Source organism: Enterobacter sp. BIDMC92, assembly GCF_001030225.1.
Taxonomy (GTDB): domain Bacteria; phylum Pseudomonadota; class Gammaproteobacteria; order Enterobacterales; family Enterobacteriaceae; genus Enterobacter; species Enterobacter sichuanensis.
This window is the reverse complement of record NZ_KQ087598.1, coordinates 1,377,252-1,434,319: the sequence shown is the minus strand read 5'-3', so window position 1 is coordinate 1,434,319 and position 57,068 is coordinate 1,377,252. Positions and strand designations below refer to the sequence as shown.

The 57,068-nt window shown below is 55.3% G+C and carries 57 protein-coding genes and 5 tRNA genes (2 of these 62 cut by a window edge); 16 read left to right on the top strand and 46 right to left on the bottom strand.

The features are described 5' to 3' along the window. A protein-coding gene (bioB, locus tag SP99_RS06535; RefSeq protein WP_047958061.1) for a biotin synthase BioB crosses the window boundary here: on the bottom strand, window positions 1-469 show its 5' portion. Its footprint begins 572 nt before the window's first position; 469 of the gene's 1,041 nt are visible here — the first part of the coding sequence; it begins with the start codon at window positions 467-469; the stop codon falls past the left edge of the window. A gap of 68 nt (window positions 470-537) precedes the next feature. Here bioB and bioA point away from each other — a divergent pair, with 68 nt between their 5' ends. Both bioA and SP99_RS06525 read left to right on the top strand, forming a co-directional pair. Beyond that, window positions 538-1,845, top strand: coding sequence for an adenosylmethionine--8-amino-7-oxononanoate transaminase (gene bioA / locus SP99_RS06530; RefSeq protein ID WP_032672459.1), 1,308 nt, complete (start codon window positions 538-540; stop codon window positions 1,843-1,845). 48 nt (window positions 1,846-1,893) lie between these two features. Beyond that, entirely contained in the window at window positions 1,894-2,370 is a 477-nt protein-coding gene (locus SP99_RS06525) for a kinase inhibitor (RefSeq protein ID WP_047958060.1), read from the top strand. Between the two features lie 85 nt (window positions 2,371-2,455). Here SP99_RS06525 and hutH read toward each other — a convergent pair whose 3' ends face one another. The 5 genes from hutH to hutI all read right to left on the bottom strand — a co-directional run bounded on the left by hutH (window position 2,456) and on the right by hutI (window position 8,701). Continuing rightward, a complete protein-coding gene (gene hutH / locus SP99_RS06520) occupies window positions 2,456-3,976 on the bottom strand; it encodes a histidine ammonia-lyase (RefSeq protein WP_047958059.1) in 1,521 nt (506 codons plus the stop codon). Continuing rightward, window positions 3,976-5,661, bottom strand: coding sequence for a urocanate hydratase (gene hutU, locus SP99_RS06515; RefSeq protein WP_047958058.1), 1,686 nt, complete (start codon window positions 5,659-5,661; stop codon window positions 3,976-3,978). Before hutU ends, hutH begins: the two co-directional genes overlap by 1 nt. Before the next feature lie 127 nt (window positions 5,662-5,788). Then, window positions 5,789-6,523: a histidine utilization repressor gene (locus tag SP99_RS06510; protein WP_047958057.1), complete on the bottom strand. Its 735-nt coding sequence runs from the start codon at window positions 6,521-6,523 to the stop codon at window positions 5,789-5,791. 19 nt (window positions 6,524-6,542) lie between these two features. Beyond that, on the bottom strand, window positions 6,543-7,481 hold the full coding sequence (gene hutG, locus SP99_RS06505) for a formimidoylglutamase (RefSeq protein WP_047958056.1): 939 nt from the start codon (window positions 7,479-7,481) through the stop codon (window positions 6,543-6,545). Next, on the bottom strand, window positions 7,478-8,701 hold the full coding sequence (gene hutI / locus SP99_RS06500) for an imidazolonepropionase (RefSeq protein ID WP_047958055.1): 1,224 nt from the start codon (window positions 8,699-8,701) through the stop codon (window positions 7,478-7,480). Before hutI ends, hutG begins: the two co-directional genes overlap by 4 nt. A 224-nt stretch (window positions 8,702-8,925) precedes the next feature. Here hutI and SP99_RS06495 point away from each other — a divergent pair, with 224 nt between their 5' ends. Then, entirely contained in the window at window positions 8,926-10,209 is a 1,284-nt protein-coding gene (locus tag SP99_RS06495; protein ID WP_047958054.1) for a putative acyl-CoA thioester hydrolase, read from the top strand. Window positions 10,210-10,264: 55 nt separating this feature from the next. Here the strand turns inward: SP99_RS06495 and SP99_RS25310 are convergent, their stop codons facing one another. Continuing rightward, complete coding sequence (locus SP99_RS25310; protein ID WP_442855368.1) at window positions 10,265-10,333, bottom strand: hypothetical protein; 69 nt, start codon at window positions 10,331-10,333, stop codon at window positions 10,265-10,267. A 174-nt stretch (window positions 10,334-10,507) separates the two neighbouring features. Next, window positions 10,508-11,503, bottom strand: a complete 996-nt coding sequence (gene pgl, locus SP99_RS06490) for a 6-phosphogluconolactonase (RefSeq protein WP_047958053.1) — start codon at window positions 11,501-11,503, stop codon at window positions 10,508-10,510. Window positions 11,504-11,643: 140 nt separating this feature from the next. Between pgl and SP99_RS06485 the strand changes: the two genes are divergently transcribed. After that, on the top strand, window positions 11,644-12,462 hold the full coding sequence (locus SP99_RS06485) for a pyridoxal phosphatase (RefSeq protein WP_025757227.1): 819 nt from the start codon (window positions 11,644-11,646) through the stop codon (window positions 12,460-12,462). Here SP99_RS06485 and modC read toward each other — a convergent pair whose 3' ends face one another. The 4 genes from modC to SP99_RS06465 all read right to left on the bottom strand — a co-directional run bounded on the left by modC (window position 12,463) and on the right by SP99_RS06465 (window position 15,314). Continuing rightward, on the bottom strand, window positions 12,463-13,521 hold the full coding sequence (gene modC / locus SP99_RS06480) for a molybdenum ABC transporter ATP-binding protein ModC (RefSeq protein ID WP_047958052.1): 1,059 nt from the start codon (window positions 13,519-13,521) through the stop codon (window positions 12,463-12,465). Between the two features lie 2 nt (window positions 13,522-13,523). After that, window positions 13,524-14,213 carry a molybdate ABC transporter permease subunit gene (gene modB, locus SP99_RS06475; protein WP_047958051.1) on the bottom strand — a complete coding sequence of 230 codons (690 nt, stop codon included), beginning with the start codon at window positions 14,211-14,213 and terminating at the stop codon, window positions 13,524-13,526. Next, window positions 14,213-14,986, bottom strand: coding sequence for a molybdate ABC transporter substrate-binding protein (modA, locus tag SP99_RS06470; protein ID WP_047958050.1), 774 nt, complete (start codon window positions 14,984-14,986; stop codon window positions 14,213-14,215). Before modA ends, modB begins: the two co-directional genes overlap by 1 nt. 178 nt (window positions 14,987-15,164) lie before the next feature. Next, a complete protein-coding gene (locus SP99_RS06465; protein ID WP_013097516.1) occupies window positions 15,165-15,314 on the bottom strand; it encodes an AcrZ family multidrug efflux pump-associated protein in 150 nt (49 codons plus the stop codon). A gap of 127 nt (window positions 15,315-15,441) precedes the next feature. Here SP99_RS06465 and modE point away from each other — a divergent pair, with 127 nt between their 5' ends. The 7 genes from modE (at window position 15,442) to gpmA (ending at window position 23,188) form a co-directional block, all read left to right on the top strand. Further along, entirely contained in the window at window positions 15,442-16,230 is a 789-nt protein-coding gene (gene modE / locus SP99_RS06460) for a molybdenum-dependent transcriptional regulator (protein ID WP_047958049.1), read from the top strand. Window positions 16,231-16,297: 67 nt separating this feature from the next. Then, window positions 16,298-17,770 (top strand): molybdate ABC transporter ATP-binding protein ModF, encoded by a 1,473-nt coding sequence (modF, locus tag SP99_RS06455; protein ID WP_045285429.1) that lies wholly within the window; start codon window positions 16,298-16,300, stop codon window positions 17,768-17,770. A gap of 201 nt (window positions 17,771-17,971) precedes the next feature. Continuing rightward, entirely contained in the window at window positions 17,972-18,988 is a 1,017-nt protein-coding gene (gene galE, locus SP99_RS06450) for a UDP-glucose 4-epimerase GalE (RefSeq protein ID WP_020884951.1), read from the top strand. Between the two features lie 9 nt (window positions 18,989-18,997). After that, window positions 18,998-20,044: a galactose-1-phosphate uridylyltransferase gene (galT, locus tag SP99_RS06445; protein ID WP_047958048.1), complete on the top strand. Its 1,047-nt coding sequence runs from the start codon at window positions 18,998-19,000 to the stop codon at window positions 20,042-20,044. A 2-nt stretch (window positions 20,045-20,046) separates the two neighbouring features. Continuing rightward, the gene (gene galK / locus SP99_RS06440) at window positions 20,047-21,195 is read left to right on the top strand and encodes a galactokinase (protein ID WP_047958047.1); all 1,149 of its coding nucleotides are present in this window, start codon (window positions 20,047-20,049) and stop codon (window positions 21,193-21,195) included. After that, window positions 21,189-22,229: a galactose-1-epimerase gene (galM, locus tag SP99_RS06435; protein WP_047958046.1), complete on the top strand. Its 1,041-nt coding sequence runs from the start codon at window positions 21,189-21,191 to the stop codon at window positions 22,227-22,229. Before galK ends, galM begins: the two co-directional genes overlap by 7 nt. Window positions 22,230-22,435: 206 nt before the next feature. Further along, window positions 22,436-23,188: a 2,3-diphosphoglycerate-dependent phosphoglycerate mutase gene (gene gpmA / locus SP99_RS06430; protein ID WP_008501111.1), complete on the top strand. Its 753-nt coding sequence runs from the start codon at window positions 22,436-22,438 to the stop codon at window positions 23,186-23,188. Window positions 23,189-23,248: 60 nt separating this feature from the next. Here gpmA and aroG read toward each other — a convergent pair whose 3' ends face one another. After that, window positions 23,249-24,301, bottom strand: coding sequence for a 3-deoxy-7-phosphoheptulonate synthase AroG (gene aroG / locus SP99_RS06425; protein ID WP_025757217.1), 1,053 nt, complete (start codon window positions 24,299-24,301; stop codon window positions 23,249-23,251). Window positions 24,302-24,605: 304 nt separating this feature from the next. Here aroG and SP99_RS06420 point away from each other — a divergent pair, with 304 nt between their 5' ends. Next, entirely contained in the window at window positions 24,606-24,986 is a 381-nt protein-coding gene (locus SP99_RS06420) for a protein YbgS (RefSeq protein ID WP_025757216.1), read from the top strand. Window positions 24,987-25,092: 106 nt separating this feature from the next. Further along, window positions 25,093-26,031, top strand: a complete 939-nt coding sequence (gene zitB / locus SP99_RS06415; RefSeq protein WP_047958045.1) for a CDF family zinc transporter ZitB — start codon at window positions 25,093-25,095, stop codon at window positions 26,029-26,031. On the opposite strand, the gene pnuC is transcribed toward zitB, so the two are convergent. The 26 genes from pnuC to sdhC all read right to left on the bottom strand — a co-directional run bounded on the left by pnuC (window position 26,028) and on the right by sdhC (window position 48,069). Next, window positions 26,028-26,747 (bottom strand): nicotinamide riboside transporter PnuC, encoded by a 720-nt coding sequence (pnuC, locus tag SP99_RS06410; RefSeq protein ID WP_047958044.1) that lies wholly within the window; start codon window positions 26,745-26,747, stop codon window positions 26,028-26,030. The two genes, zitB and pnuC, sit on opposite strands and share 4 nt — an antisense overlap. A 22-nt stretch (window positions 26,748-26,769) precedes the next feature. After that, entirely contained in the window at window positions 26,770-27,813 is a 1,044-nt protein-coding gene (nadA, locus tag SP99_RS06405; RefSeq protein ID WP_025757213.1) for a quinolinate synthase NadA, read from the bottom strand. Between the two features lie 191 nt (window positions 27,814-28,004). Beyond that, a tRNA-Lys gene (locus tag SP99_RS06400) sits at window positions 28,005-28,080 on the bottom strand. Window positions 28,081-28,111: 31 nt separating this feature from the next. Continuing rightward, window positions 28,112-28,187 (bottom strand) — tRNA-Lys (locus SP99_RS06395). A 41-nt stretch (window positions 28,188-28,228) separates the two neighbouring features. After that, window positions 28,229-28,304, bottom strand: a tRNA-Lys gene (locus SP99_RS06390). Between the two features lie 3 nt (window positions 28,305-28,307). Beyond that, window positions 28,308-28,383 (bottom strand) — tRNA-Val (locus SP99_RS06385). A gap of 127 nt (window positions 28,384-28,510) precedes the next feature. Further along, window positions 28,511-28,586, bottom strand: a tRNA-Lys gene (locus SP99_RS06380). A 161-nt stretch (window positions 28,587-28,747) separates the two neighbouring features. Continuing rightward, entirely contained in the window at window positions 28,748-29,539 is a 792-nt protein-coding gene (gene cpoB, locus SP99_RS06375; protein ID WP_047958043.1) for a cell division protein CpoB, read from the bottom strand. A 9-nt stretch (window positions 29,540-29,548) separates the two neighbouring features. Beyond that, window positions 29,549-30,070, bottom strand: coding sequence for a peptidoglycan-associated lipoprotein Pal (gene pal, locus SP99_RS06370; RefSeq protein ID WP_003858578.1), 522 nt, complete (start codon window positions 30,068-30,070; stop codon window positions 29,549-29,551). A gap of 35 nt (window positions 30,071-30,105) precedes the next feature. Beyond that, window positions 30,106-31,398 carry a Tol-Pal system beta propeller repeat protein TolB gene (gene tolB, locus SP99_RS06365; protein WP_047958042.1) on the bottom strand — a complete coding sequence of 431 codons (1,293 nt, stop codon included), beginning with the start codon at window positions 31,396-31,398 and terminating at the stop codon, window positions 30,106-30,108. A gap of 130 nt (window positions 31,399-31,528) precedes the next feature. After that, the gene (tolA, locus tag SP99_RS06360; RefSeq protein ID WP_047958041.1) at window positions 31,529-32,815 is read right to left on the bottom strand and encodes a cell envelope integrity protein TolA; all 1,287 of its coding nucleotides are present in this window, start codon (window positions 32,813-32,815) and stop codon (window positions 31,529-31,531) included. Between the two features lie 28 nt (window positions 32,816-32,843). Further along, window positions 32,844-33,272, bottom strand: a complete 429-nt coding sequence (gene tolR / locus SP99_RS06355) for a colicin uptake protein TolR (protein WP_003858589.1) — start codon at window positions 33,270-33,272, stop codon at window positions 32,844-32,846. Between the two features lie 3 nt (window positions 33,273-33,275). Beyond that, on the bottom strand, window positions 33,276-33,968 hold the full coding sequence (gene tolQ / locus SP99_RS06350; protein ID WP_008501101.1) for a Tol-Pal system protein TolQ: 693 nt from the start codon (window positions 33,966-33,968) through the stop codon (window positions 33,276-33,278). Then, window positions 33,965-34,369 carry a tol-pal system-associated acyl-CoA thioesterase gene (ybgC, locus tag SP99_RS06345; protein WP_003858593.1) on the bottom strand — a complete coding sequence of 135 codons (405 nt, stop codon included), beginning with the start codon at window positions 34,367-34,369 and terminating at the stop codon, window positions 33,965-33,967. The genes tolQ and ybgC overlap by 4 nt, the downstream gene beginning before the upstream one ends. A gap of 148 nt (window positions 34,370-34,517) precedes the next feature. Continuing rightward, window positions 34,518-34,808, bottom strand: coding sequence for a cyd operon protein YbgE (gene ybgE / locus SP99_RS06340; protein ID WP_014831116.1), 291 nt, complete (start codon window positions 34,806-34,808; stop codon window positions 34,518-34,520). Then, window positions 34,808-34,921: a cytochrome bd-I oxidase subunit CydX gene (gene cydX / locus SP99_RS23075; RefSeq protein ID WP_003858598.1), complete on the bottom strand. Its 114-nt coding sequence runs from the start codon at window positions 34,919-34,921 to the stop codon at window positions 34,808-34,810. Before cydX ends, ybgE begins: the two co-directional genes overlap by 1 nt. Window positions 34,922-34,935: 14 nt before the next feature. Continuing rightward, window positions 34,936-36,075, bottom strand: coding sequence for a cytochrome d ubiquinol oxidase subunit II (gene cydB, locus SP99_RS06335; RefSeq protein ID WP_045286160.1), 1,140 nt, complete (start codon window positions 36,073-36,075; stop codon window positions 34,936-34,938). Window positions 36,076-36,090: 15 nt separating this feature from the next. Continuing rightward, window positions 36,091-37,659 carry a cytochrome ubiquinol oxidase subunit I gene (gene cydA / locus SP99_RS06330; protein WP_047958040.1) on the bottom strand — a complete coding sequence of 523 codons (1,569 nt, stop codon included), beginning with the start codon at window positions 37,657-37,659 and terminating at the stop codon, window positions 36,091-36,093. A 732-nt stretch (window positions 37,660-38,391) separates the two neighbouring features. Next, window positions 38,392-39,261, bottom strand: a complete 870-nt coding sequence (gene sucD, locus SP99_RS06325; protein WP_008501094.1) for a succinate--CoA ligase subunit alpha — start codon at window positions 39,259-39,261, stop codon at window positions 38,392-38,394. After that, window positions 39,261-40,427 (bottom strand): ADP-forming succinate--CoA ligase subunit beta, encoded by a 1,167-nt coding sequence (gene sucC / locus SP99_RS06320; protein ID WP_006809579.1) that lies wholly within the window; start codon window positions 40,425-40,427, stop codon window positions 39,261-39,263. The genes sucD and sucC overlap by 1 nt, the downstream gene beginning before the upstream one ends. A 117-nt stretch (window positions 40,428-40,544) precedes the next feature. Then, window positions 40,545-41,765, bottom strand: coding sequence for a 2-oxoglutarate dehydrogenase complex dihydrolipoyllysine-residue succinyltransferase (gene odhB, locus SP99_RS06315; RefSeq protein WP_047958039.1), 1,221 nt, complete (start codon window positions 41,763-41,765; stop codon window positions 40,545-40,547). Between the two features lie 14 nt (window positions 41,766-41,779). Then, window positions 41,780-44,587, bottom strand: a complete 2,808-nt coding sequence (gene sucA / locus SP99_RS06310) for a 2-oxoglutarate dehydrogenase E1 component (protein ID WP_045286158.1) — start codon at window positions 44,585-44,587, stop codon at window positions 41,780-41,782. 238 nt (window positions 44,588-44,825) lie between these two features. Then, window positions 44,826-45,542: a succinate dehydrogenase iron-sulfur subunit SdhB gene (sdhB, locus tag SP99_RS06305; protein WP_014883037.1), complete on the bottom strand. Its 717-nt coding sequence runs from the start codon at window positions 45,540-45,542 to the stop codon at window positions 44,826-44,828. Between the two features lie 15 nt (window positions 45,543-45,557). Beyond that, window positions 45,558-47,324, bottom strand: a complete 1,767-nt coding sequence (gene sdhA, locus SP99_RS06300; RefSeq protein ID WP_025756374.1) for a succinate dehydrogenase flavoprotein subunit — start codon at window positions 47,322-47,324, stop codon at window positions 45,558-45,560. Then, a complete protein-coding gene (sdhD, locus tag SP99_RS06295) occupies window positions 47,324-47,671 on the bottom strand; it encodes a succinate dehydrogenase membrane anchor subunit (protein ID WP_012016623.1) in 348 nt (115 codons plus the stop codon). The genes sdhA and sdhD overlap by 1 nt, the downstream gene beginning before the upstream one ends. Then, complete coding sequence (sdhC, locus tag SP99_RS06290) at window positions 47,665-48,069, bottom strand: succinate dehydrogenase cytochrome b556 subunit (protein WP_020684965.1); 405 nt, start codon at window positions 48,067-48,069, stop codon at window positions 47,665-47,667. The genes sdhD and sdhC overlap by 7 nt, the downstream gene beginning before the upstream one ends. Before the next feature lie 639 nt (window positions 48,070-48,708). On the opposite strand from sdhC, the gene SP99_RS06285 reads away from it, so the two are divergent. Further along, a complete protein-coding gene (locus SP99_RS06285; protein ID WP_025756373.1) occupies window positions 48,709-49,992 on the top strand; it encodes a citrate synthase in 1,284 nt (427 codons plus the stop codon). An 85-nt stretch (window positions 49,993-50,077) separates the two neighbouring features. On the opposite strand, the gene nei is transcribed toward SP99_RS06285, so the two are convergent. From nei to SP99_RS06250, 7 genes are all read right to left on the bottom strand, one after another. After that, complete coding sequence (gene nei, locus SP99_RS06280) at window positions 50,078-50,869, bottom strand: endonuclease VIII (protein ID WP_047958038.1); 792 nt, start codon at window positions 50,867-50,869, stop codon at window positions 50,078-50,080. Window positions 50,870-50,888: 19 nt separating this feature from the next. After that, window positions 50,889-51,626 (bottom strand): 5-oxoprolinase subunit PxpA, encoded by a 738-nt coding sequence (gene pxpA, locus SP99_RS06275; RefSeq protein ID WP_045286163.1) that lies wholly within the window; start codon window positions 51,624-51,626, stop codon window positions 50,889-50,891. Then, window positions 51,613-52,545, bottom strand: coding sequence for a 5-oxoprolinase subunit PxpC (gene pxpC, locus SP99_RS06270; RefSeq protein ID WP_047958037.1), 933 nt, complete (start codon window positions 52,543-52,545; stop codon window positions 51,613-51,615). Before pxpC ends, pxpA begins: the two co-directional genes overlap by 14 nt. Continuing rightward, window positions 52,539-53,195 carry a 5-oxoprolinase subunit PxpB gene (gene pxpB, locus SP99_RS06265; RefSeq protein WP_047958036.1) on the bottom strand — a complete coding sequence of 219 codons (657 nt, stop codon included), beginning with the start codon at window positions 53,193-53,195 and terminating at the stop codon, window positions 52,539-52,541. Before pxpB ends, pxpC begins: the two co-directional genes overlap by 7 nt. A gap of 14 nt (window positions 53,196-53,209) precedes the next feature. After that, the gene (locus tag SP99_RS06260) at window positions 53,210-53,953 is read right to left on the bottom strand and encodes a type 2 GTP cyclohydrolase I (protein WP_025756368.1); all 744 of its coding nucleotides are present in this window, start codon (window positions 53,951-53,953) and stop codon (window positions 53,210-53,212) included. Window positions 53,954-53,963: 10 nt separating this feature from the next. After that, the gene (gene phrB / locus SP99_RS06255) at window positions 53,964-55,376 is read right to left on the bottom strand and encodes a deoxyribodipyrimidine photo-lyase (RefSeq protein WP_047958035.1); all 1,413 of its coding nucleotides are present in this window, start codon (window positions 55,374-55,376) and stop codon (window positions 53,964-53,966) included. Window positions 55,377-55,980: 604 nt separating this feature from the next. Beyond that, window positions 55,981-56,187, bottom strand: coding sequence for a YbfA family protein (locus SP99_RS06250; RefSeq protein WP_014069366.1), 207 nt, complete (start codon window positions 56,185-56,187; stop codon window positions 55,981-55,983). 308 nt (window positions 56,188-56,495) lie between these two features. Between SP99_RS06250 and kdpF the strand changes: the two genes are divergently transcribed. Both kdpF and kdpA read left to right on the top strand, forming a co-directional pair. Further along, window positions 56,496-56,585 (top strand): K(+)-transporting ATPase subunit F, encoded by a 90-nt coding sequence (kdpF, locus tag SP99_RS23600; protein ID WP_015386886.1) that lies wholly within the window; start codon window positions 56,496-56,498, stop codon window positions 56,583-56,585. Continuing rightward, window positions 56,585-57,068: the beginning of a potassium-transporting ATPase subunit KdpA gene (kdpA, locus tag SP99_RS06240; RefSeq protein WP_047958033.1), read on the top strand. Its footprint extends 1,196 nt past the window's final position; only the first 484 of its 1,680 coding nucleotides appear in the window; it begins with the start codon at window positions 56,585-56,587; the stop codon falls past the right edge of the window. The genes kdpF and kdpA overlap by 1 nt, the downstream gene beginning before the upstream one ends.

Below are 57,068 nucleotides of genomic sequence, written 5' to 3'. Positions count from 1 at the left end.
AGGTGTCGAGGTTATGGTTGTAGTAGTCCAGCCCTGCCGCCGAGAGGCGCTGCGCCTGCTCTTCGTTCAGCGTGCCCAGCGTCATACAGGCTTCGAGGCCCATCTCTTTCACGCCCTTCACCATCTGCTCCAGATACGGCATGTCGCGATCGTGCGGGTTCTTCCACGCCGCACCCATGCAGAAGCGGGTCGACCCGGCGTTTTTCGCCTTACGGGCGGAGTCGAGCACCTGCTCGACCTCCATCAGTCGTTCGGATTCAAGGCCCGTTTTATAGCGCGCGCTTTGCGGGCAATATTTGCAGTCTTCCGGGCAAGCGCCGGTCTTGATGGACAGCAGCGTGCTGACCTGAACATGGCGCGGATCGAAATGCTGACGATGCACCTGTTGGGCTTCGAACATCAGCTCAAGGAAAGGTTTGTTGAATAATTCAGTGACTTGCGACATCGTCCAGCGTGCGTGGTGAGCCATGGGGCTTCTCCAAAGGGTTTTGTTAATTTTCGGTTCGGTTTATACTCGTAAACCTAAAACTTTTCAAAATGGTTTACAAGTCGATTATGACCCAGGACGATCTCACCTTCGACACGCAGCATATCTGGCACCCTTACACCTCGATGACCCGCCCGCTACCCGTCTATCCGGTCGCCTCCGCCCACGGCTGCGAGCTGCATCTCGCCAGCGGCGAGCCGCTGATTGACGGGATGTCCTCCTGGTGGGCGGCCATTCATGGGTATAACCACCCGCGCCTGAATGCGGCGATGAAAGCGCAGATTGACCAGATGTCGCACGTGATGTTTGGCGGGATCACCCATCAGCCTGCGGTGGATTTATGTCGTCGGCTGGTGGCGATGACGCCTGACGCGCTGGAGTGCGTATTCCTTGCTGATTCCGGCTCCGTGGCGGTGGAAGTGGCGATGAAAATGGCGCTGCAGTACTGGCATGCCAGAGGGGAGTCCCGTCAGCGGTTCCTCACCTTCCGCAACGGCTATCACGGGGATACCTTCGGGGCGATGTCGGTCTGCGATCCGGATAACTCCATGCACAGCCTGTGGAAAGGGTATCTGCCGGAAAACCTGTTTGCCCCGGCCCCGCAGAGTCGTTTTGACGGCGAGTGGAACGAGATGGACATGGTCGGCTTTGCGCGGCTGATGGCCGCCCACCGCCAGGAGATTGCCGCCGTTATTCTGGAGCCCGTTGTCCAGGGTGCAGGTGGAATGCGGATGTACCACCCGGAATGGCTGAAGCGTATTCGCAGGATGTGCGACCGCGAGGGCATTTTGCTGATTGCCGATGAGATCGCCACCGGTTTTGGCCGCACGGGCAAGCTGTTTGCCTGCGAACATGCGGGTATCACCCCGGATATTCTGTGTCTGGGTAAAGCGCTCACCGGCGGCACGATGACGCTCTCCGCCACGCTCACGACCCGCCAGGTCGCCGACACCATCAGCGACGGCGACGCGGGCTGCTTTATGCATGGCCCGACGTTTATGGGCAACCCGCTGGCCTGCGCGGTAGCGAGTGAAAGCCTGGCGATTCTGGAGAGCGGTGAGTGGCAAACGCAGGTGGCGGCGATCGAAGCGCAGCTGAAAGAAGAGCTGAGCGCCGCCTCGGGAGCGAATTTCGTAGCGGACGTGCGCGTGCTGGGGGCCATCGGGGTGATTGAGACTACCCATCCGGTGAACATGGCAGCGCTGCAGCGCTTCTTCGTGGATCAGGGCGTTTGGGTACGCCCCTTCGGCAAGCTTATCTACCTGATGCCGCCGTATATCATTACGCAGGAGCAGTTGCGTAAATTAACCGCCGCGGTCGTTACAGCCGTTAACAATCCCGCGCATTTCACGATTTAACCCCATGCGTTACACTTTCTGAACGAGTGAATCACGAGGGTAAACCGTATGAAAATCATCAGTAAAGATCTGCGCGACGGTGAAAAGCTGCCGGAGCGTCACGTATTCAACGGCATGGGGTATCAGGGAGACAATATCTCCCCGCACCTGGCGTGGGATGATGTTCCGGCGGGCACCAAAAGTTTTGTCGTCACCTGTTACGATCCGGATGCCCCCACCGGCTCGGGCTGGTGGCACTGGATTGTGGCGAACCTGCCTGCCGATACGCGGGTCCTGCCGCAGGGTTCCGGCTCTGACCTGGTTGCGCTGCCTGAAGGCGCCATTCAGACCCGCACCGATTTTGGCAAAGCAGGTTACGGCGGCGCGGCGCCACCAAAAGGGGAAACCCACCGCTATATCTTTACGGTACACGCGCTGGATGTGGAGAAGATTGACGTGGATGAAGGGGCGAGCGGCGCAATGGTAGGGTTTAACGTGCATTTCCATACGCTGGGGAGCGCGTCGATTACGGCGATGTATTCGTAAAAAAAGCCGGGTGGCGGCTACGCCTTACCCGGCCTGGATTTCGTACCCGTAGGCCCGGTAAGCGCAGTGCCACCGGGCAAAAAAATCACAGCACTGGCGGCAACAACCCTACCAGACGCCCTTCCTCCAGAAGCTGCATCGCCTTATCAATATCCGGCGCAAAGAAGCGGTCATCATCGTAATGGGATACGTGCTCACGCAACGTCTGGCGCGCCTGCTCCAGCAGCGGGCTGGTTTTCAGGCCTTCACGCAGGTCGATACCCTGACATGCCGCCAGCCACTCCACCGCCAGCACGCCACGGGTATTGGACGCCATCTCCCACAGACGACGTCCGGCTGCAGGGGCCATGGAGACATGGTCTTCCTGGTTTGCGGAGGTAGGCAGACTGTCCACGCTGTGCGGGTGAGACAGGGCTTTGTTCTCGCTTGCCAGCGCCGCGGCGGTCACCTGGGCAATCATAAAGCCCGAGTTGACGCCGCCGTTACGCACCAGGAACGGTGGCAGCTGGGACATGTGTTTATCCATCATCAGCGCAATGCGGCGCTCGGACAGCGCGCCGACTTCGGCAATCGCCAGCGCGATATTATCCGCCGCCATCGCTACCGGCTCAGCGTGGAAGTTACCGCCGGAGACCACCTCGTTTTCCTGGGCGAATACCAGCGGGTTATCGGACACCGCGTTGGCTTCCACCAGCAGCACCTCTGCGGCCTGACGCAGCTGCGTCAGGCAGGCCCCCATCACCTGCGGCTGACAGCGCAGTGAATACGGATCCTGCACTTTTTCACAGTTGTGGTGCGAATCCGCAATCTCACTGGTGTCGGTAAGCACGTGACGATACATGCTGGCCGCGTCAATCTGCCCGCGCTGGCCGCGTACGTCATGGATGCGCGCGTCGAACGGACGACGCGAGCCCAGCACGGCTTCGGTGGTCAGTGCGCCGCACACGACGGCTGAGGCAAAGAGATCTTCCGCTTCAAACAGGCCACGCAGCGCGAATGCCGTCGATGCCTGCGTGCCGTTCAGCAGGGCCAGCCCCTCTTTGGCCGCCAGCGTGATCGGGGTGAGTCCCGCTTTTTTCAGCGCCTCTTTCGCGGGAAGCCACTCGCCCTGCCAGCGCGCCTGGCCTTCACCCAGCAGCAGCAGCGACATGTGCGCCAGCGGCGCGAGGTCACCGGATGCACCAACGGAACCTTTCGCCGGGATCCACGGGTAGACTTCGGCATTGACCAGCGCCATTAGCGCCTGAATTACGCTCAGGCGAATGCCGGAGAAGCCGCGCGCCAGGCTGTTGATTTTGAGCACCATCATCAGACGGACAATCTCATCATCCAGCGGCTGGCCGACGCCCGCCGCGTGAGACAGCACCAGCGAGCGCTGTAAGTTTTCCAGATCGTGTGTCGCGATGCGGGTCTGCGCCAGCAGCCCAAAGCCGGTGTTAATCCCGTAGGCGGTGCGCCCTTCGGCCACAATGGCTTCGACGCAGGCGACACTGTCGTTGATGGCGGCGTGGGCGCTTTCATCCAGCGAAAGGGTGACCGGTTGACGCCAGACGCTACTCAGCTGCTTGAGGGTCAGTGAGCCGGGTGTGAGTGTTAACGCGTTCATTAATGCTTTCCTTGTGTGGCAGGGATCATCGGCAGGTTGAGTCCCTGCTCTTTGGCACAGTCAATCGCAATGTCGTAACCCGCATCGGCATGACGCATCACGCCGGTTGCCGGGTCGTTGTGCAGCACGCGAGCGATACGCGCGGCGGCTTCATCGGTTCCGTCACAGACGATGACCATCCCGGAATGCTGGGAGAAGCCCATCCCCACGCCACCTCCGTGGTGCAGCGAAACCCAGGTCGCGCCGCTGGCGGTGTTCAACAGGGCGTTCAGCAGTGGCCAGTCGGACACCGCGTCAGAGCCGTCGCGCATGGCTTCGGTTTCACGGTTCGGGCTGGCGACAGAGCCGGAGTCCAGATGGTCGCGGCCGATAACAATCGGCGCGGAGACTTCGCCGCTGCGTACCATTTCGTTAAAGGCCAGCCCGAGCTTTTGCCGCCACGCCAGCCCTACCCAGCAGATACGCGCCGGTAAGCCCTGGAAGTTAATGCGCTCGCGGGCCATATCCAGCCAGTGGTGCAGGTGTTCGTCATCGGCGACGATCTCCTTCACTTTGGCATCGGTCTTGTAGATATCTTCCGGATCGCCGGACAGGGCAACCCAGCGGAACGGACCGATACCGCGGCAGAACAGCGGGCGGATATACGCAGGGACAAAGCCCGGGAAGTCAAATGCGTTATTCACGCCCATCTCTTTCGCCATCTGGCGGATGTTGTTGCCGTAATCGAAGGTTGGAATGCCCATCTGGCTGAAGGCCAGCATGGCGGAGACGTGTTCTGCCATGGAACGTTTCGCGGCCAGTACCGTGCCTTCCGGGTCAGTTTCCGCTTTCTGCTGATAAGCTTCCCACGTCCAGCCTTTTGGCAGGTAACCGTGCAAAGGATCGTGGGCGCTGGTCTGGTCGGTCACGAGATCCGGGCGCACGCCGCGGGCGACGAGTTCAGGAAGGATCTCCGCCGCGTTGCCGCACAGGGCAATCGACACCGCTTGACCTTCGGCGGTGTATTTTTTGATACGCGCCAGCGCATCGTCCAGACTAGTCGCCTGCTCGTCGACGTAACGGGTACGCAGACGGAAATCAATGCGGCTCTGCTGGCACTCAATGTTCAGCGAGCAGGCACCCGCAAGCGTGGCGGCCAGCGGCTGCGCGCCGCCCATGCCGCCGAGACCCGCGGTCAGTACCCAGCGGCCTTTCAGCGAGCCGTTGTAGTGCTGACGACCGGCTTCCACGAAGGTCTCGTAGGTGCCCTGTACAATCCCCTGGCTGCCGATGTAGATCCAGCTCCCCGCGGTCATCTGGCCATACATCGCCAGCCCTTTGGCGTCGAGTTCGTTGAAATGTTCCCAGGTGGCCCAGTGCGGCACGAGGTTGGAGTTGGCGATCAGCACGCGCGGCGCGTTTTTGTGGGTTTTGAACACCCCCACCGGCTTGCCGGATTGCACCAGCAGGGTTTCGTCATGTTCGAGTTCAGTCAGGGACTTTACAATTGCGTCATAGCATTCCCAGTTGCGCGCGGCGCGGCCAATGCCGCCGTAGACCACCAGCTCGTGGGGGTTTTCCGCCACCTCAGGATCAAGGTTATTCATCAACATGCGCAGCGGGGCTTCGGTGAGCCAGCTTTTGGCGGTAAGGGTGGTGCCGCGCGCGGCGCGGACATCCTGCTGGCGGTATTTACCTGACGACATTGTGTGCTCCTCATACGGGACAGATGATGCATTTAGATATACTTGTATAGACAAGCACACACAAGGTCGGATTTAACAAAAAAGATACAATTTTGTTATATTGCGTTAGCTATCACGCTTTTAAAACTTATGACATAAAGTGACCCTGCAGCCGGTAGCGATTCCCCGGGAATAGCAGCCGGGCATGCGACACAATATGTGACGATGACCAGGTTCGACGGCGGATCAGCAGGCACGGATCGTGTTCTTTAATACGCAGACGTTCGCACTCCTGCGGCGTGGCGCGCACGGCTTCCACAATGTGCTCCCCTTCCGTCAGCGGGGCGACCAGCGAAAGATAGGCGTGGGGCGTGGTTTGGGTGTAATCCTGGTCCAGATACTCCGGGATCCGTTCGGCGTTGACGCAGCGATCTTCAATTTGCACCGGAATGTCGTTTTCAAAATGCACCATCACGGAGTGGAAGATGCGGCTTCCCTCCCTGACGTTAAGCTCTGCGGCCTGTTCGGCGCTGGCCTGCGTCTCTTCCAGCACCAGCACTTCACAGCGGTGCTGATGATTACGCGCGGCAATCTCGTCCGCAATACTGCGAATTTCAAACAGGGCAGATTGTCCTTTCGGTTCCGCCACAAACGTCCCGACCCCCTGCAGACGCACCAGAAGCCCTTCGTCGGTCAGCTCGCGCAGCGCCCGGTTGATGGTCATCCGGCTAAAACCAAACTGCGCCACCAGATCGGCCTCCGACGGAATGCGATCGTGCGGCCGCCAGACGCCGGTGGCGATTTTCTCGCTAATCGCCTGCTTCACCTTTTCGTAGAAAGGCGCGGGAGGGCTCGACTGCGGCAGCGGTGAGCGTGAAAACATCATGACTCCTTAAATGCTGTTATGCCCACCAGTGAGCAATTTGCCAGGCCAGACGGGCGGCAAGCTTTGCGCCCTGTCCGTCCCGATCGTAGTGCGGGTTAAACTCTACCAGATCGGCGGCCTGAAGCTTACCGCTACGGCAGATATGTTCGATAACAGGCAGGAGATCCAGAGCCGGTATGCCTAACGCAGCCGGTGCGGAAACGGCCGGCATTTCGCCTGCGGGCAGGACATCCAGATCGATTGTCAGGTAGATATGATCGGCCTGCGCCAGCACCTTTTCCAGGGCAGATAACGCATCGCGTCTGAAATGCAGATCTTCCACCAGCGTGACGTTCAGACGTTCAGCCTCATCCCACAGCGCCTGCGTGTTCGCCGCCCGGCTTACGCCTAAACAGGCGTAGCGAAATTCCCGCCCGCGTTCATCGCAATAGCGCGCCAGCTGGCGAAACGGCGTGCCGGACGTCGCACGATCGGCCTTGCGCAGGTCAAGGTGGGCGTCAAGGTTAATCACCGCCACGCGCTCGTCTGGGAAAGCATCCAGAATGCCCCGGCCATGCGCCCAGGCGGTCTCGTGCCCGCCGCCAAAGACCAGCGTGCGCATTCCGGACTGCTGGCAGGCGGTGACGGCATCGCTTAACGCCTGCTGCGCCGCTTCCAGCTCGTCTCCTTCCACACAGACCGAGCCCATATCCGCCAGCCGCTCGTGTCCCTGATGGCTCGCCATATTCGCCAGCGCCTTACGCAAGATATCCGGTGCCTGTCCGGCGCCGGGCCGGCCCTGATTGCGTTTCACCCCCTCATCACATTCAAAGCCTATCAGCGCAATGCCCTCTGGCAATGGGGTAAACGTTGCCTGCTGTTGTATGGTCTGAAAAATACGCGTTGCATTGCTGGCCTCGGCGCTGTCGTCACGCCCCTGCCAGACCGATTCTGCAACGGGCCGCCATAACCTCATACTGCCTCCCCACGGAAAATACGTTGATACAGCGGATTGCGTCCCGGCTCGTAGACCATCTCTACCGGATGATGAGCATCCCAGACGATAAAATCAGCGACAAAACCTGCCCGTAGCTGTCCGTGGGTTTTACCGCGGCCCAGCGCCTGCGCGGCGTGGCGCGTCACGCCAGCCCAGGCCTCTTCAGGCGTCAGGCCAAACTGTACGCAGGCCATGTTCATCGCCAGGTGCAGGCTGGCAAACGGGCTCGTCCCCGGGTTATAGTCGGTGGCGACAGCCATCGGCACACCCTGTTTTCTGAGCTGTTCCACCGGCGGACGCTGGCGCTCCTGAAGAAAATAGAATGCGCCGGGCAGCAGAACCGCCACCGTACCGCTTTGCGCCATCGCCTGAACGCCTGCATCATCCAGGTATTCGATATGATCGGCCGACAGCCCGTTAAATCGGCTAACCAGCGCCGCACCGCCCAGGTTTGAAAGCTGTTCCACATGCCCTTTTACCGGGATACCGAGCGCAGTCGCCGCCTGGAAGAGTCGCTCGGTTTGCGACGGCGTAAAGCCGACGTTTTCACAAAACACGTCCACCGCTTCAAACAGCTCTTTTTGCCACAGCGCGGGCATGATCTGCTCGCAGACCAGCGCAAGATACGCATCCGGATCGTGTTTGTATTCCGTCGGAACCGCATGCGCGGCCAGCAGCGTTGGGCTGATATCAATCGGGTTATTCAGGCTCAGCTGGCGTGCCACCTGCAGCATCTTCTCTTCGGCCTCGGCGTTTAGGCCATATCCGGACTTGATTTCGATGGTGGTGACACCTTCGTTCATCAGACGCTGAAGCCGCTGCTGCGCCAGCTTAAGCAGCGTTTCGGGTGAGCTGTTGCGCGTCGCCGTCACGGTAGCGTTAATTCCGCCGCCCTGCGCGCTGATGGTTTGATAAGAGACACCGTTCAGACGTTGCTCCCACTCCGCCGCGCGATCGCCGCCAAACACCATGTGGGTATGGCAGTCAATCAGGCCTGGCGTCACCAGACGCCCCTGAAGATCGACGCAGTGACCGTGTCCATAAGGAATGTCAGATTCAGGAATCACGGCAAGGATGGTGTGGCCGCGCACGACCAGGGCGTGTTGCTCTTTCAGTCCATATGGCGCGGCAATATCCGGCGCCATTGTCGCCAGTCGCGCATTTCGCCATATTACATCGTCAGGAAGGATCTGCTGCATGGGCATTCCACTTGTCATGGGTTGTATAGACATTTATTTTCATCTGCCGTCTGCTGTCAACCGTAATAAGGGAAAATGTTATTTATTTGTGACGACTTTCCCGCCCCCTGCGGGCGAAAAATGCAACTTTTACCCTTTTTATCTTCCCGTTTCGCTCAACTTAGTATAAAAAAGCAGGCTATTTCGTCTATCCCGTAAAGACTTGCATACCCAGGAGCTTCACCTTGAACATTTCCAGGATTTCCCGTCTGGCGTTAGCACTCGCCTTTGGCGTGACCTTATCCGCATGCAGTTCAACACCACCGGACCAGCGACCGTCTGAGCAGGTCGCCCCCGGCACCGCATCCCGCCCGATTTTGTCCGCGGATGAAGCGAAGAACTTCGATCGTGCGCACTACTTCTCGGCGATGGATCCTAACGCTGCGCCGTGGACCCCGTCTTCTATTAACCTGCCGAAACAGCCAGATTTCGTGGTTGGCCCGGCAGGTGCGCAGGGCGTAACGCATACCTCTATTCAGGCTGCGGTGGATGCTGCCATCACTAAACACAGCGCGTCTCGCCAGTACATTGCTATCCTGCCAGGTGAATACGAAGGCACCGTCTATGTTCCGGCGGCGCCAGGCAGCATTACCCTGTACGGTCTGGGCGAAAAAGCGATCGATGTTAAAATTGGCCTGGCGATTGATTCCGAAATCGACAGCAACGCCTGGCGTCATCTGGTCAACCCGGCTGGCAAATATATGCCGGGCAAACCGGCGTGGTATATGTTTGATAACTGCCAGAGCAAGCGTTCCGCCACCGTTGGCGTGATGTGCTCAGCGGTATTCTGGTCTCAGAATAACGGTCTGCAACTGCAAAACCTGACCATTCAGAATACCCTGGGTGACAGTGTTGATGCCGGTACCCACCAGGCCGTTGCGCTGCGTAGCGATGGCGATAAAGTCCAGATCAACAACGTCAACATTCTTGGCCGTCAGAACACCTTCTTCGTGACCAACAGCGGCGTGCAGAACACCCTGCAGAATAACCGTCTGACCCGTACGCTGGTGACCAACAGCTACGTTGAAGGTGACGTGGATCTGGTCTCCGGTCGTGGTACAGTGGTGTTTGATAACACGGACTTCCGCGTGGTGAACTCGCGTACCCAGCAGGAAGGCTATGTGTTTGCGCCAGCCACCCAGTCTAACCTGTTCTACGGTTTCCTTGCTGTGAACAGCCGCTTTAACGCTGCCGGTGACGGCGTGGCGCAACTGGGTCGCTCCCTGGATGTGGACTCTGCGACCAACGGCCAGGTGGTGATCCGCGACAGCGTGATCAACGAAGGCTTCAATATGGCGAAGCCATGGGCCGATGCCGCGATTTCCAAACGTCCGTTCTCCGGCAATACCGGTACGGTGGATGATAAAGGGAACGTGCAGCGTAACCTGAACGACGCTAACTTCAACCGCATGTGGGAATACAACAACCGCGGTCTGGGTAGCAACGTGGTGGCTGAGCCGAAGCAGTAATAAGATGAGAGTAAAAGGGGGAGTTCAATCCCCCTTTTTACTGCGACTGAATGCGTCAGGCTCCAAACTTAAGATACGCATCCAATAGTCGCATAATCGCAACCATGAGTTGCAGGAACAGAATTGTCTATTCCACACCGCTCATACGCCACTCCTTTGGTATAGAGCACTTCTCCTCTGGTTTACCTTTCCGCTGCCTGTCACCAGGGGTGTGTTGGTTACGTTTTGATGTGCTCACCCGGCTACCACCGGGCATAAAAAAAACCTCGCATTCGCGAGGTTTTTTGTTTTAAGCCGCTTAATGAGCGTTTACCACCACCCACATCGGCCCCTGGCCGACGGCATAGCGCCCTTTCTCTTCCAGCAGACCCTGCTCGCCTTTAATTTCGTACAGCGCGATGTGGTGGGATTTCTGCCCCGCCGCAATCAGGAACTTACCGCTGTGATCGATATTAAAGCCGCGCGGCTGGGTTTCCGTTGGCTGGAAGCCTTCAATGGCCAGCACGCTGCCGTCCTCGGAGACGCTGAAAACGGTAATCAGGCTGGAGGTACGGTCACAGGCGTAGAGATGACGACCATCTGGCGTGATGTGAATATCCGCCGCCCAGCGGGTGTCGGAGAAGTCAGACGGCATCATATCCAGCGTCTGCACACACTCAATCTGGCCGTTAGGATCTTTTAGTTCCCATACGTCCACAGAGCTGTTCAGCTCGTTCACCACGTAGGCATACTGCTGGTTCGGATGGAAGACCATATGACGCGGGCCCGCGCCTTCAACGGTAGTGACTTCCGCCGGATTCTGCGCCACCAGGTGACCATCGTCGCTGAGGGTGAACAGACAGATACGATCCTGCTTGAGCGCAGGCACCCACAGCGTGCGGTTATCCGGAGAGATATTCGCCGAGTGGCAACCTTCCAGCCCTTCCACCACATCCACGGTTTCAACCGGGATGCCCTCTTCCAGACGCGTTACGCTAACACAGCCGGCGTTATACGAGCCGCTGAAGACAAAGTTGCCTTTACGATCGGTAGAAATGTGGGTTGGGCTGCCCGGCAATGGCGCTTCGGCAGTATAAGTCAGCGCGCCGTCGTCCGGAGAAATGCGATAGGCCAGCACGCGAAACTCCGGGCGCACACCCACGTACAAGAAACGTTTATCCGGGCTGATGACCATCGGCTGTACCTGGCCTGGCACATCAACAACCTGAACCAGCGTGAGTGTCCCTTCGGTATTTAAGCGCCAGACGTGGATCTGCTGGCTTTCAGGACTGGCGGTATAAACGGTTTGTTTCATGAATATTCACTCCTCACTGCGCATGAAAGTAGTTAACTTTTGACGGTGAATGCTGAATTGTCGACAGGAATTTTGAAGCCTTCGCCTCTCGGTGTACCATCCCATCAAAACGTAAATTCAATATTAACCCGGGAAAACAGATGACCTCGCGTGTGATTGCTCTGGATTTAGACGGTACCTTACTGACGCCGCAAAAAACCCTTCTCCCCTCTTCTCTGGAAGCGCTTAAACGCGCGCAGGAAGCGGGATATCAACTCCTTATCGTAACGGGTCGACATCACGTTGCCATTCACCCTTTTTATCAGGCACTGGCGTTAGATACACCTGCAATTTGCTGTAATGGCACTTATTTGTATGATTATCAGGCAAAAAAGGTTTTAGCATCCGACCCGCTGCCGGTACCCCAGGCGCTGCAGTTGATTGATCTGCTTGATGAGCATGACGTTCACGGCCTGATGTATGTGGACAACGCAATGGTCTACGAGCGTCCAACCGGCCATGTGGTGCGCACCAGCAACTGGGCGTTGTCTCTGCCTGAAGCCCAGCGTCCGGTCTTTACTCAGGTTTCCTCCCTGCGTCAGGCCGCTCAGGATGTTGAGGCGATCTGGAAATTCGCCCTGACGGATGAAGATACCACCAAACTGAATAGCTTCGCGAAACACGTGGAACAGACCCTGGGTCTGGAGTGCGAATGGTCCTGGCACGATCAGGTGGATATTGCCCGCAAAGGCAACAGCAAAGGCAAGCGTCTGACGCAGTACGTTGAGTCCCAGGGCGGGTCGATGCAGGACGTGATTGCCTTTGGCGATAACTACAACGACATCAGCATGCTGGAAGCCGCCGGTACAGGTGTGGCGATGGGCAATGCCGATGATGCCGTGAAGGCGCGCGCCAACGTGGTGATTGGTGACAACACCTCCGACAGCATCGCGCAGTACATTTATACCCACCTGCTGTAATCAGGTAGTGATTGAGACGCTCTTGATTTGCGCGTAAAGCCACAGGCCGGGTTTGATCCCCAACTCATCCCGGGCCCAGGGGCTGATGCGCGCCCAGAGCGTTCTGCTCCCCACCTCCAGCTTCACTTCCACCTGGCCGTTGTCATCAAAACACTCTGCCACTTTGGCACGCAGAATATTTCGAATGCTGGTCTGCAGCGGGGGTTGTAAAACCAGAGAGACATCCGAGGCCTGAATGCGGATCCGCAGGACTGACTGCAGCGGTTTATCGATCCGGTTAACCCACAGATGCTGATCGCCCAATGCCAGCGCGGTCATCGCGTAGTGCGGATGGTGTTCCAGAACGCTCACTTTCAGAATGCTGCTCTGCTGCTCTTTCGGTAGCCAGGGATGCATTACGCTGCTGCCCCATACTTCTTCCAGTTTGCCGAAGGCCTTCACGCTGCCCTCTTCCAGCACCAGCACGTTATCGGCCAGATGCAGGATCTCATCCAGCGAATGGCTGACGTAGAGCATCGGGATGTTGATTTCACGCGTCAGGCGCTGCAGATAAGGCAGGAGCTCACGTTTACGCGGAATATCCAGCGAGGCCAGCGGTTCGTCAAGCAGCAGCAGTTCGGGTGCGGTCAGCAACGCGCGGCCAATCGCCACGCGCTGTTTCTCTCCGCCGGAAAGCGAAGAAGGCAGTCTGTCGAGCAGCGGTTCAATACCTAACAGCGTGACCAGTTTATCAAACTGCAAAGCCATGCTTTTCGCCATTCCGTAACGCAGGTTGCCGCGCACGCTGTAGTGCGGGAATAAGCGTGCATCCTGGAAAACATAGCCAATACGACGTTTATCAGGCGACAGATATACCTTATTTTCCACGTCATTTAAGACGCGATTATTCAATACAATCCGTCCTGACTGCGGACGGGTCAGGCCGCTTATCGCATTGATCAACGACGTTTTGCCCGCCCCTGAGACGCCAAAAATGGCGGTGATACCGCTTGCAGGCAGCGTCTCGTTAAGCGTCAGGGTATGGTTTCCCAGCGTCTGGGTGAAATGAAGCTCAAGCATGTCTATTTCCCCATCCGCTCACGACTGACTCTCGCCAGCCATTCCGACACCAGCAGCGATACCAGGGCTAACACAATGGAGATGATGCACAGCCGCGCTGCGGCCCCCTCTCCCCCCGGCGTCTGGATCAGGGTATACATGGCCGAAGGAAGGGTTCGCGTCTCGCCGGGAATGTTCGACACAAAGGTGATCGTGGCGCCAAACTCGCCGAGCGACCGGGCGAAGGCCAGCACCGTGCCGACAATAATACCCGGCAGCGTGAGCGGAAGCGTGATGGTGAAAAAGACGCGCCAGCGCCCGGCACCCAGCGTGCGGGCTGCCTGTTCGAGTTTCATGTCCACACCTTCCAGCGCAAGGCGGATTGCTCTCACCATCAGCGGGAATGACATCACCGCGGCGGCCAGGACCGCCCCGCGCCAGCTAAACGCAAACGTCAGCCCAAACCAGTCATAAAGTTTTTCGCCAATAAAACCGCGTCGCCCCATCGAAATCAGCAGCAGATAACCCACCACCACGGGCGGCAACACGAGCGGAAGATGCAGCACGCTGTCGAGCAGCGCTTTGCCGGGAAACTGACAGCGAACCAGTAACCAGGCAAAGAAGATCCCAAAGGGCAAACTCAGCGCAACCGCCAGGGAAGAAACTTTCAGGCTCAGCAGAAAAGCCTGCCATTCAGGATCGGTCAATATCATCAGTGAGTCGTAAATCCATAACGTTTAAAGATTGCGGACGCGTGCGGCCCCTTCAGATAATCGCGGAAAGCCGTTACGGTCGCATTTTTATGTCCATCAACAATCGCAACAGGGTATTCCACTTTCTTGTGGGAGTCTTCCGGGAACGTTGCGACCACTTTCACCCCCTTGCTGGCCACGGCATCAGAGCCGTAGACAATGCCCAGCGGGGCTTCGTTGCGTTCCACCAGCGCCAGTGCGCCGCGAACATCTTCTGCTGGCGCCAGTTTCGGCGACAGCGTCTCCCACGCGCCCAGTTTTTGCAGCGCTTCTTTGGCGTAAATGCCGGCCGGAACATGATCCGGGTCACCCACCGCCAGACGTCCCCCGTTCAGAAGCCGGGTCCAGTCTGTTGCTTTGTTGATGGTGATGTCAGCCTGGGCACTGGCTTTCGGCGCCACGACAACCAGGCTATTATCCAGCAGCGTTTCGCGGGTTGACACATCGATCGCTTTTTTCTCCGCTGCGTAATCCATCCACTTCTGGTCCGCCGAAATGAACAGATCCGCCGGTGCGCCCGCTTCTATCTGGCGCGCCAGCGTAGAGGAAGAGGCAAACGAGGAGACCACCTCGACGTTGCTCTCTTTTTTATACGCTGCCGCGATATCCTGCAGCGCATTGGTCAGCGACGCCGCCGCAAAGACCGTAATTTTGCCGTCGTCCGCCAGCGCGTGTCCGGTAAGCGAAAGCGTCAGCGCAGCCCCTGCGAAAAGGCGTCCCCATGAACGTGCCATTTGTCACTCCTGTCAGTAGCGTTATATACGCATTAATATAACGAGAACGTCAGGGAGATCCCAGCGTTTATTCGTACCGCTCAAGGGGTAAACCGGTGTCATCTGTAAAAGAATATCGGTGAAAAGAAGAAAAACTTGAGAGCAAAACGCCCGGACTGGCCGGGCGTTTTGTGGGGAATCAATGCTGTTTTTTAGCGCGGTCTCTGTGACCAATGTTCGAAAAGACGTTGAACACTTCACCCAGGCCGTAGATGGCACCGAGGATGATGGCCATCACTACTGGTACCATGATCACGGCGAATACCAGACTTTTCAACAACTCTAACATGGTTTTCTCCAGATATTGTGAGTGGCTTATTCTACCCTTTCAGGTGAGAAAAACATCCCCTTTTGTGCGGTACCCTTTGCGCCCTGCACCATTTGGGTCACAATACCCTTTTTGCCAGGATACTGTTATGCAGGCCGAAATTCTCCTTACTCTCAGACTTCAGCAAAAGCTTTTCGCCGATCCGCGACGTATCACCCTGCTTAAACAGATAGAACAAACGGGCTCAATTAGCCAGGGGGCGAAAAATGCCGGGATCAGCTATAAAAGCGCCTGGGATGCCATCAATGAGATGAACACCCTGAGTGAACATCTGCTGGTAGACAGGGCCACGGGCGGCAAAGGCGGAGGTGGCGCAATCGTGACACGTTACGGCCAGCGCCTTATTCAGCTTTACGATCTGCTGGCCAGGATCCAGCAAAAAGCGTTTGATGTGCTGAGTGACGACGATAACGTGCCGCTGGACAGTTTGCTGGCCGCTATTTCCCGCTTCTCATTACAAACCAGCGCCCGCAACCAGTGGTTTGGCACAGTGACGGCGCGCGATAATCTGCAGATACAGCAGCATATTGAGATCCTGCTTGCCGATGGTACCACCCGTCTGAAAGCCGCCATCACGGCGCAGAGCGCAGAACGTCTTGGACTCGATGAAGGAAAAGAGGTGCTGGTGCTGCTGAAAGCCCCGTGGGTCAACGTCACACGCAATCCCGATACGGCAAAGGCAGCAGATAACCAGCTTCAGGGCACCATCAGCCGTATCGAACGCGGCGAAGCGCAGTGCGAAGTGCTGATGACCCTGGCAGACGGGCAAATGCTGTGCGCGACGGTACCCCTCAGCGAGGCGGACGATTTAGAAGAAGGTGCTGTCGTCACCGCCTGGTTCAATGCAGACCGGGTGATTATCGCCACTTTGTGCTAAGCACATTGACAATCGTACCGACAGTGCGTATCCCTGATAACTATTGCTGCAAAAACAGGGATAAATCATGTCATCATTGCATATTTCGCAAGGCACGTTTCGTCTTGGCGATACCCGAACGCTGACGATTGCTGATTTGACAATACGCGCAGGTGAAAGCTGGGCGTTTGTCGGCACCAACGGCAGCGGTAAATCTGCCCTGGCCCGCGCGCTGGCCGGAGAGCTTCCCCTCCTTAAAGGTGAAAACCAGAGCGAGTTTACCCGCCTGACGCGCCTCTCATTTGAACAACTGCAAAAGCTGGTGAGCGACGAGTGGCAGCGCAACAACACCGATTTACTCAGCCCGGGCGAAGACGATACCGGCCGCACGACGGCGGAAATCATTCAGGATGAGGTGAAGGATCCTGCCCGCTGTCAGCGCCTGGCAGAACAGTTTGGCATTTCCGCCCTGCTGACCCGACGCTTCAAATACCTCTCCACCGGTGAGACGCGGAAAACGCTGCTTTGTCAGGCCCTGATGAGCGAGCCTGAGCTGCTGATCCTCGACGAACCGTTCGACGGCCTTGACGTGCAGTCCCGTGCGCAGCTGGCAGCCCTGCTGGCGTCGCTGAATCAGCAGGGATATACCCTCGTGCTGGTGCTTAACCGCTTTGATGAGATCCCGGATTTTATCCAGCATGCAGGCGTACTGGCCGATTGTAATCTGGCCGAGACAGGGGAAAAATCGGCGCTGCTTAAGCAGGCGCTCATCGCCCAGCTCGCACACAGCGAACGGCTTGACGGAATGACCCTTCCGGAACCCGACGCCCCTTCGGCTCGCCACGCGCTTGATCCCCACCAGCCGCGCATCGTGCTGCGTGATGGCGTAGTCTCGTATGACGATCGCCCAATCCTTAATCACCTGAGCTGGACGGTTAATCCTGGGGAGCACTGGCAAATTGTCGGCCCCAACGGCGCGGGGAAATCGACGCTGCTGAGTCTGATAACCGGCGATCACCCGCAGGGTTATAGCAACGATCTGACGCTGTTTGGCCGCCGTCGCGGCAGCGGTGAAACTATCTGGGATATCAAAAAACATATTGGCTACGTCAGCAGCAGCCTGCATCTGGATTACCGGGTCAGCACCACGGTACGCAACGTGATCCTCTCAGGCTATTTTGACTCCATCGGCATTTATCAGGCGGTATCGGATAAACAGCAAAAGCTGGCTCAGCAGTGGCTGGACATTCTGGGCATGGATAACCGGGTCGCTGACGCGCCGTTTCATAGCCTGTCATGGGGACAGCAGCGCCTGGCGCTGATCGTGCGCGCGCTGGTGAAACATCCTACGCTGCTCATTCTGGATGAACCCCTTCAGGGGCTGGATCCGCTCAATCGACAACTTATCCGCCGCTTTGTGGATGTGCTGATTAGCGAAGGTGAAACGCAGCTGCTGTTCGTTTCACACCATGCCGAGGATGCCCCCGCCTGCATCACGCATCGTCTTGAATTTGTTCCGGACGGGGAACAGTATCATTATCAGCTCAGCAAAATCGATTAACCTTCGGAGGGCCAGGCCCTCCGTTTTTCAGATAACCTGCACTAAGACATCTCTATCCTGTTGATCTACAATGCCTCATGGCCGCTGAAAATCGGATTTTAAAAACAGTGTAAACGATTCCACTATTTTATCCCATGTCACACTTTTCGCGTCTCTGTTATGCTATGGTTATTACATACCATAAGCCCAATGGAGCGAATTATGCGAGTTCTGGTAACAGGTGGTAGCGGTTACATAGGTAGTCATACCTGCGTGCAGCTGCTGCAAAACGGTCATGATGTCATCATCCTCGATAACCTGTGCAACAGTAAGCGCAGCGTGCTGCCTGTGATTGAACGTCTTGGCGGGAAACAGCCAACATTCGTCGAAGGCGACATCCGCAATGAAGCGCTGATGACCGAGATCCTTCACGACCATGCTATTGAAACGGTGATCCACTTCGCCGGCCTGAAAGCCGTCGGGGAGTCGGTCGCAAAGCCGCTCGAGTATTACGACAATAACGTCAACGGTACGCTGCGTTTAATCTCTGCGATGCGCGCCGCAAACGTGAAGAACTTTATCTTCAGCTCTTCCGCGACCGTCTATGGCGATCAGCCTAAAATTCCTTACGTTGAAAGCTTCCCAACCGGTACGCCACAAAGCCCTTATGGCAAGAGCAAACTGATGGTGGAGCAGATCCTGACCGATCTGCAAAAAGCACAGCCTGAGTGGAGCATCGCGTTGCTGCGCTACTTCAACCCGGTGGGCGCCCATCCGTCTGGCGATATGGGTGAAGATCCGCAGGGCATTCCGAATAACCTGATGCCGTATATCGCCCAGGTGGCGGTGGGTCGTCGTGAGTCACTGGCTATTTTCGGCAATGATTATCCGACTGAAGATGGCACCGGCGTGCGTGACTATATTCACGTGATGGATCTGGCTGACGGCCACGTGGCGGCGATGCAGCAGTTGGCCGACAAACCGGGCGTACATATTTACAACCTCGGCGCCGGTATTGGCAGCAGCGTGCTGGATGTGGTTAACGCCTTCAGCAAAGCCTGCGGCAAGCCGGTGAACTACCACTTCGCTCCGCGTCGCGAAGGCGATCTCCCGGCGTACTGGGCCGATGCCTCCAAAGCCGATAAAGAGCTTAACTGGCGTGTCACCCGCACGCTTGATGAAATGGCACAGGATACCTGGCACTGGCAGTCGCGCCATCCTCAGGGGTATCCGGACTAAGGATCCGTCATGACTTCGTTTAATCCCGTCGATCATCCGCATCGTCGTTTTAACCCGCTAAGCGGGCAATGGATTTTGGTTTCTCCGCATCGCGCCAAGCGCCCCTGGCAGGGGGCGCAAGAGACGCCTGCGAAACAAACGCTGCCACAGCACGACCCGGACTGCTTCCTGTGTCCGGGCAACACGCGTGTAACGGGAGATAAAAACCCGGACTATAAAGGCACCTTCGTTTTTACCAATGATTTTGCCGCCCTGATGACCGACACGCCGGACGCGCCTGCGAGCCACGACCCGCTGATGCGCTGTGAAAGCGCCCGCGGGACCAGCCGTGTGATCTGCTTCTCGCCCGATCACAGCAAAACGCTGCCGGAGCTGAGCGTTGAGGCACTGCAAGAGGTGGTCAGTACCTGGCAGGCTCAAACCGCGGAGCTGGGCCAGACTTACCCGTGGGTACAGGTATTTGAAAATAAAGGCGCGGCCATGGGCTGCTCTAACCCGCACCCGCATGGTCAGATCTGGGCGAACAGTTTCCTGCCCAATGAAGCCGAGCGTGAGGACCGTCTGCAGAAAGCCTATTACGCCGAAAATGGCTCGCCAATGCTGGTGGATTACACGCAGCGCGAACGGGCCGACGGCAGCCGGACCGTGGTGGAAACTGAACACTGGCTGGCCGTTGTGCCTTACTGGGCAGCCTGGCCGTTTGAAACGCTGCTGCTGCCGAAATCGCACGTTCAGCGCATCACCGATCTCAGCGACGCGCAGCGCGACGACCTTGCTCTGGCGCTGAAAAAACTGACCAGCCGTTACGACAACCTGTTCCAGTGCTCCTTCCCGTACTCAATGGGCTGGCACGGCGCACCGTTTAACGGGGAAGAGAATCAACACTGGCAGTTGCATGCCCATTTCTATCCGCCGCTGCTGCGCTCCGCGACGGTGCGTAAATTTATGGTGGGCTATGAAATGCTGGCGGAAACCCAGCGTGACCTGACGGCGGAACAGGCGGCAGAACGTCTGCGTGCCGTTAGCGACGTCCACTATCGCGAATCAGGAGTCTAAAAATGAGTCTGAAAGATAAAACACAATCCCTGTTTGCTGAAAAATTTGGCTACCCTGCTACCCACGTTATCCAGGCACCTGGCCGCGTTAACCTGATTGGTGAACACACCGACTACAACGACGGTTTTGTTCTGCCCTGCGCCATTGACTACCAGACGCTCATCAGCTGTGCAAAGCGCGACGATCGTAAAGTCCGCGTGATTGCCGCGGATTATGGTAATGAAACGGACGAATTTTCCCTGGATGCTCCGATTGTGACGCACGACAGCCAGCAGTGGTCTAACTACGTGCGCGGCGTAGTGAAACATCTGCAAAAACGTAATAAGAATTTTGGTGGTGCGGATCTCGTCATCAGCGGCAACGTGCCGCAGGGTGCGGGCTTAAGCTCTTCTGCGTCTCTGGAAGTCGCCGTTGGCACCGTCTTCCAGCAGCTTTATCATCTGCCGCTGGATGGCGCGCAAATTGCGCTCAATGGTCAGGAAGCGGAAAACCAGTTCGTGGGCTGTAACTGCGGCATCATGGACCAGCTGATCTCCGCGCTGGGCAAAAAAGAACACGCGCTGCTGATCGACTGCCGGACGCTAGGCACCAAAGCCGTTCCTCTGCCAAAAGGCGCGGCAGTCGTGATTATCAACAGTAACTTTAAACGCACGCTGGTGGGCAGCGAATACAACACGCGCCGCGAACAATGTGAAACGGGCGCTCGCTTCTTCCAGCAATCTGCCCTGCGCGACGTTACGCTTAATGAATTCAATAAAGTGGCACACGAGCTGGATCCTATTGTCGCCAAACGCGTTCGTCACGTACTGACAGAAAACGCCCGTACCGTTGAAGCGGCGTCCGCGCTGGCGAAAGGCGATTTGAAACGTATGGGTGAGCTGATGGCGGAATCGCATGCCTCCATGCGTGATGATTTTGAAATCACCGTGCCGCAGATTGATACGCTGGTTGAGATCGTGAAAGCGGCAATTGGCGATAAAGGCGGCGTGCGTATGACCGGCGGTGGCTTCGGGGGCTGTATTGTTGCCCTGGTGCCGGAAGAACTTGTTCCTGCCGTGCAGCAGACGGTGGAGAAACAGTACGAAGCCAAAACAGGTATCAAAGAAACTTTCTACGTGTGTAAAGCATCACAAGGAGCCGGACAGTGCTAAACGAAACACCCACTCTCGCACCGGATGGTCTGCCGTATCGCCTGTTAACCCTGCGCAACAGCGCAGGGATGGTGGTTACGCTGATGGACTGGGGAGCCACGCTGCTCTCTGCCCGCGTCCCCATGCCGGATGGCAGCGTACGCGAAACCCTTCTCGGCTGCGCCTCGCCTGAGCAGTATATTAATCAGTCCGCCTATCTGGGCGCGTCAGTCGGACGCTATGCTAACCGCATCGCGAAAAGCCGTTTTGAACTCGACGGCGTGCAATACACCCTGCTTCCAAGCCAGGGTGAGAACCAGCTCCACGGCGGGCCGGAAGGCTTTGATAAACGCCGCTGGAAAATTGTCCGGCAAAACGACGGCGAAGTTCTGTTCTCACTGGATTCCCATGATGGCGATCAGGGCTTCCCGGGTAATCTTACTGCTTTCGCGCGCTTTACGTTGACCGACGACAACCGTATCGCCATTGAATACCGTGCTACCGTCGACAAGCCGTGTCCGGTCAACCTGACCAACCACGCGTACTTTAATCTGGACGGTAACCAGTGCGACGTACGTAACCACAAGCTGCAACTCCTTGCCGATGATTATTTGCCGGTTGACGAGATGGGCATTCCGTATCAGGGTCTGAAATCCGTGAACGGCACCAGCTTTGACTTCCGCCGCGCGAAAACGATCGCCCAGGATTTCCTGAGCGATGACGATCAGCGCAAGGTGAAAGGTTACGACCATGCGTTCCTGCTGCAGGCAAAAGGCGATGCGAAGCAGCCTGCCGCGCAGGTCTGGTCCAGCGATGAGAAGCTGCAGATGACGGTTTACACCACCGCGCCTGCCCTGCAATTCTACTCTGGTAACTTCCTTGGCGGCACGACGGCGCGCGAACACGTTGAGTACAGCGACTGGCAAGGGCTGGCGCTGGAGAGCGAGTTCCTGCCGGACAGCCCGAATCATCCGGAATGGCCGCAGCCAGACTGTGTGCTACGCCCGGGTGAAGAGTACGTGAGCGTGACGGAATACCATTTTATTCCGCATTGATTCTCAGCCCTCCCATCAGAGGGCTTTTTTCTGCACGCTTTGCTGAAAATAGCGCCGATCGCAGACAAAATCATAACCCTGGATTCACAAGCATCTTACACTCAGAGACTATTTTCGCTATGGTTAGGGTTAAGCGTTGCTGCTGGCACGGCCACGGCAATATAATGAGAATTGTTATCATTCTAAAAATGCTTGAGGAGTAAGAGATGGCTATTACTAAGCTGGTCCTGGTACGTCACGGCGAAAGCCAGTGGAACAACGAAAACCGCTTTACCGGTTGGTACGACGTTGATCTGTCTGAAAAAGGCGTAAGCGAAGCAAAAGCAGCGGGTAAACTGCTGAAGGAAGAAGGCTTCAGCTTTGATTTTGCTTACACCTCTGTGCTGAAACGTGCCATCCACACCCTGTGGAACGTGCTGGACGAACTGGATCAGGCCTGGCTGCCGGTTGAGAAATCCTGGAAACTGAACGAGCGTCATTACGGTGCGCTGCAGGGTCTGAACAAAGCCGAAACCGCTGAGAAATACGGTGATGAGCAGGTTAAACAGTGGCGTCGCGGCTTCGCGGTTACCCCACCAGAGCTGACCAAAGATGACGAGCGTTACCCGGGCCACGACCCACGCTACGCAAAACTGACTGATGCTGAGCTGCCAACCACCGAGAGCCTGGCCCTGACCATCGACCGCGTTGTGCCTTACTGGAACGAAACCATTCTGCCACGCCTGAAAAGCGGTGAGCGCGTGATCATCGCCGCTCACGGTAACTCCCTGCGTGCGCTGGTGAAATACCTGGACAACATGGGCGAAGATGAAATTCTCGAACTGAACATCCCAACCGGCGTACCGCTGGTGTATGAGTTCGACGAGAACTTCAAACCAATCAAACACTACTATCTGGGTAACGCAGATGAGATCGCGGCGAAAGCAGCGGCTGTTGCGAACCAGGGTAAAGCGAAGTAATTTTCGCCAGCCATAAAAAAAGCGCGGAGCCTTCCGCGCTTTTTTATTTCCCCAGCCGGATTAACCGCGACGCGCTTTTACCGCATTCGCCAGCTGACGGAGGATCGTGTCGGTGTCGTCCCAGCCGATGCAGGCATCGGTGACGCTTTTACCGTAAACCAGTGGCTCGCTGCCTTCCAGGTTCTGGTTACCTTCAACCAGATGACTTTCGATCATCACCCCAATCACCGCTTTCTCGCCGCCGGCAATCTGCTGACAGACATCTGCGCCCACTTCCATCTGCTTTTTAAACTGCTTGCTGGAGTTCGCGTGGCTGAAGTCAATCATCACCTGCGGTGGCAACCCTGCTTTCTCCAGCCCAACTTTGACTTCTGCCACATGTTTTGCGCTGTAGTTCGGCTCTTTACCGCCGCGCAGAATGATATGGCAGTCACCGTTACCGCTGGTGTTAACGATGGCAGAGTGTCCCCATTTGGTCACGGACAGGAAGCAGTGCGGCGCACCTGCGGCATTGATGGCATCAATCGCCACCTTGATTGTGCCGTCGGTACCGTTTTTAAAACCTACCGGGCAAGAGAGGCCGGACGCCAGCTCACGGTGAACCTGAGATTCCGTGGTGCGCGCACCAATCGCCCCCCAGCTCATGAGGTCAGCCAGATACTGTGGCGTAATCATATCCAGGAACTCACCGGCTGCTGGCAGGCCACTGTCGTTGATTTCGAGCAGCAGCTTACGGGCAATACGCAGGCCGTCGTTGATCTGGAAGCTATTGTCCATATGTGGATCGTTAATCAGCCCTTTCCAGCCCACCGTGGTACGCGGTTTTTCAAAGTAAACGCGCATCACGATCTCCAGCTCGCCTTTCAGCTCTTCACGCAGGGTGAGCAGACGGGCAGCGTACTCTTTCGCGGCTGCAGGGTCGTGTATGGAGCATGGGCCAATCACCACCAGAAGACGATCGTCATTACCTTTCAGGATCTTGTGGATCGCTTTACGAGCATGAGAAACCGTGTTTGCGGCATTTTCAGTGGCGGGGAATTTCTCAAGGAGTGCTACAGGAGGTAATAACTCATTGATCTCTTTAATGCGTAAATCGTCGTTCTGATAATTCATTTTCTTTCCAGCTCTGCCATATCTTTAGTAATGAAAGCAATCCTTTCAATCTATCTTGTCGACCAGGAAGTGTAAACACGGTTTTACACTTCGCGCAGATAATTCCTGGAATTCGCCTAAAAATCGCCACAAAATAGCGAAAAACGAGATCTAACCTAAGCTTTTTAACTGTAACAACCATTTTTAAACGCTTAAACGCGATTCCGTACTGACGTAAGTCGGTAAGGCGGGATCTTTCGCCTTAGAAAAAGATGCACTGTTGGAGAATGTTATCCAGCGTAACGACAAGAACAGGAGCACCATGATGAAAATGACGAAACTGGCAACCCTCTTCCTGACTGCCACACTCACTCTGGCAAGCGGCAGCGTCCTTGCCGCTGAAACGGGCACCTCAGACAACAACGGTGATGCCAATGCGGCAGCATCAGCAGGCCAGGTTGCCCCTGATGCAAAACAGAATATCGCCCCGAATAATGTCGATAACAACCAGATTAATACCGGCAACACCAACACCGGAGGCACCATGTTGCACCCGAACGGTAGTGGTTCCGGTACCATGAATCATGACAACATGAGTTCGGACGAAGTCCATAAGAACTCGATGTGTAAAGACGGCAAATGCCCGGATCCCAACGACAAAGTGGGTAATGACGCCAATACCAAAACCGATGGCACGACCCAGTAATCTGTTGTGATCGGGAAGAAACAGGAGAGCTCTGGCTCTCCTTTCTTTTTGGAGTAACCCATTAAAAACGCTACACTAAAAACAATAACACACCAGGAAAGCACACATGGCGCACACCCATTCGCACTCACACACTCCCGGCAACGACAACGCTAAACGACTGATGCTGGCCTTTGGCGTCACGGCAACCTTTATGATCATCGAGGTCATTGGCGGACTGGTTTCCGGCTCTCTGGCGCTTCTGGCTGATGCCGGACATATGCTGACCGACGCAGCCGCGCTGCTTTTCGCCCTGCTGGCCGTGCAGTTTGCTCGTCGTCCTCCGAACGCGCGCCATACCTTCGGTTGGCTGAGGCTGACAACCCTTGCCGCGTTTGTTAACGCCATTGCGCTGGTGGTCATTACCGTGCTTATCGTCTGGGAAGCGGTACAGCGCTTCAGACACCCTCAGCCGATCGCCGGGACAACAATGATGGTGATTGCCGTGGCCGGACTGCTGGCGAATATCCTGGCTTTCTGGATTTTGCACCGTGGGAGTGGGGAGAAGAACCTCAATGTGCGCGCGGCAGCCCTGCATGTGCTGGGAGATTTGCTCGGCTCAGTCGGGGCGATTGTGGCCGCACTGGTGATCCTCTATACCGGCTGGACGCCCGTCGATCCGATTCTGTCCGTACTGGTGTCATGTCTGGTCTTGCGCAGCGCCTGGCGTCTGCTGAAGGAGAGCGTTAATGAACTGCTTGAAGGGGCACCGGCATCCATGGATATCGACGAGCTGAAGCGCAACCTGCGCCGCTCTGTTCCGGAAGTACGCAACGTTCATCATGTGCACGTCTGGCTGGTCGGGGAAAAACCGGTCATGACGATGCACGTCCAGGTGATCCCGCCTCACGACCATGATGCGCTCCTTGACCGCATCCAGCATTTTCTTGAACATCACTACGATATTGGCCACGCCACCGTCCAGATGGAGTATCAGCCCTGTAACGGGCCAGACTGCCACCTTAACGAGGCGCAGTCCGGCCATTCACATCATCATCACTCTTAACGGGAAAGCGCGTGAGAGCCTCGCTCACGCGCGCTGTTAATCCACATCCGACTACCATTCAGCGCGATGAAGGTCAGCAGCAGATATTCCAGCGACATGGCATACACACCCTGCAGAGCAAAAATCACCACGCTGATGACGTTAATGATGACCCACAGCAGCCAGTTCTCAACGTATTTACGGGTCATGAGGATCATCGCCGCAATCGACAGCACCATCATGCAGGAATCCCAGAACGGGAAGGCGTCCGGCTGCAGTTCCGGCATCGTCACATGCAAACCGATACCGGACATGACCGCCACGGCAATTTGGGTCAGGAATGCAAATACCGGATTGATATAGACCGTCATTAAACCAATGGCAACCACGCACGCGACAAACCAGGCGATGGCTTTCGGTAAGGGCAGCCAGCGGATCTGCAACTCCGCCTCCTGCTGACTGTTCTGCCGCGACCACGCGTACCACCCGTAGATATTTGCCGCAAAGAAGAACAGCTGCAAAAGCAGGCTGGCGTACAGCTGGATCTGGAAGAAGATAATCGCAAACAGCGTGACGTTAATGAGCCCAAACGCGTAATTACTGATCTTCTCAAGGCTTGCCAGCCAGATACACAATAACCCTGCCAGCGTACCAACCGCCTCAATCCATGACAGGTCATAGCCACCTGCACCAATCGGTATATGAACCAGAATGTTCTGTGTGCTAAAAAAATCCATCTTTTCCCCAGGGCGTTTTGAATTAAGTACGTAGTGTAGCCGCAAAATCCAGCATGCGGTTAAGTGGAACTAACGCGCCTTCACGCAGGGCAGCATCCACATGGATTTCATGCGCCGCACCGCCGGTTTCTAACCCTTCGGCAATGGCTTTCAGACCGTTCATCGCCATCCACGGACAGTGCGCACAGCTGCGGCACGTTGCCCCCTCACCTGCCGTGGGGGCTTCAAGAAGCTCTTTCTCCGGCACGGCCTGCTGCATCTTATAAAAGATACCGCGATCGGTCGCCACAATAAGCTGCTTGTGAGGCAACGTCCTGGCCGCGTTGATAAGCTGGCTGGTGGAGCCCACGGCGTCCGCCATGTCGACAATTGACTGCGGTGATTCAGGGTGAACCAGAATGGCCGCGTCAGGATAAAGCGCCTTCATGCGCGCCAGCGCCTGGGTCTTGAACTCGTCGTGCACAATGCAGGCGCCCTGCCAGCAGAGGACGTCTGCCCCCGTCTGCTTCTGGACATAATTGCCGAGATGGCGGTCAGGTGCCCAGATAATTTTCTCACCCAGGCTATCCAGGTGTTCGATCAGTTCAACGGCGATACTCGATGTGACCACCCAGTCAGCGCGCGCTTTTACCGCCGCGGAAGTGTTGGCGTACACCACAACCGTACGGTCAGGGTGGGCGTCACAGAAAGCGCTAAATTCATCAATGGGGCAGCCGAGGTCCAGTGAACACTCCGCATTAAGCGTAGGCATCAGAATGGTTTTTTCAGGGCTGAGGATCTTTGCCGTTTCGCCCATAAAACGCACCCCTGCGACCAGCAGCGTGGAGGCTGGATGCCGTGCACCGAAGCGCGCCATCTCCAGTGAGTCAGAAATACAGCCTCCTGTCTCTTCCGCCAGTTGCTGGATTTCCGGATCGGTATAGTAATGCGCCACCATCACCGCATCTCGCTCTTTGAGAAGACGCTTGATTTTCTCTCGGTAGAACTGCTTTTCATCCACGCTTAGCGGGACAGGCTTTGGCGGAAACGGATAGATTGCGGCTTCAGGATCAAACATCACGCTCATTATGGCTTCTCGTTTTACTGGCTTAACAATATTGCCTTTCTTTTGCCTGACATAGCAAAACGCATGGCAATTGTGTTTTGTATACTAAACAAGATAGCGAATCTGAAGTGAAAAGTCACCGGGAATAGATATGCGGAGCATTTGTTGCATCGCAGATAGCAAAAAAGCGCCTTTAGGGCGCTTTTTAACATTGGTGGGTCGTGCAGGATTCGAACCTGCGACCAATTGATTAAAAGTCAACTGCTCTACCAACTGAGCTAACGACCCCTTGCGGGATGTACTTCAAATTTATTCAGGCTGGTGGGTCGTGCAGGATTCGAACCTGCGACCAATTGATTAAAAGTCAACTGCTCTACCAACTGAGCTAACGACCCATCTGGGTATTGCCTGAATTATCACTCGGAACCAATTAAATTGGTGGGTCGTGCAGGATTCGAACCTGCGACCAATTGATTAAAAGTCAACTGCTCTACCAACTGAGCTAACGACCCGAGTGGTGGGTGATGACGGGCTCGAACCGCCGACCCCCTCCGTGTAAAGGAGATGCTCTACCAACTGAGCTAATCACCCACTCTGTACTGCTGATAATGCGTTAAGTGGTGGGTTGTGCAGGATGACTCGGCTTCGCCTCGCCCTACGGGCCGTTGCTGACGCAACGTTATCCTTCACGTTTTACTACTACTTCCACCTGACTTAGTGGTGGGTCGTGCAGGATTCGAACCTGCGACCAATTGATTAAAAGTCAACTGCTCTACCAACTGAGCTAACGACCCACTTTTACGCTGTTTTCACGTTGTTTGATATCCCGTGGCAACGGCGGCATATATTACTGATTTAAGAATTCAGCGCAACAAAAATTTCGATGAAGATCACTTAACTGCTTAGTAATCATGCGGCACGACCAGAAATAACGCGATTTCTGGTCATGCGGTAATCATCCCATCGAATTCAGACGTTTTTGCGCCTGCTTAGCACCTTCGGTGCCCGGGAATTTTGCAACCACCTGCTGATAAACCGCTTTGGCCTTCGCAGTGTCGCCTTTGTCCTGCATGATAACGCCCACTTTGTACATCGCATCAGGCGCTTTTGGCGATTTCGGATAGTTTTTCACCACTGAGGCAAAATAAAACGCCGCATCGTCCTTTTTACCCTTGTTGTAATTCAACTGACCAAGCCAGTAATTCGCATTCGGCTGATAAGTGGAATCAGGGTATTTCTTAACGAAGTTCTGAAACGCAACAAGCGCGTCATCCTGACGAGATTGATCCTGCACCAAGGCAATGGCCGCGTTGTAATCGGTATTTGCATCACCGCTCTGTACAGGCGCGCCTGTTGAAGCAGATGCATCCGCTGCCGGCGCAGAGGTTACCGCCCCGCTCTGATCGCCCGCGGCTGGCTGTGCTTGCGCTGCACCACCGCTGCTCAGGCTATCTATTTGCAACAAGATTTGCTTCTGACGTTCCACAACCTGGTTAAGCTGATACTGGCTTTCCTGAATCTGTCCGCGGAGAGAGTCAATATCGTTTTGGTTATCAGAAAGTTGTTGCTGGAGTTGGGTTAAAAGCTGGCTGTGAGCGTTTGAAATACGCTCGAGTTGAGTGACCCGATCTTCTACCGAGCCTGAGCCGACACTACTGATTGGTGCCTGAGCAAAAGCGGCCCAGGGGGCCGCTATTCCAACCAGTAACGACAGACTCAACAGTTGATGTCTGAAGTTACTGCTCATGCAATTCTCTTAGTAAACCAGTACGGCACGACGGTTTTTGGAGTAAGCCGCTTCGTCGTGACCCAGTACTGCAGGTTTTTCTTTACCGTAAGAAACGATGGAGATCTGGTCAGCAGAAACGCCTTTACCCTGCAGGTACATTTTAACAGCGTTAGCACGACGTTCACCCAGGGAGATGTTGTACTCTGGAGTACCACGTTCGTCCGCGTGACCTTCTACGGTGACTTTGTAAGATGGGTTGCTACGCAGGAAGTTAGCGTGAGCATCCAGCATCGCAGCGAAGTCAGAACGGATGTCGTATTTATCCAGATCGAAGTAAACGATGTTGTTCTGCTGCAGCTGCTGCATCTGAAGACGCGCTTGCTCTTCAGAAGACATGTTGCCATTGCCGTTCGCGTCCATACCGGTGCCGGCACCCATCATGCCTTCGCCGCTCTGGTCATTGCTGGCGTTCTTGTTAGAAGAACACGCTGCGATTGCCATTACAGGCAGAGCGATCATCAGCCCCTTCAGCACTTTGTTCAGTTGCATTTCTATGATTCCTTTAGTAATCAATTAATTATTATTTACAGATACGGCGACCAGGCAGGTGATTTTACCTGTCCATCAGTTGCCGGAATACGCGCTTTGAAACGCCCATCTGTAGAAACCAGATTCAGCACAGATCCCATCCCCTGAGAAGAGCTGTAGATTACCATAGTGCCGTTAGGTGCCAGACTTGGCGTTTCATCCAGGAACGTTGACGACAGAACTTGCACGCCACCCGCTACCAGATCTTGTTTGGCAATGTGTTGCTGCCCACCGTTGGAGCTTACCATTACCATAAATTTACCGTCGCTGCTCACGTCTGAGTTCTGGTTCTGAGAACCTTCCCAGGTAATACGCTGCGGAGCACCGCCGTTAATATTTACTTTGTAGATTTGTGGACGGCCAGCCTGGTCAGAGGTAAACGCCAGGTTTTGACTGTCCGGGAACCATGAAGGTTCAGTGTTGTTGCTGCGACCGTCGGTGACCTGACGGATCTGGCCAGAGCCAATGTCCATTACGTACAGGTTCAGGCTACCGGTTTTAGACAGCGCAAAGGCCAGTTTAGACCCGTCCGGAGAGAACGACGGCGCACCGTTGTGGCGAGGGAACGACGCCACCTGACGAACAGCACCGTTAGCCAGCGTCTGGATAACCAGCGCAGAACGGCCGCTTTCGAAGGTGACATAGGCCAGTTTGGAGCCGTCCGGAGACCAGGCTGGTGACATCAGAGGCTGGGAAGAACGCTTCACCAGGAACTGGTTGTAACCATCGTAGTCAGATACGCGCAGCTCATACGGGAACTGACCACCGTTGGTCTGTACCACGTAAGCAATACGGGTACGGAACGCACCTTTAATGCCGGTCAGTTTTTCGAATACCGCATCGCTGGCTGCGTGTGCCGCATAGCGCAGGTACTGTTTAGTGACTTTATAAGAGTTCTGTGCCAGAACGGTACCTGGCGCACCGCCGGTATCCACCAGCTGCCAGGCCACATTGTAAGAGCCGTCCGGGTTAGGGGTAACCTGACCCACAACCACGGCATCAATACCGAGTGCAGACCATGCCGCAGGCTGAACTTCCTGCGCGCTACCCGGCTGCTGAGGCAGACGAGAACGATCTAACGGGTTAAATTTACCGCTGTTACGCAGGTCAGCCGCCACAATGCCACCGGCATCTTCAGGTGCAGCGCCAGAACCGGCCCACTGGAACGGAACAACACCGATTGGGCGTGCCGAGTCCACCCCCTGGGTGATCTCGATACGTACTTCTGCGTGCAGTACAGCTGCCCACAGCATTAAAAAACTAAATGCTACACGTAATGCCTGCTTCATCATATCTCCCTTATCCGGGTAACCTTACCCACGATAATTTAGCAGAATGTTAACAAACCCAAATAGACAAAACTACTAAACCCTGGTTACGACAATAGACTGTTTTTCATACTTCCGTAAGGAGAGTCGATTACAGCTTAAAGTCCAGTTTGGCATCTTTTATCTTTTCATAAACAGCCTCACTAGGCGGTTTAGGAATGTTCGCCGATCTTGCTGCGGCCAATGCTGCCTGACAAAGCGCAGGATCGCCCCCTTCAGACGTCACATTTTTCAACCGGCCGTCTGGCGCAAGGTTGATATGCAGCACGCACTGTTTGCCCTGGTAAAGGCCTGCATCAAACAGACGACTCTGAATAGCCACCTGAATCTGCTTAGCGTAAGCGCTGATATCTGCCCCCGTAGCACCGCCGTTGGCACCCGAAGTACCGCTGTCTTTAGACGGCTGACCACTCCCTTTCGCCCCGCCGCCTGTTTTCGGCGCATTCTTACCAGAACTGAGATCGCCCAGCAGATCGTCAACGCCCGCAGCGGCAGCGGCTTTCTCCGCAGCAGCGGCCTTTTTCGCAGCCGCTTTTTCAGCCGCCGCTTTCTTATCGGCAGCGGCCTTCTCAGCTGCAGCTTTTTTGTCGGCAGCAGCCTTCTCTGCGGCCGCTTTCTTCTCCGCAGCCGCTTTTTCAGCAGCGGCAGCTTTTTCTGCTGCTGCTTTCTCGGCTGCAGCCGCTTTCTTCGCGGCTTCGGCAGCAGCTTTCTTCTCTGCTTCCTGAGCGGCTTTTTTCGCGGCTTCTGCTTCTGCTTTCTTCTGGGCATCAGCAGCGGCTTTTTTCGCAGCTTCTGCTTCTGCTTTCTTCTGGGCATCAGCAGCGGCTTTCTTCGCGGCTTCCGCTTCGGCTTTCTTCTGGGCATCAGCAGCGGCTTTCTTCGCCGCTTCTGCCGCTAATTTTGCCTGGGCATCAGCCTGCGCTTTTGCATCCGCTGCGGCTTTCGCTGCCGCCTCTTCCGCCTGCTTTTGCTGTTCCTGGGCTTTCTTCGCGGCCTCTTCAGCTTGCTTCTGCTGTTGTGCCTGCTCTTTCGCCGCTTCCTGCGCCTGCAAACGTTCTTTCTCAAGCTGCTTCAGACGCTCCTGCTCAGCGGCCTGCTTTTCACGCAGTTCTTCCGCTTGCTGTTGCGCCTGTTTTTCACGCTGCTCTTCAGCCCGTTTTGCACTCGCCTGCTGCTGTTGCTGACGATTATAGTTCTGCACGACCGCACTGGGATCCACCATTACGGCGTCAATGGAAGAACCGCCACCGCCGCCTGATGCATCAATATGCTCGTCGAACGAACTCCAGATCAGCCCTGCAAAGAGAATCACATGCAGCACTGCGGAGACGATTATCGCTCGCTTAAGCTTGTCGTTCTGTTCGGTTGCCTTTGACACTATCGGTTCCCAAAAACTACGCGGATGATCAAATAGGCTGAGTCATTAAGCCAACTGACTTAACACCCGCACTATGTAGCAAGTTCAGCGCTTTAATAATTTCATCGTAGGGTACGTCTTTCGCGCCACCGATTAAGAAGACCGTTTTCGGATTTGACTCCAGGCGACGCTGCGCTTCAGCAATGACCTGTTCAGGTGGAAGCTGATCCATACGATCTTTTTCAACCACGACGCTATATTGCCCTACGCCGGAAACCTCAATGATAACCGGAGGATCGTCATTGGTGCTTACCGCCTGTGATTCTGTCGCATCCGGCAGATCCACTTCCACGCTCTGGGTAATGATTGGCGCTGTCGCCATGAAGATCAGCAGCAGTACCAACAGAACGTCCAGCAGTGGAACGATATTGATTTCGGACTTGAGCTCGCGACGACCTCGTCCACGCGATCTGGCCATGGTTTACCCCTTGTTGCTCTCGGTGCTGGTAAACGCCTGACGGTGCAGAATCGCAGTGAACTCTTCCATAAAGTTGTCGTAGTTCAATTCCAGTTTGTTCACGCGCTGGTTCAGACGGTTGTAAGCCATAACCGCCGGGATTGCCGCAAACAGACCGATAGCGGTCGCAATCAGTGCTTCTGCAATACCCGGGGCAACCATCTGCAGCGTCGCCTGCTTCACCGCGCCCAGCGCGATAAAGGCGTGCATGATGCCCCACACCGTACCAAACAGGCCGATATACGGGCTGATGGAACCGACAGTACCAAGGAAAGGAATGTGGGTTTCAAGGTTTTCCAGCTCACGGTTCATTGAGATACGCATGGCACGCGAGGCCCCTTCCACGACCGCTTCCGGCGCATGATTATTTGCGCGGTGCAGACGGGCGAACTCTTTGAAGCCGCTATAAAAAATTTGCTCGGAGCCGGTCAGGTTTTCACGGCGTCCCTGGCTTTCCTGATACAGACGAGAAAGCTCAATGCCCGACCAGAACTTATCTTCAAACGCTTCTGCTTCACGGCCAGCAGCATTGAGGATACGCGTTCTCTGGATGATGATGGCCCAGGATGCGATTGAAAAACCAATCAAAATCAACATGATAAGTTTAACCAGAAGGCTTGCCTTCAGGAACAAATCAAGGATATTCATGTCAGTCACTGCTTAAACTCCGCGACAATAGACTTAGGAAGCGCACGAGGCTTCATTATGGTTGGATCAACACAAACAATCAGTACTTCAGCTGAGTTCAGTACGGTGTTCTCTGCGTTGACTATCCGCTGCGTGAAAACCAGTGAGGTCCCGCGCATTGATGTAATTTCAGTTTGGACTTCGAGCATATCGTCGAGTCTGGCAGGCGCAAAATACTCAAGCGTCATCTTGCGTACCACGAAGGCAACTCGCTCAGCCAACAGCACCTGTTGACTAAAGTGATGATGGCGCAGCATCTCTGTGCGTGCCCGTTCATAAAAAGCAACGTAGCTGGCGTGGTAAACCACACCACCGGCATCGGTATCTTCGTAATAGACACGAACCGGCCATCGAAACAGCGTTGTATTCACTTTACATCCCAGTAATGCAACAAAAGTTAGAGCTTTTAAACTTCGCTACTATACGCGCGGGAAAGATGGTTTGGAATGGGAGAAAGTAAACGGAGAGTAAATTTTTATGGGCTCGGGTAAGCCCATAACGTTAACGGACATTTCTTATTCAGAAGAAGAAGAAAATCAAACCTGCGAGAAGCACCAGATCGGCAATGAGGGGGCAAAAAATCCCCTGCCAGTGAATGGCTTTCGGGCGAAAGCCCACGCCGTGGATCACACCTGCGCACACCGCCCACATAATGAGGAAGCCGTGCCAGATTTCCAGCTCGCTGGTTTTCGCTGCAAAGCGCGAAGGGTCCCAGAAGATACAACCTGCCAGCAGTAATGCCATCACTAAAGAAAGCGCCCGTAACGGGCGCTTATCCATTACCGCGTAAAGTGTCGCGATAATATTCATCAGTGTTTTTCTTCACCTGCTTTGGTCGCTTCAACGTGCTCAAGCGCCAGGGCAGTGATGACACCAAAAGCACAGGCAAGAAGCGTCCCTAAAATCCATGCGAAGTACCACATATTCAGCTCCTTACTTAGTACATAGAGTGGGTGTTGCTTTCGATATGCTCTTTAGTAATACGTCCGAACATTTTCCAGTAACACCAGATGGTGTAGGCCAAAACAATCGGAACGAACACGCAAGCAACATAAGTCATCAGGTTCAGCGTCATATGGCTGGAGGTTGCATCCCACATGGTCAGGCTAGCATTCAGCATGGTGCTGGATGGCATGACGAATGGGAACATGGCAATACCCGCAGTCAGGATAATGCACGCCAGCGTCAGTGAAGAGAACACGAACGCCAGGGCGCCTTTCTCCAGGCGAGACGTCAGCACGGTCAGCAGCGGCAGCAACACACCCAGTGCAGGGATAACCCACAGAACAGGCGTATTGTTGAAGTTCACCAGCCATGCACCTGCCTGACGCGCGACTTCTTTAGTCAGCGGGTTAGACGGCGCTGCGTGGTTGATAGCGGACGTCACCACATAGCCATCAATGCCGTACACCACCCACACACCGGCCAGCGCGAAGCAGACCAGCGTAACCAGCGCGGCAACCTGAGCTGTTGCGCGAGAACGCAGGTGCAGTTCACCCACGGTACGCATCTGCAGGTAAGTTGCGCCCTGAGTGATGATCATCGCCACGCTCACGATACCTGCCAGCAGACCAAACGGATTCAGCAGCTGGAAGAAGTTACCGGTGTAGTAAAGACGCATGTACTCGTCCATGTGGAACGGTACGCCCTGCAGCAGGTTACCAAAGGCCACGCCAATCACCAGCGGCGGAACGAAGCTACCGATAAAAATGCCCCAGTCCCACAGGTTACGCCAGCGGGTATCTTCAATCTTGGAACGGTAGTCGAAACCGACCGGACGGAAGAATAAAGAGGCCAGCACCAGAATCATCGCCACATAGAAACCGGAGAACGCAGCCGCGTAGACCATCGGCCAGGCAGCGAACAGCGCGCCGCCAGCGGTGATCAGCCACACCTGGTTACCGTCCCAGTGCGGGGCGATGGAGTTGATCATGATTCGACGCTCGGTGTCATTACGACCGAGGAAACGGGTGAGCATCCCCACCCCCATGTCGAAACCATCCGTGACGGCAAAACCGATCAGCAGAACGCCGACCAACAGCCACCAGATAAAACGTAATACTTCATAATCGATCATTTGATGACTCCTGTCTTAGCGTGCCGGCTGAGTAGTCGCAGTGGACTGCTCGTAGTGATAGCGACCGGTTTTCAGGCTGCTCGGGCCAAGGCGCGCGAACTTGAACATCAGGAACAGTTCAGCCACCAGGAACAGGGTGTACAGACCACAAATCAGCAGCATGGAGAAGATCAGGTCGCCCGCTGTCAGGGAAGAGTTCGCCACTGCCGTTGGCAGTACCTCACCAATCGCCCATGGCTGACGGCCATACTCCGCAACAAACCAGCCAGATTCAATCGCGATCCACGGCAGTGGAATACCGTACAGCGCGGTACGCAGCAGCCATTTTTTCTCGCCGATGCGGTTACGAATCACGGACCAGAAGGACGCCGCAATGATCAGCAGCATGATGACGCCGCAGCCCACCATGATACGGAACGCAAAGTACAGCGGTGCAACACGCGGAATGGAGTCTTTGGTTGCCATCTGGATCTGCGCTTCCGTCGCATCGGAAACGTTCGGGGTATAACGTTTCAGGAGCAGACCGTAACCGAGATCTTTCTTCACGGAATTGAACTGGTCACGAACAGCCTGGTCTGTCGAGCCGGCACGCAGCTGTTCCAGCAGCGAGTAGGCTTTCATACCATTACGGATACGCTCTTCATGCTGAACCATCAGCTCTTTCAGACCCGTCACCTGCTTATCAACAGAACGGGTTGCGATGATACCCAGCGCGTAAGGGATCTGAATCGCGAAGCGGTTTTCCTGCGCATCCTGATCGGGGATACCGAACAGCGTAAAGGCAGCAGGTGCCGGTTGCGTTTCCCATTCGGCTTCAATTGCGGCCAGTTTGGTTTTCTGCACGTCACCCATTTCGTAACCGGATTCATCACCCAGAACGATAACAGAGAGGATGGCAGCCATACCGAAGCTTGCAGCGATAGCAAAGGAGCGCTTAGCAAAGGCGAAGTCACGACCACGCAGCATGTAATAAGAGCTGATGCCCAGCACAAACATCGCGCCGCACACATAGCCAGAAGCCACGGTGTGGACGAATTTAACCTGTGCTACCGGGTTCAGGACCAGCTCGGCAAAGCTGACCATCTCCATACGCATGGTTTCGAAGTTGAAATCAGACGCGATAGGGTTCTGCATCCAGCCGTTCGCGACCAGGATCCACAGCGCGGACAGGTTCGAACCTAATGCCACCAGCCAGGTTACCGCCATATGCTGGACTTTACCCAGACGGTCCCAACCGAAGAAGAACAGACCTACAAAGGTGGATTCGAGGAAGAAGGCCATCAGACCTTCAATGGCCAGCGGCGCACCGAAGATATCCCCTACATAGTGAGAATAGTAAGACCAGTTAGTCCCGAACTGGAACTCCATGGTCAGACCGGTTGCCACGCCCAGCGCAAAGTTGATACCAAACAACTTGCCCCAGAACTTGGTCATATCTTTATAAATCTGTTTGCCGGAGAGAACGTATACCGTTTCCATGATGGCCAGCAGGAACGCCATACCGAGCGTCAGTGGCACAAACAGGAAGTGGTACATCGCGGTCAAGGCAAACTGTAAGCGCGACAGTTCGACTATATCTAACATCATGACTCCTTGCTCATCGCATGAAGACTCCGAGAGTGAACCCCGTCAGAACGAGACCCACACGCATGCCCCAATACAAATTATTCGCATCCTTGTCGTCGTTATTACCCTGAGGGAGGATAAAAACGATGACGTGAGGTTACGAATACGTTAATAAAAAACTCAAATTGATCCCGTAAATATAATACGCTGCAAAACCCTTACAATAAACAGGTTTTTATTGAATCATATTTACGTTTTTCGACGGCGATCAATTTATAGCAAAATTACCACTTTTCGGCCATTTTGATCGGGAACAATTTAGCGCTTTTCGGCGCCTTTTTCCAAGGATTAAACATTGATTTAAATCAAAAACAATTCTATGTGTTAATTGTGTTTTGATGTGGTGAACATGGTAAAAACCATGTTAAAGATATGTATATGAAATACAATTAAGGTTATCGAATCAACGGATGAATATAAACAGAAGTGATTTTTATTAACTTAGTAATGCTTAATGACTGATTTATTCAGGACATAAATTTTAGTACGTTTTTTGTTTTTTTCCATCTGCTCTCTTAAGGCAAATAAATAACAATTATTTTACTTTTACATCCTCTCTAATTAACACCCAGTTGTGACTATTGCATGACGCCCGGCAGGCAATAAAAAAGGCCGCTTTACAGCGGCCAACCATGTCGAAACGGACATTTTTTATACTGCAACGCCCCCCTTCCGGGGAGCAGAGAGGACTTACTTAATGATGGATTTCAGTGCTTCGCCGATATCCGCCAGGCTGCGAACGGTTTTCACGCCTGCGGCTTCCAGCGCGGCAAATTTCTCATCAGCCGTACCTTTACCACCGGCGATGATTGCGCCTGCGTGACCCATACGTTTACCTTTCGGTGCAGTCACGCCCGCGATGTAGCCGACAACAGGCTTGGTCACGTGTTCTTTGATGTAGGCCGCCGCTTCTTCTTCCGCGCTACCACCGATCTCACCGATCATGACGATCGCTTCGGTCTGTGGATCTTCCTGGAACAGCTTCAGGATGTCGATGAAGTTAGAGCCCGGGATTGGGTCACCGCCGATGCCCACACAGGTGGACTGGCCGAAGCCGTAATCGGTCGTCTGCTTAACCGCTTCATAGGTCAGGGTACCGGAACGGGAAACGATACCCACTTTGCCCGGCTTATGAATGTGGCCCGGCATGATGCCGATTTTGCATTCGCCCGGGGTGATAACGCCTGGGCAGTTCGGGCCGATCATGCGCACGCCCGCTTCGTCCAGCTTCACTTTCACGGTCAGCATATCCAGCGTCGGGATGCCTTCAGTAATGGTGATAATAAGCTTAATGCCTGCATCGATGGCTTCCAGAATAGAGTCTTTGCAGAACGGAGCCGGAACGTAGATCACGGTCGCGGTGGCGCCCGTCGCTTCTACAGCTTCACGCACGGTGTTGAACACCGGCAGACCCAGGTGCGTGGTGCCGCCTTTACCTGGCGTTACGCCGCCAACCATCTGCGTACCGTAGGCAATCGCCTGTTCAGAGTGGAAAGTCCCCTGGCTACCGGTGAAGCCCTGGCAGATAACCTTGGTATCTTTATTAATTAAAACTGACATTATTTCCCCTCCACTGCGGCAACAACCTGCTGAGCTGCATCCGTCAGACTTTTCGCTGCAATAATATTCAGGCCGCTGTCAGCCAGTTTTTTCGCGCCGAGTTCAGCGTTGTTACCTTCCAGACGTACAACAACCGGAACGTTAACGCCCACTTCTTCTACCGCACCGATAATACCGTCAGCGATCAGGTCGCAACGTACGATGCCGCCGAAGATGTTAACCAGAACGGCCTTCACATTGTCGTCGGAGAGAATGATTTTGAACGCTTCGGTTACGCGCTCTTTGGTTGCGCCACCGCCTACGTCGAGGAAGTTTGCTGGCTCGCCGCCGTGCAGCTTAACGATGTCCATGGTGCCCATTGCCAGGCCCGCACCGTTAACCATGCAGCCGATGTTGCCATCCAGCGCCACGTAGTTCAGCTCCCACTGTGCAGCTTGCGCTTCACGTGGATCTTCCTGAGACTGGTCACGCATTTCACGCAGATCCGGCTGGCGGAACAGGGCGTTACCGTCAGCGCCCAGTTTGCCGTCGAGGCAGATCAGATCGCCCTGAGTGGTGATCACCAGCGGGTTGATCTCGATCAGCGCCAGGTCGCGCTCCAGGAAGATCGTCGCCAGACCCATGAAGATCTTGGTGAACTGCTGAACCAGTTTGCCTTCCAGACCCAGTTTGAACGCCAGCTCACGACCCTGGTAAGGCATTGGACCTGCCAGCGGATCGATAGCCACTTTGTGGATCAGGTGTGGGGTCTCTTCCGCCACTTTTTCGATTTCCACGCCGCCTTCAGTAGACGCCATGAACACCACGCGACGGGAGCTACGGTCAACCACCGCGCCCAGGTACAGCTCTTTCGCGATATCAGTCGCCGCTTCAACCAGGATCTGGTTAACCGGCTGGCCGTTCGCGTCTGTCTGGTAGGTCACCAGACGCTTGCCGAGCCAATGTTCAGCAAACGCACGAATCTCTTCTTTGCTCTTAACAACCTTCACACCGCCCGCTTTACCACGGCCACCAGCGTGAACCTGACACTTAACTACCCACGGGCCGGAACCGATTTTAGATGCGGCTTCTTCTGCTTCACGCGGGGTAGTACAGGCATAACCCACCGGAGCCGGTAAGCCATACCGGGCAAACAGCTGTTTGGCCTGATATTCATGTAAGTTCATGTGTTCTATCCATCCTTCAGGGTAATCGTTATCTTCAAACCTGTAGACCGGCGCGGTCTGTGTGCCGGATGGCGCTACGCTTATCCGGCCTACAGGGCAGGTGATGCTAAATGGTTACTAGACGTCCAGCAGCAGACGCGTTGGATCTTCCAGCAGCTCTTTAATGGCGACCAGGAAGCCCACGGATTCGCGGCCGTCGATCAGGCGGTGGTCGTAAGAGAGCGCCAGGTACATCATTGGCAGGATCTCCACTTTACCGTCTACCGCCATAGGACGATCTTTAATGGCATGCATACCCAGAATCGCGCTCTGTGGCGGGTTGATGATTGGGGTAGACATCAGTGAACCGAATACACCGCCGTTGGTAATGGTGAAGTTACCGCCGGTCAGGTCTTCTACGGTCAGCTTGCCGTCGCGGCCTTTCACAGCCAGCTCTTTGATATTTTTCTCAATGTCAGCCATACCCAGGGTATCAACATCACGCAGGACCGGAGTCACCAGGCCACGTGGGGTCGAAACCGCCATGCTGACGTCGAAGTAGTTGTGGTAAACCACGTCATCGCCATCGATGGACGCATTCACTTCCGGGTAGCGTTTCAGCGCTTCAACCACCGCTTTCACGTAGAAGGACATAAAGCCCAGACGGATACCGTGACGTTTTTCGAAGGCGTCACCGTACTGCTTACGCAGGTCCATGATTGGCTTCATGTTCACTTCGTTGAAGGTGGTCAGCATCGCCGTGGAATTTTTCGCTTCCAGCAGACGCTCAGCCACACGCTTACGCAGGCGAGTCATAGGGACACGTTTTTCGCTGCGCGCGCCCAGAGCAGGCTGGGCTGCAGGGGCTGCCGCTGGCGCTTTCGCTTCTGCCTGAGCAGGCGCTTTCGCCAGGTGTTTGTCGATGTCTTCGCGGGTCAGACGACCGCCCACACCAGTGCCTTTGATGGCTGCCGGGTCAAGGCTGTGTTCAGCCAGCAGGCGACGGATCGCCGGGCTGAGCGCGTCGTTAGACTGTTCTTCCAGAGAAGCCTGCTGGCGCTGAGCCGGGGTAGAGGCTTTCTCTTCAGATTTCGCGCTGGACTCTTTGCCCGCGCTGTTGCCTTCACGCAGGCGACCCAGGATCTGACGAGAGGTGACGGTGGTACCTTCATCTTCCAGCACTGCGTCCAGAACGCCATCCGCCGAAGCCGGTACTTCCAGTACCACTTTGTCAGTTTCGATTTCTACCAGCACTTCATCACGCTTAACGGCATCGCCTGGTTTTTTGTGCCAGGTAGCGACGGTCGCATCTGCTACAGATTCAGGCAGGTCGGGAACAAGAATATCTACGCTACTCATTATGTATCCTTTAATTAATCGACGTTCAGCGCGTCATTGACCAGATCTTGTTGCTGCTTCTGGTGAACGGACATATACCCTACCGCCGGAGAGGCGGAGGCCGGGCGACCTGCATAGCGCAGGGCTGACCCAAATGGAATCACTTCACGGAAATGATGCTGGCTGCAGTACCATGCGCCCTGGTTGAGCGGCTCTTCCTGGCACCAGACAAAATCATGTACGTGAGCGTACGGTTTCAGCGCTTCCTGCACCGCCTGGTGCGGGAACGGATAAAGCTGTTCGATACGCACGATGGCGACATCTTTCTGATCGTTCTTACGGCGCTGTTCCAGCAGGTCGTAATAAACCTTACCAGAACACATCACCACGCGCTTCACGGCCTGCGGATCCAGCTCATCAATTTCACCGATAGCTGGCAGGAAGGTGCCGTTGGCCAGTTCATCCAGGCTGGAAACCGCCAGCGGGTGACGCAGCAGGGATTTCGGCGACATCACCACCAGCGGACGGCGCATACCGCGCAGCGCCTGACGACGCAGCATGTGGTAAACCTGAGCCGGGGTGGACGGTACACAGACCTGCATGTTCTGCTCAGCGCAGAGCTGCAGATAACGTTCCAGACGCGCGGAGGAGTGTTCCGGGCCCTGACCTTCATAACCGTGCGGCAGCAGCATCACCAGGCCACACATACGGCCCCATTTCTGCTCGCCGGAAGAGATGAACTGGTCGATAACCACCTGCGCGCCGTTGGCGAAGTCACCGAACTGCGCTTCCCAGATAGTCAGGGTACGCGGTTCAGCCGTGGCGTAACCGTATTCGAAGGCCAGCACCGCTTCTTCAGACAGCACGGAGTCCCAGACCTTGAACTGGCCCTGACCGTTGTGCACGTGCTGCAGCGGGGTGTACGTTGAACCGTTGGACTGGTTATGCACGACCGCGTGACGGTGGAAGAAGGTGCCACGGCCCGCATCTTCACCGGACAGACGAACAGGAATACCTTCGTCAACCAGTGTCGCGTAAGCCAGCGTTTCCGCGCCGCCCCAGTCGAACAGCTTCTCGCCTGCGGCCATAGCCTGGCGATCAGCATAAATTTTTGCCACGCGAGACTGCATCTCAATAGCGTCTGGTACGGTGCTGATGCGTTTAGCCAGCTCCTGCAGGCGCTTCATCTCGACCTTGTTCGGGTAGCTCTCATCCCACTCGTGGTTGAGGTACGGCGACCAGGTAAAGGAGTGCATGTTCATCGGACGCAGCTCTTTCACCACGCATTCACCTGCATCCAGCGCGTCGCGGTAGAGGTTGACCATCTCGGTCGCATCTTCCAGCGTCGCCACTTTTTCACTTTCCAGCTTGTCAGCGTAGATTTTGCGCGGGGTCGGGTGTTTTTTGATTTTCTGGTACATCAACGGCTGGGTTGCACTTGGCTCGTCGGCTTCGTTGTGGCCGTGACGGCGGTAACAGAACAGGTCGATGAACACATCGCGTTTGAAGGTGTTACGGAAGTCCAGCGCCAGACGGGTCACGAAGGCGACCGCTTCCGGATCGTCCGCGTTAACGTGGAAGATCGGCGCCTGAACCATCTTACCGATGTCGGTACAGTATGGGGTAGAACGCGCATCCAGCGGGTTAGAGGTGGTGAAGCCCACCTGGTTATTGATGACGATACGCACGGTACCGCCCACTTCATAACCACGCGCTTTAGACATGTTCAGGGTTTCCTGAACCACGCCCTGCCCGGTGACCGCGGCGTCACCGTGGATGGTAATTGGCAGCACTTTATTGCTGCTTGGCTCATCCAGACGATCCAGACGCGCACGCACGGAACCGATAACCACCGGGCTGACGATCTCCAGGTGTGACGGGTTAAATGCCAGCGCCAGGTGAACCAGACCGCCTTCGGTTTCGATATCAGACGAGAAGCCCATGTGATACTTCACGTCACCGGTGCCAAGGTGTTCTTTATGTTTGCCCGCGAATTCGTCGAACAGGTCCTGCGGTTTTTTCCCCAGCACGTTGACCAGTACGTTCAGACGACCACGGTGCGCCATGCCCAGCACCACTTCACGGGTGCCGCTCTTGCCTGCGTGACGAATCAGCTCTTTCAGCATCGGCACCAGCGCATCGCCGCCTTCCAGCGAGAAGCGTTTTGCGCCCGGGAATTTCGCGCCCAGATAGCGCTCAAGCCCTTCCGCTGCCGTCAGTTCATTGAGGAAGCGTTTTTTCTCGTCAGCCGAGAAGGTCGCGTGGCCTGCTACGGATTCGATGCGCTGCTGGATCCAGCGTTTCTCTTCGGTAGAGGTAATGTGCATGTATTCCGCGCCGATGGAGCCGCAGTAGGTTTGCTTGAGCGCGTCAATCAGATCGCCCAGCTTCATCGTGTCTTTGCCGATGGCAAAGGAACCTACGTTAAAGCTTTCCTGGAAATCGGCCTCGGTCAGATCGTGATACGCCGGATCGAGATCGGCCACACGGTCTTGTTTCCACAGTCCCAGCGGATCGAGATTCGCATGCTGGTGACCACGGAAGCGATAAGCGTTGATAAGCTGCAGGACTTTAACCTGCTTCGCATTGGTGTCAGGGTCGGAAATCGCAGAAGAGTAACGTGAGGCATCCTTCGCCAGACGACGGAAATAATCACGTGTTTTGGAATGGAATTGATCCGGTTTGACTCCCGTGCCAGGCAACTGCTGGAACATGGAACGCCAGTTTGCGTCCACTGAGTCAGGATCGGTTAAGAAGTCTTCATAGAGCTGTTCTATCCAGCTCTGGTTGGCACCAGAGAGGTAAGAAGAGTCCAGCCAGGCTTTCATTGCGCCGTTCTGCATCGTGATCCCTTAAGCATTTTTATGCTTACTTTCGCCGTAGAAACTACCACGTACACACCGTGTACGTGCCGGGGTTCACCTGCGAGCTCTTTTCATTTGGCCCGCGAAGGAACCTTTAGAAACTGTCTAAACGTCAGGGCAGTTTTTAAAGGTTTCTGCATTTTGCCCGGTGGCGCTACGCTTACCGGGCCTACAGACTCGTAGGCCGGATAAGCGCAGCGCTGTCCGGCAAATTTACTTACGCACTGCGCTGCAGCAGCATCGACTTAATATGGCCGATGGCGCGCGTCGGGTTCAGCCCCTTCGGACACACACTGACGCAGTTCATGATGCTATGGCAGCGGAATACACTGAAAGCGTCACTCAGTCCTTCCAGACGGCTTTCGGTTTCGGTGTCGCGGCTATCGATCAGGAAGCGATAGGCAGCCAGCAGACCGGCCGGGCCGATAAACTTGTCCGGGTTCCACCAGAACGACGGGCAGGACGTTGAACAACATGCACAAAGAATACACTCGTACAACCCATCGAGTTTTTCACGCTGCTCAGGAGACTGTAAGTGCTCACGAGCGGGTGGATTTTGCCCATTATTCAATAAGTAAGGCTTAATCTTCTCATATTGTGCATAGAATTGCCCCATGTCTACCACCAAATCACGCACGACCGGCAGACCTGGCAGAGGACGGATAACAATTTTCTGCCCCGGACGCTGCAACGCTGAAATTGGCGTGATGCAGGCCAGGCCATTTTTGCCGTTCATGTTCACACCGTCGGAGCCACAGACCCCTTCACGGCAGGAGCGACGGAACGACAGGGTCGGATCTTTCTCTTTCAGCTGGATTAAGGCATCCAGCAGCATCATGTCACGACCTTCTTCCGCTTCCAGGGTGTAGTCCTGCATACGCGGAGCATCATCAACATCCGGGTTATAACGATAAACTGAGAATTCGAGTTTCATTATCCTGTCTCCGCATTAGTAAGTACGAATCTTCGGCGGGAACGCCGGACGCAGTTTCGGTTCCATATTGACGCTACGACGCGTCATGGATTCCGACTCTGGCAGATACAGGGAATGGCACAGCCAGTTTTCATCGTCACGCTCCGGGAAGTCGAAGCGGCTATGGGCGCCACGGCTTTCGGTACGGAAGTTTGCCGCCATCGCGGTCGCGAACGCGGTTTCCATCAGGTTATCCAGTTCCAGACACTCTACGCGCTGGGTGTTGAACTCGCTGGAGGTGTCGTCCAGACGGGCGTTTTTGAGACGCTCGCGGATCGCTTTCAGCTGCTCAAGACCTTTGGCCATCGCGTCGCCTTCGCGGAATACCGAGAAGTTGTGCTGCATGCACTCCTGCAGCGCTTTACGGATTTCCACCGGATCTTCGCCGTTACGGTTGCCATTCCAGCGGTTGAGGCGTTCAAGAGAAGCATCAATTTCGTCGTCGGTCGCATCACGCAGCGCACCCTGCTCGGCAATGGATTCCTGCAGATGCAGACCCACCGCACGACCAAACACCACCAGGTCCAGCAGGGAGTTGCCGCCCAGACGGTTAGCACCGTGTACCGATACGCAGGCGATTTCGCCCACCGCGAACAGGCCAGGGATAACCACATCTTCGCCCTGCTCGTTTACGGTCAGCGCCTGCCCGGTCACTTTGGTCGGAATACCGCCCATCATGTAGTGGCAGGTTGGGATGACAGGGATCGGCTCTTTCACCGGGTCGACGTGCGCGAAGGTGCGCGACAGTTCCAGGATACCCGGCAGACGGGATTCCAGCACCTCTTTACCCAGATGGTCCAGTTTCAGCTTCGCATGCGGACCCCATGGGCCATCACAGCCGCGGCCTTCACGGATTTCGATCATGATGGAACGCGCCACCACGTCACGACCCGCCAGGTCTTTCGCATTCGGGGCATAACGCTCCATGAAGCGCTCGCCGTGTTTGTTCAGCAGGTAACCGCCTTCACCACGGCAACCTTCCGTTACCAGTACGCCCGCACCGGCGATACCGGTTGGGTGGAACTGCCACATCTCCATATCCTGCACCGGCACGCCCGCGCGGATAGCCATACCGACCCCGTCACCGGTGTTGATGTGAGCATTGGTGGTGGACTGGTAAATACGGCCTGCACCACCGGTCGCCAGCACGGTTGCGCGGGCTTTGAAGTAAACGACTTCACCGGTTTCGATGCACAGTGCGGTACAACCGACGATTGCGCCATCGGCGTTTTTCACCAGATCCAGCGCATACCACTCGGAGAAGATGGTGGTGTGATTTTTCAGGTTCTGCTGATACAGGGTGTGCAGCAGTGCGTGACCGGTACGGTCAGCCGCCGCCGCGGTACGTGCCGCCTGCTCGCCGCCGAAGTTTTTCGACTGGCCGCCAAACGGACGCTGATAGATGGTGCCATTTTCCAGACGGGAGAACGGCAGACCCATGTGGTCCAGCTCCAGAATCGCTTCCGGGCCGGTCTTACACATATATTCGATGGCATCCTGGTCACCGATGTAATCGGAACCTTTTACCGTGTCGTACATGTGCCATTCCCAGTTATCTTCATGGGAGTTACCCAGCGCAACGGTAATACCGCCCTGCGCAGACACAGTATGGGAACGGGTTGGGAAGACTTTAGAGAGCAGCGCACAGCTCTGGCCGCTCTGGGAAATTTGCAGTGCGGCACGCATACCTGCGCCACCCGCACCAATGACGACAGCATCAAATTCTCTGACTGGCAGTTTCATTACACACCCCACACCACAACAAATCCATAAATAACGTAAACCACCAGAGCAACAACAATGGCCAGCTGCAGAGGGAGGCGAATCGCCAGAGGTTTAACGTAATCGGTCAGCACCTGCCACATACCAATCCAGGCATGAATAAGGATGGAGAACAGCGCCAGCAGGGTGAACACTTTGGTGAAGGCCGATCCGAAGAACCCACTCCAGATTTCCCACGTAAGCTCCCCGCTGGTGGCGAAGAAACCGATCATATAGATGATGTAAAGGGTGAGAACGATGGCGGTAGCACGGACCAGAATGAAGTCATGTACGCCGTTGCGTCCTAATGCGGAGGCGTTGCTTACCATACGAGAACTCCTGCAAGAAGTGAAAGCACGACTGTAATCACAAATGAAATGTTAGCGGAGCGTTTCCCGGCTTCGAAGGTCTCTTCGAGATAGCCAAAGTCCATCAGCATATGGCGAACACCCACCACAACGTGGTACGCCAGTGCAGTCAGAATGCCCCACATGATGAATTTCACGAAGAAGCTGTTCATGATGGCCGAGGCCTGGAGGAATCCTTCAGGGGAAGAGAGGCTGGTACCCAGTAACCACAGCAGAATGCCGACCGCCACAAACGTAATCACACCTGAAACACGGTGCAGAATGGACGCTATTGCTGTTACAGGGAACCGGATCGTTTTCAGATCCAGATTGACAGGTCTTTGTTTTTTCACATTTCTTATCATGAATAACGCCCACATGCTGTTCTTATTGTTTCCTTCCTCCGGACTGCGATGCGGGTCAAGCAGCGTTCCTTTTCTATAACTGCGCGTCATGCAAAACATTGCTTCCAGATGCTAAAACGACACGTTACAACGCTGGGTGGCTCGGGATTGCAGGGTGTTCCGGAGACCTGGCGGCAGTATAGGCCGTTCACAAAATCATTACAATTAACCTACATACAGTTTGTTGGGTTTTCTCTGGAACAGTGATCAGGGTCACGATAACAACATCTTTTTAATTTTTAATCATCTGATTTGACAAATGTTAAACAATATTGTTACAAACGTCATCAGAAAAGGCATATAATGCGCAAAAGTTATGAGGTCTCACTTTCACCTGACAAATAGTTATGTAACAGTGTGATGGTATTGACCGAAGTTATCAGGACAGTTATTAGTGATATACAGGTTTGAATAATTCGGACTGCAAAAACGCTGATTTGCTGTGGTTTCACTGATATTTCATTCGTTTACCTGCAAGGCGCCATAGCTCTGTACCCTGGTTTGTCCTCGTGAGCTGAGCGGTAAGCCAAATAACAATCTGGTAACGATGATTAACAGCTGAAGGCAAATCCGGTAAAGCGCAGTCTTAAGCATAAGGCGCTAAGGAGACCGTAAATGGCTGATACTAAGGCAAAACTCACCCTAAATGGTGATGATGCTATTGAACTGGATGTGCTAAAAGGCACGCTCGGTCAGGATGTTATTGATATCCGTACGCTGGGTTCCAAAGGGATGTTTACCTTTGACCCTGGATTTACTTCTACCGCATCTTGCGAATCCAAAATCACCTTCATTGACGGTGACGAAGGTATCCTGCTCCATCGCGGCTTCCCTATCGATCAGTTAGCCACCGAATCCAACTATCTGGAAGTGTGCTATATCCTGCTGAACGGCGAAAAACCGACACAGGCTCAGTTCGATGAATTTAAAACCACCGTGACCCGTCACACCATGATCCATGAGCAGATCACCCGTCTGTTCCATGCGTTCCGTCGTGACTCTCACCCGATGGCGGTGATGTGCGGGATTACCGGTGCGCTGGCGGCGTTTTACCACGACTCTCTGGACGTGAATAACCCGCGTCACCGTGAGATCGCCGCTTACCGTCTGCTGTCCAAAATGCCTACCATGGCGGCGATGTGTTACAAATACTCCATCGGCCAGCCGTTTGTGTACCCACGCAATGACCTCTCCTACGCGGGTAACTTCCTGCGCATGATGTTCTCCACACCGTGCGAAGAGTACGAAGTGAACCCGGTGCTGGAACGCGCAATGGACCGTATTCTGATCCTGCACGCTGACCACGAACAGAACGCATCGACCTCTACCGTCCGTACCGCAGGCTCTTCAGGCGCTAACCCGTTCGCCTGTATCGCTGCGGGCATCGCCTCCCTGTGGGGACCGGCGCACGGCGGCGCGAACGAAGCAGCACTGAAGATGCTGGAAGAGATCAGCACCGTTGAGCACATTCCTGAATTCGTGCGTCGTGCGAAAGATAAGAATGACTCCTTCCGCCTGATGGGCTTCGGTCACCGTGTTTACAAAAACTACGACCCACGCGCAACCGTAATGCGCGAGACCTGCCACGAAGTGCTGAAAGAGCTGGGCACTAAAGATGATCTGCTGGAAGTGGCGATGGAGCTGGAACACATCGCGCTGAACGACCCGTACTTCATCGAGAAGAAACTCTATCCGAACGTCGATTTCTACTCTGGCATTATTCTGAAAGCGATGGGTATTCCGTCCTCCATGTTCACCGTGATCTTCGCCATGGCCCGTACCGTTGGCTGGATTGCGCACTGGAACGAAATGCACAGCGAAGGCATGAAAATCGCCCGTCCTCGTCAGCTGTACACCGGCTACGAGCAGCGTGATTTTAAGTCTGATCTGAAGCGCTAAAAGTTAAGCCCGGTGGCGCTACCGCTTACCGGGCCTACAAATGCGAAACGTAGGCCGGGTAAGGCGTAGCCGCTACCCGGCTTTTTTATTTTTGACAATGTGGACACCAGTAAAACGGTCTTGAGGAGAGCATTGCCCTCTCTATAATCCCGCCGCACCGCTCGCACTTTTTCCCCGCCCGATGAAACACATTGAACCGGAAAAGCGCCCCGTGATGCTTGTTCTCATCCACCACCCCGCGCGTGTTATACGACAGCCGCGGAATATCCAGCAGGGCATGAGAGAGCGCCTCCAGCTGGTCATCACTTAACTCAGACGCTTTGTGCTGCGGCGCCAGCCCGACTTCCCAGAGGATTTCCACCCGCAGGTAGTTGCCAAGTCCGGCCAGAAACGCCTGATCGAGGAATAACCCGGAAAATTGCCGGTTGCGGAATTTGGGAGACAACAAGCGGGCTTTGACATCGCTCGCCGTCAGGCGCATATCCAGCACGTCGGGCCCGACCCGCTGTAAGAACGGGTGCGTAAGCAGTTGCTCAGGCGTTAACATTTCGATATCAGATGCGCTGTACAGCAGGATCGCTTTCTCTGCCGTTTGCAGCCTGACGCGCAGCACGCGGGTGGTTTGCGGCTGTTCATCCGCGTTAACCACGCGCCACACGCCGTAAAGCTGGTTGTGGCTATATAACGTCAGGTTATGGGAAAAGTGCGTAAGCAACGCTTTTCCGCGCGTTTCAATATGCGTCACCGTTTGCCCCACCAGCGGGGCTTCAAACGGTTTCAGTTGAGGGAAAGCAAACCAGACATCCGTCAGCGGTTTACCTTTTATCGCCGCCTCGAGGCTATCCGCCGCGCGACGGATCTCCGGGCCTTCTGGCATTTTTCTGTCCTTATGATGATCAGGCGCTAACGAGAATACCTTGCTCTGCAAAAGCCGCCCGTAAGCGGCGCGCAAACTGCAGCGCATGTTCGCCATCGCCGTGTAAACAAACCGTTTCCGCCTGTACGCTGGCCGTTGAGCCATCCGTCGCGTTGACGGTCCCCTCACGCACCATCTGAAGGGTCTGTGCCAGCGCCTGAGACGCATCGGTGATTAACGCGCCGGGCTGGGACCGGGGGACCAGGCTGCCATCAGGCAAATACCCTCTGTCGGCAAAGACTTCCTGACGCGTGGTTAACCCCAGACGCTGCCCCGCACGAATAAGCTCGCTCCCCGCCAGACCAACCAGTATCAACTGCGGGTTGCAGTCCCGTACCGCGCGGGCGATGGCGTCAGCCAGAACGGGATCTTTTGCCGCCTGATTGTAGAGCATGCCGTGCGGCTTCACGTGGCGCAGCACACCGTTCTCGGCGCGAACAATCGCCTCCAGTGCGCCTGTCTGATAGAGCGTCTGGGCGTAAACCGTCTCCGGCGGGAGATCCATCGCGGTACGGCCAAAATTCTCCCGATCCGGAAAGCTCGGGTGAGCCCCCACCGCCACGCCGTTTTTGATGGCGTTTCGCACGCTCTCAAGCATCGTTTGGGCATCGCCCGCGTGAAAACCGCAGGCAATGTTAACCGACGAAACCAGCGTCATCAGTTCAGCGTCAGCACTACCGCCCTCGCCCAGATCGGCGTTTAAATCAATCTTTACCATCGAGCCTCCACGCCAGTTGTTCCAGATAACGCTGCTGATCCTGACGCGCCTTGAGCGCCTCCTCCAGAGAACATTGCACGAAATGAATCGGCTGCCCCAGGGGGATTTGCGCCAGATGGTAGCGATCGGCTTCAATAATGCAGGCAATACGCGGGTAACCGCCCGTTGTTTGCGCGTCATTCATCAACACTATCGGTTGACCGTTGCCCGGCACCTGGATGACGCCGGGCAATAAGCCGTGGGAAAGCAATTCACGGTCTGTCGTACGGGTCAGCGGCTGCCCCTGCAAACGGTAGCCCATACGGTTACTTTGTGGGCTGAGCTTCCACGGCGAGCGCCAGAAAGACTCTTTAGAGGCCTCGTCGAACTCATGATATTCCGGCCCTGGTAAGGCGCGGATCTGGTTGCCCCAGAGCAGTTGCTTCACCCCCTGAGCCGTCGAGAAGTGGCGCGCAGAGGGGTGAATCGCCAGACGGTCCCCATCGCGTAGCAACCGTCCTTCGTGACCGCCAATGCCAGCTTTCTGATCGGTACTGGCTGACCCCAGCACCTCCGGCACGTCAATCCCGCCCGCGACCGCAAGATAGCTGCGCACCCCGTGCAGAGGACGCTTAAGCGTTAAACGCTGTCCGGCTTTCGCCCGCAGCCGCCAGCCGGTCCAGACCGCTTTGCCATCCAGCGTGGCATCGCACCCGGCGCCGGTTAAGGCAAACCAGGTCTCCTGACCAAACTCAATGACACACTGCCCGAGCGTAATTTCGAGCGCAGCCGTATTGCCGGGGTTGCCCACCAGCACATTAGCAATCTCCAGCGCGGGCCTGTCCAGCGCGCCGCAATAGCTCACGCCAGACTGGCGCATGCCAAAGCGGCCCGCATCCTGAACGGAAGTGTAAAGCCCGGCGCGAATAAGCGTTAACATACCCCCTCCTTCTGCGGAATAAAGCGGAGGGCATCGCCGGCACGCAACAGGACCGGCGATGCCTGTCCGGGTTCAAATAACGGCATGGACGTATGTCCGATAAGCTGCCAGCCGCCAGGCGAAGCCAGGGGATAAATACCGGTCTGCTCGCCGCCTATTGCGACGGTGCCAGCCGGTACACTCAGGCGAGGCTCCGCGCGACGCGGCGTATGCAGCCGCGGGGAGAGCCCGCCAAGGTACGGGAATCCCGGCTGAAACCCCAGGAACCAGACAACGTAATCAACCGAAGCGTGCAGCTCGACGACCTGCTTTTCCGTTAACCCGCAGTGTTCCGCGACAAACGGGAGATCGGGTCCCCCCGTGCCACCGTACACCACCGGGATCTCAATCGTTCTGGAGTCAGGCTCCAGCGCTTCACTCTCTTCCCACCAGCGCTGTAAACGTTCGATAGCATCCAGCGCCAGCGTGTGCGGGCTACGCAGCACGACGGTAATGTTATTCATACCTGGAATGGCCTCAACCACCTCTGGCATGTCGGCCAGACGCTGGGTCAACCGCCAGATTCGCTTTTGCGTCGCCAGTGTAACAGGCGGCTCCAGCTCCAGTACCACTGCGGTTTCACCCAGAAGATAACAACGCGCTCGCTGCACTTAACTACCTCTCATCAGGCCGGATTAGGGATATCAATAAAGGTCACATCCAGATCGGTATTTTCCGTCAGCCACTCGCTGAGGGCGCGAATGCCGCCACGCTCCGTCGCATGGTGGCCTGCCGCGTAGAAATGGAGCCCCTGCTCCCGGGCGGAGTGAACCGTCTGCTCAGAAACTTCACCGGTAATAAACGCATCGACACCGAAGCGCGCGGCGCTATCGATAAAGCCTTGCCCGCCCCCGGTACACCAGGCAACACGCTTCACGAGATCGGGCCCGGTATCGCCGCACCACAGGGGACGACGCCCGAGACGCGCTTCTATCCATGAGGCCAGTTCCAGCCCCGGCACCGGCATCGCTAACTCGCCCCACGGCACCAGCGGCTCAATTTCGCCCATCACGGTTATGCCTAATAATCGCGCCAGCTGAACGTTATTCCCCAGCTCCGGATGCGCATCCAGCGGCAGATGGTAACCGTACAGGTTGATGTCATTCGCCAGCAGCGTTTTCAGACGATTGCGCTTCATACCGCGGATAATCGGCGATTCGTTTTTCCAGAAGTAGCCGTGATGAACAATCACCGCGTCGGCTTCCTGACGAACCGCCTCGTCCAGCAGCGCCTGGCTTGCCGTCACGCCGGTGATAATTTTCTGCACCGTTTCGCGTCCTTCCACCTGCAGGCCATTCGGGCCGTAGTCGCTAAAGGAGACGGTATTCAGTTTTTCGTTAATCAGGCTTTCCAGTTCGCTGTTTTTCATCATCACTCTCTCAAGCTTTGCGGGCGGCTTCATAGGCCGCCAGCGTGGCGACGCGCGCCTGTTTATGGTCGACAATCGGACGCGGATAATCGAGCTTCACGCCCTGTTTATCCGCCCATGTCCACGGGTCGTGGATCGCTTTAGCAGGAACATTCCTGAGCGCGGGTAACCAGTAGCGAATAAAGTCGCCGTTGGCATCAAATTTTTGCCCCTGGGTCGTGGGATTAAAAATGCGGAAATAAGGTGCCGCATCGGTACCGGTTGAGGCCGCCCACTGCCAGCCGCCGTTATTCGCCGCCAGATCGCCATCGATCAGCCGGGAAATAAAATAGCGCTCCCCGACACGCCAGTCGATAAGCAGATCTTTTACCAGGAAGCTGGCGGTAATCATCCGCAGGCGGTTGTGCATCCACCCGGTTTCATTCAGCTGGCGCATTGCGGCATCCACAATCGGATAGCCTGTCTCACCCTTCTGCCAGGCCTCTAAAAGCACTACATCGTGCTGCCATTTTACGTTATCGGTCCAGGAAATGAATGGACGATGCTTACATAAATCAGGGTGATACGTCATAAGATGGCGATAAAACTCGCGCCAGATAAGTTCGTTCAGCCACACCGAGCCTGAGCCACCATCCAGCGCCTGAGGCTGCTCCGCCAGAAGACGATGTAAACACTGGCGAGGAGAAAGGACGCCCAACGCCAGGCTCGCGGATAAACGGCTGGTTCCTTCAATTGCCGGGAAATCCCTGCGCGCGTCATAGTCTTCTGCGCCCTGTTTGCAAAACTGGCGCAGCTTCGCGATAGCGGCCTTCTCGTTTGCGGGAAACAGAAGCGCATCGAATGCCTGTTGGGGATAGTTAAACGTTAATTCAGGCAGATCGGTTATGGCATCCCCTCTGGTGGAGGGCGCGGGTACGCACTCCGGCAGCACCTCTTTAAGGCGTTTCACAAAGGCATTTTTAAAGGGCGTAAACACCTTGTACATTTCATGGCCGCCGGTCATGACGCTGCCCGGCGCCAGCATCACGCTGTCATCAAATCCCTGACACTGAACACCGCTCAGTAACGTCTCCAGCTGACGATCCCGCTGACGCTCGTTCAGTTCGTACTGGTAGTTATAAAAAAGATGCGTGACATCGTTCTGCTGGCAGACTTCCTGTATCGTCAGAAGCTGCGCAGCGAAGTCACTGACCTCTTTATAAATCAATGGAATGCCTTTTTCGGCTAGCGAGCGTTGCAAGTCGTTCAGATGTGCGCTGAGAAAAGCCGCCTGTCGCGGCGCCATATCATGCTGCTGCCACTGGCCAGGCGTAGCGATAAACAGCGCCAGCACCCTGGCATCCTGAGAGCGGCAGGCTGCCGCGAGAGCGATGTTGTCATGTACGCGCAGGTCCGCGCGAAACCAAACCAGATGGGTGGGCATAAAACTCCAGGCAAATATCCATTATGTCCGTAAGGGCACGCCACCAAAGGAAAAAGCGGCGAGCTTTTACTGTACTTTGCCATGAAGTGTAGACGGGATGAAATAAAAAAGGCCGCCCGAGGCGGCCTTAACGCTACTTGTCCTGCGCCATCGTGGTGAATGCAATGAACATAATCGGTTCATCACGCTTTACCACAAGTACGCTGGCGACAATGAACGCAATGCATATATAGCGTTTCACTATGCGGTCCCTGCAGCTAACCGCTCCACCGTTTACCACCGGTGATAAATCGGTGGACACAAGCTCTGGCGAAAGCCTGCCTTACGGTTGTGGTAACACCTTTCCCGGGACCGGTGCCCATGTGCGAGATGGCGGAAAGGGACGCTGCATGGTAGTCGGCTTTCATACTGGCCGGAATCGTCTGAGCAAACTTTTAAGATTATATTTAAAGAAGCAGCGTTTGATTATTGATTAAGAAACAGTAAGATCTTCAGTCTCTGGTGAGAGCTTGCAAGACCACCCAACGGACCGCGAATCCCGAGGGACAAAAAAACCGCCACATTGCTGTTGGCGGTTTTTTTATTGCTGTGTGTCGTCTTAGTATCAGTAGAAATCGCAGGTCGCTTTCTCGGCCTGGTCCATCCACACCGGCTTCTCGCTGGTTTTCGCCCAGACGCGGTGTAGATAGCTGTAAAAACGTGCACGATCTTTCCAGAACAGCATCACCGGCAGGGCCAGTACACCAGCCACTACGGCGAAAGTGCGACGCATGAACACGATATGAGCCGGATACTCTTTATAAAGATCCATATTTTCTCCCCTATAGTTGGCCGGAAACGTCATCCGGAAAATTCAAAATCTGTGACCTGGCTAAAATAATATCGCTTTGTTTGTAATTTTACCACTCATCCGACCACTTATTTTCGTCTGTTTAGTGAAAATTTACCTTCACGCCGTAATTAAGTTACAAAAAAGTTAACGATTTACTTATCAATAGTTAAATTGTGGCTTTTGCCATTTTTATACTTTTTTTACACCCGCCCTTCTCATTTTTGCGAAATCTTTGCGCCGGAAATCCTACCGTTAGAGCAACAACAAAAGTCACCCGGAGGTGGATTGTGAGTGCAGGTCTTATTACCGGCATCGTGCTGGTGTTCCTGTTATTGGGTTATCTGGTTTATGCCCTGATTAACGCGGAGGCATTCTGATGGCTGCTCAGGCGTTTTTGCTTATTGCCAGCTTCTTAGCGGTATTGTTCATTCTGGCAAGGCCGCTGGGATCGGTACTGGCACGGCTGATTAACAACGTCCCCTTGCCCGGCACGGGAAGTGTTGAAAAAGGGATCTGGCGTGTACTGGGAATCGACGATCGGGAGATGAACTGGCGTGAATACCTGTTCGCCATTCTGCTGCTGAATATCGCGGGGCTCATTGCGCTTTTTGCCATGCTGATGCTGCAGGGCAACCTGCCGCTGAATCCGCAACACTTACCGGGTTTGTCCTGGCATCTTGCGCTGAACACGGCGGTCAGTTTTGTCACCAACACCAACTGGCAGTCCTATGCCGGTGAAACCACGCTCAGCTACTTCAGCCAGATGGCCGGGTTAACCGTGCAGAACTTCCTCTCTGCTGCCAGCGGTATCGCGGTGATCTTCGCCCTGACGCGTGCGTTTGCCCGTCAAAAAATCAGTA

Coding starts and splice junctions, on each gene's coding strand:
- modF (WP_045285429.1), top strand. CDS start 16,298: ATGTCATCATTGCATATTTCGCAAGGCACGTTTCGTCTTGGCGATACC.
- SP99_RS06465 (WP_013097516.1), bottom strand. CDS start 15,314: ATGTTAGAGTTGTTGAAAAGTCTGGTATTCGCCGTGATCATGGTACCA.
- tolR (WP_003858589.1), bottom strand. CDS start 33,272: ATGGCCAGATCGCGTGGACGAGGTCGTCGCGAGCTCAAGTCCGAAATC.
- hutG (WP_047958056.1), bottom strand. CDS start 7,481: ATGAGGTTATGGCGGCCCGTTGCAGAATCGGTCTGGCAGGGGCGTGAC.
- zitB (WP_047958045.1), top strand. CDS start 25,093: ATGGCGCACACCCATTCGCACTCACACACTCCCGGCAACGACAACGCT.
- pxpA (WP_045286163.1), bottom strand. CDS start 51,626: ATGGTAAAGATTGATTTAAACGCCGATCTGGGCGAGGGCGGTAGTGCT.
- sucC (WP_006809579.1), bottom strand. CDS start 40,427: ATGAACTTACATGAATATCAGGCCAAACAGCTGTTTGCCCGGTATGGC.
- galE (WP_020884951.1), top strand. CDS start 17,972: ATGCGAGTTCTGGTAACAGGTGGTAGCGGTTACATAGGTAGTCATACC.
- sdhD (WP_012016623.1), bottom strand. CDS start 47,671: ATGGTAAGCAACGCCTCCGCATTAGGACGCAACGGCGTACATGACTTC.
- modA (WP_047958050.1), bottom strand. CDS start 14,986: ATGGCACGTTCATGGGGACGCCTTTTCGCAGGGGCTGCGCTGACGCTT.
- hutU (WP_047958058.1), bottom strand. CDS start 5,661: ATGTCGTCAGGTAAATACCGCCAGCAGGATGTCCGCGCCGCGCGCGGC.
- SP99_RS06510 (WP_047958057.1), bottom strand. CDS start 6,523: ATGTTTTCACGCTCACCGCTGCCGCAGTCGAGCCCTCCCGCGCCTTTC.
- nei (WP_047958038.1), bottom strand. CDS start 50,869: ATGCCAGAAGGCCCGGAGATCCGTCGCGCGGCGGATAGCCTCGAGGCG.
- bioA (WP_032672459.1), top strand. CDS start 538: ATGGTTTACAAGTCGATTATGACCCAGGACGATCTCACCTTCGACACG.
- aroG (WP_025757217.1), bottom strand. CDS start 24,301: ATGAATTATCAGAACGACGATTTACGCATTAAAGAGATCAATGAGTTA.
- ybgE (WP_014831116.1), bottom strand. CDS start 34,808: ATGAATATTATCGCGACACTTTACGCGGTAATGGATAAGCGCCCGTTA.
- odhB (WP_047958039.1), bottom strand. CDS start 41,765: ATGAGTAGCGTAGATATTCTTGTTCCCGACCTGCCTGAATCTGTAGCA.
- modB (WP_047958051.1), bottom strand. CDS start 14,213: ATGATATTGACCGATCCTGAATGGCAGGCTTTTCTGCTGAGCCTGAAA.
- tolB (WP_047958042.1), bottom strand. CDS start 31,398: ATGAAGCAGGCATTACGTGTAGCATTTAGTTTTTTAATGCTGTGGGCA.
- galT (WP_047958048.1), top strand. CDS start 18,998: ATGACTTCGTTTAATCCCGTCGATCATCCGCATCGTCGTTTTAACCCG.
- hutH (WP_047958059.1), bottom strand. CDS start 3,976: ATGAACGCGTTAACACTCACACCCGGCTCACTGACCCTCAAGCAGCTG.
- cydX (WP_003858598.1), bottom strand. CDS start 34,921: ATGTGGTACTTCGCATGGATTTTAGGGACGCTTCTTGCCTGTGCTTTT.
- modC (WP_047958052.1), bottom strand. CDS start 13,521: ATGCTTGAGCTTCATTTCACCCAGACGCTGGGAAACCATACCCTGACG.
- sucA (WP_045286158.1), bottom strand. CDS start 44,587: ATGCAGAACGGCGCAATGAAAGCCTGGCTGGACTCTTCTTACCTCTCT.
- sdhA (WP_025756374.1), bottom strand. CDS start 47,324: ATGAAACTGCCAGTCAGAGAATTTGATGCTGTCGTCATTGGTGCGGGT.
- cydA (WP_047958040.1), bottom strand. CDS start 37,659: ATGTTAGATATAGTCGAACTGTCGCGCTTACAGTTTGCCTTGACCGCG.
- sdhC (WP_020684965.1), bottom strand. CDS start 48,069: ATGTGGGCGTTATTCATGATAAGAAATGTGAAAAAACAAAGACCTGTC.
- pnuC (WP_047958044.1), bottom strand. CDS start 26,747: ATGGATTTTTTTAGCACACAGAACATTCTGGTTCATATACCGATTGGT.
- pal (WP_003858578.1), bottom strand. CDS start 30,070: ATGCAACTGAACAAAGTGCTGAAGGGGCTGATGATCGCTCTGCCTGTA.
- SP99_RS06420 (WP_025757216.1), top strand. CDS start 24,606: ATGAAAATGACGAAACTGGCAACCCTCTTCCTGACTGCCACACTCACT.
- SP99_RS06250 (WP_014069366.1), bottom strand. CDS start 56,187: ATGGATCTTTATAAAGAGTATCCGGCTCATATCGTGTTCATGCGTCGC.
- phrB (WP_047958035.1), bottom strand. CDS start 55,376: ATGCCCACCCATCTGGTTTGGTTTCGCGCGGACCTGCGCGTACATGAC.
- modE (WP_047958049.1), top strand. CDS start 15,442: ATGCAGGCCGAAATTCTCCTTACTCTCAGACTTCAGCAAAAGCTTTTC.
- SP99_RS06260 (WP_025756368.1), bottom strand. CDS start 53,953: ATGAAAAACAGCGAACTGGAAAGCCTGATTAACGAAAAACTGAATACC.
- cydB (WP_045286160.1), bottom strand. CDS start 36,075: ATGATCGATTATGAAGTATTACGTTTTATCTGGTGGCTGTTGGTCGGC.
- SP99_RS06485 (WP_025757227.1), top strand. CDS start 11,644: ATGACCTCGCGTGTGATTGCTCTGGATTTAGACGGTACCTTACTGACG.
- SP99_RS06525 (WP_047958060.1), top strand. CDS start 1,894: ATGAAAATCATCAGTAAAGATCTGCGCGACGGTGAAAAGCTGCCGGAG.
- cpoB (WP_047958043.1), bottom strand. CDS start 29,539: ATGAGCAGTAACTTCAGACATCAACTGTTGAGTCTGTCGTTACTGGTT.
- nadA (WP_025757213.1), bottom strand. CDS start 27,813: ATGAGCGTGATGTTTGATCCTGAAGCCGCAATCTATCCGTTTCCGCCA.
- hutI (WP_047958055.1), bottom strand. CDS start 8,701: ATGCAGCAGATCCTTCCTGACGATGTAATATGGCGAAATGCGCGACTG.
- gpmA (WP_008501111.1), top strand. CDS start 22,436: ATGGCTATTACTAAGCTGGTCCTGGTACGTCACGGCGAAAGCCAGTGG.
- galK (WP_047958047.1), top strand. CDS start 20,047: ATGAGTCTGAAAGATAAAACACAATCCCTGTTTGCTGAAAAATTTGGC.
- pxpC (WP_047958037.1), bottom strand. CDS start 52,545: ATGTTAACGCTTATTCGCGCCGGGCTTTACACTTCCGTTCAGGATGCG.
- SP99_RS06285 (WP_025756373.1), top strand. CDS start 48,709: ATGGCTGATACTAAGGCAAAACTCACCCTAAATGGTGATGATGCTATT.
- sucD (WP_008501094.1), bottom strand. CDS start 39,261: ATGTCAGTTTTAATTAATAAAGATACCAAGGTTATCTGCCAGGGCTTC.
- pgl (WP_047958053.1), bottom strand. CDS start 11,503: ATGAAACAAACCGTTTATACCGCCAGTCCTGAAAGCCAGCAGATCCAC.
- sdhB (WP_014883037.1), bottom strand. CDS start 45,542: ATGAAACTCGAATTCTCAGTTTATCGTTATAACCCGGATGTTGATGAT.